This is a genomic window from Hydrogenimonas thermophila (genome assembly GCF_900115615.1).
GTDB classification, from domain to species: domain Bacteria; phylum Campylobacterota; class Campylobacteria; order Campylobacterales; family Hydrogenimonadaceae; genus Hydrogenimonas; species Hydrogenimonas thermophila.
Window position 1 is genome coordinate 1 of sequence record NZ_FOXB01000004.1, and the last position, 57,671, is coordinate 57,671.

Annotated in this window: 60 protein-coding genes (1 of these 60 running past the window's edge); 42 read left to right on the forward strand and 18 right to left on the reverse strand. The window is 34.6% G+C overall.

The window, feature by feature from the left end:
- Nucleotides 1–254, reverse strand: a 254-nt coding sequence (locus BM227_RS02035) for a transposase family protein (protein ID WP_143089677.1), incomplete at its 3' end; no start/stop codon positions are given.
- Nucleotides 255–480: 226 nt separating this feature from the next.
- Here BM227_RS02035 and thrB point away from each other — a divergent pair.
- The 9 genes from thrB to BM227_RS02080 all read left to right on the forward strand — a co-directional run bounded on the left by thrB (nucleotide 481) and on the right by BM227_RS02080 (nucleotide 8,535).
- A complete protein-coding gene (gene thrB / locus BM227_RS02040) occupies nucleotides 481–1,362 on the forward strand; it encodes a homoserine kinase (RefSeq protein ID WP_092910661.1) in 882 nt (293 codons plus the stop codon).
- Between the two features lie 39 nt (nucleotides 1,363–1,401).
- Nucleotides 1,402–1,629, forward strand: a complete 228-nt coding sequence (locus BM227_RS02045) for a DUF448 domain-containing protein (protein ID WP_245757000.1) — start codon at nucleotides 1,402–1,404, stop codon at nucleotides 1,627–1,629.
- On the forward strand, nucleotides 1,622–4,333 hold the full coding sequence (gene infB, locus BM227_RS02050) for a translation initiation factor IF-2 (RefSeq protein ID WP_092910664.1): 2,712 nt from the start codon (nucleotides 1,622–1,624) through the stop codon (nucleotides 4,331–4,333). The genes BM227_RS02045 and infB overlap by 8 nt, the downstream gene beginning before the upstream one ends.
- Nucleotides 4,330–4,689, forward strand: coding sequence for a 30S ribosome-binding factor RbfA (gene rbfA / locus BM227_RS02055; RefSeq protein ID WP_092910666.1), 360 nt, complete (start codon nucleotides 4,330–4,332; stop codon nucleotides 4,687–4,689). The genes infB and rbfA overlap by 4 nt, the downstream gene beginning before the upstream one ends.
- Nucleotides 4,686–5,114 (forward strand): LSm family protein, encoded by a 429-nt coding sequence (locus BM227_RS02060; RefSeq protein ID WP_092910668.1) that lies wholly within the window; start codon nucleotides 4,686–4,688, stop codon nucleotides 5,112–5,114. The genes rbfA and BM227_RS02060 overlap by 4 nt, the downstream gene beginning before the upstream one ends.
- A gap of 20 nt (nucleotides 5,115–5,134) precedes the next feature.
- Complete coding sequence (ribD, locus tag BM227_RS02065) at nucleotides 5,135–6,124, forward strand: bifunctional diaminohydroxyphosphoribosylaminopyrimidine deaminase/5-amino-6-(5-phosphoribosylamino)uracil reductase RibD (RefSeq protein ID WP_245757001.1); 990 nt, start codon at nucleotides 5,135–5,137, stop codon at nucleotides 6,122–6,124.
- Nucleotides 6,117–6,833, forward strand: a complete 717-nt coding sequence (gene ubiE / locus BM227_RS02070; protein ID WP_092910671.1) for a bifunctional demethylmenaquinone methyltransferase/2-methoxy-6-polyprenyl-1,4-benzoquinol methylase UbiE — start codon at nucleotides 6,117–6,119, stop codon at nucleotides 6,831–6,833. Before ribD ends, ubiE begins: the two co-directional genes overlap by 8 nt.
- Before the next feature lie 10 nt (nucleotides 6,834–6,843).
- Nucleotides 6,844–8,103 (forward strand): exodeoxyribonuclease VII large subunit, encoded by a 1,260-nt coding sequence (xseA, locus tag BM227_RS02075; protein ID WP_092910672.1) that lies wholly within the window; start codon nucleotides 6,844–6,846, stop codon nucleotides 8,101–8,103.
- 153 nt (nucleotides 8,104–8,256) lie between these two features.
- Nucleotides 8,257–8,535 (forward strand): RNA recognition motif domain-containing protein, encoded by a 279-nt coding sequence (locus tag BM227_RS02080; protein ID WP_092910674.1) that lies wholly within the window; start codon nucleotides 8,257–8,259, stop codon nucleotides 8,533–8,535.
- 39 nt (nucleotides 8,536–8,574) lie between these two features.
- On the opposite strand, the gene sppA is transcribed toward BM227_RS02080, so the two are convergent.
- Together sppA and mqnF are read right to left on the reverse strand one after the other, a co-directional pair.
- The gene (gene sppA, locus BM227_RS02085; protein WP_092910676.1) at nucleotides 8,575–9,447 is read right to left on the reverse strand and encodes a signal peptide peptidase SppA; all 873 of its coding nucleotides are present in this window, start codon (nucleotides 9,445–9,447) and stop codon (nucleotides 8,575–8,577) included.
- Nucleotides 9,440–10,654: an aminofutalosine deaminase family hydrolase gene (gene mqnF, locus BM227_RS02090; RefSeq protein ID WP_092910677.1), complete on the reverse strand. Its 1,215-nt coding sequence runs from the start codon at nucleotides 10,652–10,654 to the stop codon at nucleotides 9,440–9,442. The genes sppA and mqnF overlap by 8 nt, the downstream gene beginning before the upstream one ends.
- A gap of 118 nt (nucleotides 10,655–10,772) precedes the next feature.
- Between mqnF and aroQ the strand changes: the two genes are divergently transcribed.
- The 13 genes from aroQ to BM227_RS02155 all read left to right on the forward strand — a co-directional run bounded on the left by aroQ (nucleotide 10,773) and on the right by BM227_RS02155 (nucleotide 22,405).
- Nucleotides 10,773–11,258, forward strand: coding sequence for a type II 3-dehydroquinate dehydratase (gene aroQ, locus BM227_RS02095; RefSeq protein WP_092910679.1), 486 nt, complete (start codon nucleotides 10,773–10,775; stop codon nucleotides 11,256–11,258).
- A 3-nt stretch (nucleotides 11,259–11,261) separates the two neighbouring features.
- Nucleotides 11,262–12,284: an aminopeptidase P family protein gene (locus BM227_RS02100; RefSeq protein WP_092910680.1), complete on the forward strand. Its 1,023-nt coding sequence runs from the start codon at nucleotides 11,262–11,264 to the stop codon at nucleotides 12,282–12,284.
- Complete coding sequence (gene folK, locus BM227_RS02105; RefSeq protein ID WP_092910682.1) at nucleotides 12,281–12,766, forward strand: 2-amino-4-hydroxy-6-hydroxymethyldihydropteridine diphosphokinase; 486 nt, start codon at nucleotides 12,281–12,283, stop codon at nucleotides 12,764–12,766. The genes BM227_RS02100 and folK overlap by 4 nt, the downstream gene beginning before the upstream one ends.
- Before the next feature lie 4 nt (nucleotides 12,767–12,770).
- Nucleotides 12,771–14,096 carry a flagellar biosynthesis GTPase FlhF gene (gene flhF, locus BM227_RS02110; RefSeq protein WP_092910684.1) on the forward strand — a complete coding sequence of 442 codons (1,326 nt, stop codon included), beginning with the start codon at nucleotides 12,771–12,773 and terminating at the stop codon, nucleotides 14,094–14,096.
- Nucleotides 14,093–14,962, forward strand: coding sequence for a MinD/ParA family protein (locus tag BM227_RS02115; RefSeq protein WP_092910687.1), 870 nt, complete (start codon nucleotides 14,093–14,095; stop codon nucleotides 14,960–14,962). Before flhF ends, BM227_RS02115 begins: the two co-directional genes overlap by 4 nt.
- Nucleotides 14,963–14,988: 26 nt before the next feature.
- Nucleotides 14,989–15,318 carry a hypothetical protein gene (locus BM227_RS02120; RefSeq protein ID WP_092910690.1) on the forward strand — a complete coding sequence of 110 codons (330 nt, stop codon included), beginning with the start codon at nucleotides 14,989–14,991 and terminating at the stop codon, nucleotides 15,316–15,318.
- On the forward strand, nucleotides 15,318–15,998 hold the full coding sequence (locus BM227_RS02125; RefSeq protein WP_092910693.1) for an RNA polymerase sigma factor FliA: 681 nt from the start codon (nucleotides 15,318–15,320) through the stop codon (nucleotides 15,996–15,998). Before BM227_RS02120 ends, BM227_RS02125 begins: the two co-directional genes overlap by 1 nt.
- A gap of 4 nt (nucleotides 15,999–16,002) precedes the next feature.
- Nucleotides 16,003–17,085: a flagellar motor switch protein FliM gene (fliM, locus tag BM227_RS02130; RefSeq protein WP_092910696.1), complete on the forward strand. Its 1,083-nt coding sequence runs from the start codon at nucleotides 16,003–16,005 to the stop codon at nucleotides 17,083–17,085.
- The gene (gene fliY, locus BM227_RS02135) at nucleotides 17,078–17,923 is read left to right on the forward strand and encodes a flagellar motor switch protein FliY (RefSeq protein WP_092910700.1); all 846 of its coding nucleotides are present in this window, start codon (nucleotides 17,078–17,080) and stop codon (nucleotides 17,921–17,923) included. Before fliM ends, fliY begins: the two co-directional genes overlap by 8 nt.
- 63 nt (nucleotides 17,924–17,986) lie before the next feature.
- Nucleotides 17,987–19,018, forward strand: a complete 1,032-nt coding sequence (gene mnmA / locus BM227_RS02140; RefSeq protein ID WP_092910702.1) for a tRNA 2-thiouridine(34) synthase MnmA — start codon at nucleotides 17,987–17,989, stop codon at nucleotides 19,016–19,018.
- A 67-nt stretch (nucleotides 19,019–19,085) separates the two neighbouring features.
- Nucleotides 19,086–20,015 (forward strand): ribose-phosphate pyrophosphokinase, encoded by a 930-nt coding sequence (locus BM227_RS02145; protein WP_092910705.1) that lies wholly within the window; start codon nucleotides 19,086–19,088, stop codon nucleotides 20,013–20,015.
- A 24-nt stretch (nucleotides 20,016–20,039) separates the two neighbouring features.
- Nucleotides 20,040–21,833: a translation elongation factor 4 gene (lepA, locus tag BM227_RS02150; RefSeq protein WP_092910708.1), complete on the forward strand. Its 1,794-nt coding sequence runs from the start codon at nucleotides 20,040–20,042 to the stop codon at nucleotides 21,831–21,833.
- A 2-nt stretch (nucleotides 21,834–21,835) separates the two neighbouring features.
- On the forward strand, nucleotides 21,836–22,405 hold the full coding sequence (locus BM227_RS02155) for a ComF family protein (protein ID WP_092910711.1): 570 nt from the start codon (nucleotides 21,836–21,838) through the stop codon (nucleotides 22,403–22,405).
- A gap of 8 nt (nucleotides 22,406–22,413) precedes the next feature.
- On the opposite strand, the gene BM227_RS02160 is transcribed toward BM227_RS02155, so the two are convergent.
- The 9 genes from BM227_RS02160 to gyrA all read right to left on the reverse strand — a co-directional run bounded on the left by BM227_RS02160 (nucleotide 22,414) and on the right by gyrA (nucleotide 31,982).
- Entirely contained in the window at nucleotides 22,414–23,703 is a 1,290-nt protein-coding gene (locus BM227_RS02160) for a M14 family metallopeptidase (RefSeq protein ID WP_245757002.1), read from the reverse strand.
- Nucleotides 23,700–24,626, reverse strand: a complete 927-nt coding sequence (locus BM227_RS02165; protein WP_177201948.1) for a L,D-transpeptidase family protein — start codon at nucleotides 24,624–24,626, stop codon at nucleotides 23,700–23,702. Before BM227_RS02165 ends, BM227_RS02160 begins: the two co-directional genes overlap by 4 nt.
- Nucleotides 24,627–24,683: 57 nt before the next feature.
- Nucleotides 24,684–25,703, reverse strand: coding sequence for a uroporphyrinogen decarboxylase (gene hemE, locus BM227_RS02170; protein ID WP_092910717.1), 1,020 nt, complete (start codon nucleotides 25,701–25,703; stop codon nucleotides 24,684–24,686).
- A complete protein-coding gene (locus BM227_RS02175) occupies nucleotides 25,703–26,221 on the reverse strand; it encodes a YqhA family protein (RefSeq protein ID WP_092910720.1) in 519 nt (172 codons plus the stop codon). Before BM227_RS02175 ends, hemE begins: the two co-directional genes overlap by 1 nt.
- Nucleotides 26,218–27,246: an aspartate-semialdehyde dehydrogenase gene (locus tag BM227_RS02180; protein WP_092910722.1), complete on the reverse strand. Its 1,029-nt coding sequence runs from the start codon at nucleotides 27,244–27,246 to the stop codon at nucleotides 26,218–26,220. The genes BM227_RS02175 and BM227_RS02180 overlap by 4 nt, the downstream gene beginning before the upstream one ends.
- 49 nt (nucleotides 27,247–27,295) lie before the next feature.
- Nucleotides 27,296–28,441, reverse strand: a complete 1,146-nt coding sequence (locus tag BM227_RS02185) for a sigma-54-dependent transcriptional regulator (protein ID WP_092910724.1) — start codon at nucleotides 28,439–28,441, stop codon at nucleotides 27,296–27,298.
- 14 nt (nucleotides 28,442–28,455) lie between these two features.
- A complete protein-coding gene (locus BM227_RS02190) occupies nucleotides 28,456–28,848 on the reverse strand; it encodes a hypothetical protein (protein ID WP_092910727.1) in 393 nt (130 codons plus the stop codon).
- Nucleotides 28,811–29,269: an LPP20 family lipoprotein gene (locus tag BM227_RS02195; RefSeq protein ID WP_092910730.1), complete on the reverse strand. Its 459-nt coding sequence runs from the start codon at nucleotides 29,267–29,269 to the stop codon at nucleotides 28,811–28,813. Before BM227_RS02195 ends, BM227_RS02190 begins: the two co-directional genes overlap by 38 nt.
- Nucleotides 29,270–29,498: 229 nt before the next feature.
- Nucleotides 29,499–31,982: a DNA gyrase subunit A gene (gene gyrA / locus BM227_RS02200; RefSeq protein WP_092910733.1), complete on the reverse strand. Its 2,484-nt coding sequence runs from the start codon at nucleotides 31,980–31,982 to the stop codon at nucleotides 29,499–29,501.
- A gap of 246 nt (nucleotides 31,983–32,228) precedes the next feature.
- Between gyrA and BM227_RS02205 the strand changes: the two genes are divergently transcribed.
- From BM227_RS02205 to BM227_RS02225, 5 genes are all read left to right on the forward strand, one after another.
- Nucleotides 32,229–34,124 carry an FIST N-terminal domain-containing protein gene (locus tag BM227_RS02205; RefSeq protein WP_092910735.1) on the forward strand — a complete coding sequence of 632 codons (1,896 nt, stop codon included), beginning with the start codon at nucleotides 32,229–32,231 and terminating at the stop codon, nucleotides 34,122–34,124.
- Between the two features lie 150 nt (nucleotides 34,125–34,274).
- Nucleotides 34,275–35,525, forward strand: a complete 1,251-nt coding sequence (locus BM227_RS02210) for an ammonium transporter (protein ID WP_092910738.1) — start codon at nucleotides 34,275–34,277, stop codon at nucleotides 35,523–35,525.
- An 18-nt stretch (nucleotides 35,526–35,543) separates the two neighbouring features.
- Entirely contained in the window at nucleotides 35,544–35,882 is a 339-nt protein-coding gene (locus tag BM227_RS02215; RefSeq protein ID WP_092910740.1) for a P-II family nitrogen regulator, read from the forward strand.
- A gap of 185 nt (nucleotides 35,883–36,067) precedes the next feature.
- Nucleotides 36,068–37,246, forward strand: coding sequence for an ammonium transporter family protein (locus BM227_RS02220; RefSeq protein ID WP_092910742.1), 1,179 nt, complete (start codon nucleotides 36,068–36,070; stop codon nucleotides 37,244–37,246).
- Between the two features lie 20 nt (nucleotides 37,247–37,266).
- A complete protein-coding gene (locus BM227_RS02225; protein ID WP_092910745.1) occupies nucleotides 37,267–37,605 on the forward strand; it encodes a P-II family nitrogen regulator in 339 nt (112 codons plus the stop codon).
- Between the two features lie 51 nt (nucleotides 37,606–37,656).
- Here BM227_RS02225 and BM227_RS02230 read toward each other — a convergent pair whose 3' ends face one another.
- Nucleotides 37,657–38,385 (reverse strand): flagellin, encoded by a 729-nt coding sequence (locus BM227_RS02230; RefSeq protein ID WP_092910748.1) that lies wholly within the window; start codon nucleotides 38,383–38,385, stop codon nucleotides 37,657–37,659.
- Nucleotides 38,386–38,453: 68 nt separating this feature from the next.
- Nucleotides 38,454–39,050, reverse strand: coding sequence for a DedA family protein (locus tag BM227_RS02235; protein WP_092910751.1), 597 nt, complete (start codon nucleotides 39,048–39,050; stop codon nucleotides 38,454–38,456).
- Between the two features lie 58 nt (nucleotides 39,051–39,108).
- Between BM227_RS02235 and pyrC the strand changes: the two genes are divergently transcribed.
- From pyrC to BM227_RS02260, 5 genes are read left to right on the forward strand one after another with little or no spacing between them, the layout of a single operon-like run.
- The gene (gene pyrC, locus BM227_RS02240; RefSeq protein ID WP_092910753.1) at nucleotides 39,109–40,119 is read left to right on the forward strand and encodes a dihydroorotase; all 1,011 of its coding nucleotides are present in this window, start codon (nucleotides 39,109–39,111) and stop codon (nucleotides 40,117–40,119) included.
- Nucleotides 40,109–40,762 (forward strand): response regulator transcription factor, encoded by a 654-nt coding sequence (locus BM227_RS02245; RefSeq protein WP_092910756.1) that lies wholly within the window; start codon nucleotides 40,109–40,111, stop codon nucleotides 40,760–40,762. The genes pyrC and BM227_RS02245 overlap by 11 nt, the downstream gene beginning before the upstream one ends.
- The gene (locus BM227_RS02250; protein ID WP_177201949.1) at nucleotides 40,752–41,606 is read left to right on the forward strand and encodes a sensor histidine kinase; all 855 of its coding nucleotides are present in this window, start codon (nucleotides 40,752–40,754) and stop codon (nucleotides 41,604–41,606) included. The genes BM227_RS02245 and BM227_RS02250 overlap by 11 nt, the downstream gene beginning before the upstream one ends.
- Nucleotides 41,603–42,049, forward strand: a complete 447-nt coding sequence (exbB, locus tag BM227_RS02255) for a TonB-system energizer ExbB (RefSeq protein ID WP_245757003.1) — start codon at nucleotides 41,603–41,605, stop codon at nucleotides 42,047–42,049. Before BM227_RS02250 ends, exbB begins: the two co-directional genes overlap by 4 nt.
- Nucleotides 42,039–42,422, forward strand: coding sequence for an ExbD/TolR family protein (locus BM227_RS02260; RefSeq protein WP_092910763.1), 384 nt, complete (start codon nucleotides 42,039–42,041; stop codon nucleotides 42,420–42,422). The genes exbB and BM227_RS02260 overlap by 11 nt, the downstream gene beginning before the upstream one ends.
- A gap of 3 nt (nucleotides 42,423–42,425) precedes the next feature.
- On the opposite strand, the gene BM227_RS02265 is transcribed toward BM227_RS02260, so the two are convergent.
- Nucleotides 42,426–44,525, reverse strand: a complete 2,100-nt coding sequence (locus BM227_RS02265) for a sensor domain-containing protein (protein ID WP_092910765.1) — start codon at nucleotides 44,523–44,525, stop codon at nucleotides 42,426–42,428.
- A gap of 179 nt (nucleotides 44,526–44,704) precedes the next feature.
- Between BM227_RS02265 and BM227_RS02270 the strand changes: the two genes are divergently transcribed.
- From BM227_RS02270 to BM227_RS02300, 7 genes are all read left to right on the forward strand, one after another.
- Nucleotides 44,705–45,091, forward strand: a complete 387-nt coding sequence (locus BM227_RS02270) for a hypothetical protein (RefSeq protein ID WP_092910767.1) — start codon at nucleotides 44,705–44,707, stop codon at nucleotides 45,089–45,091.
- Nucleotides 45,092–45,094: 3 nt separating this feature from the next.
- Nucleotides 45,095–45,901 carry an MbnB/TglH/ChrH family RiPP precursor modification enzyme gene (locus tag BM227_RS02275; protein WP_092910769.1) on the forward strand — a complete coding sequence of 269 codons (807 nt, stop codon included), beginning with the start codon at nucleotides 45,095–45,097 and terminating at the stop codon, nucleotides 45,899–45,901.
- On the forward strand, nucleotides 45,891–46,562 hold the full coding sequence (locus tag BM227_RS02280; protein WP_177201950.1) for an HvfC/BufC family peptide modification chaperone: 672 nt from the start codon (nucleotides 45,891–45,893) through the stop codon (nucleotides 46,560–46,562). Before BM227_RS02275 ends, BM227_RS02280 begins: the two co-directional genes overlap by 11 nt.
- A gap of 9 nt (nucleotides 46,563–46,571) precedes the next feature.
- Entirely contained in the window at nucleotides 46,572–47,009 is a 438-nt protein-coding gene (locus BM227_RS02285; protein WP_092910773.1) for an HvfX family Cu-binding RiPP maturation protein, read from the forward strand.
- A gap of 108 nt (nucleotides 47,010–47,117) precedes the next feature.
- Nucleotides 47,118–50,069: a MutS-related protein gene (locus tag BM227_RS02290; RefSeq protein WP_342707881.1), complete on the forward strand. Its 2,952-nt coding sequence runs from the start codon at nucleotides 47,118–47,120 to the stop codon at nucleotides 50,067–50,069.
- A gap of 33 nt (nucleotides 50,070–50,102) precedes the next feature.
- Nucleotides 50,103–50,999, forward strand: coding sequence for a DUF2231 domain-containing protein (locus BM227_RS02295; protein WP_092910776.1), 897 nt, complete (start codon nucleotides 50,103–50,105; stop codon nucleotides 50,997–50,999).
- Nucleotides 50,999–53,185 (forward strand): IGHMBP2 family helicase, encoded by a 2,187-nt coding sequence (locus BM227_RS02300; RefSeq protein ID WP_092910778.1) that lies wholly within the window; start codon nucleotides 50,999–51,001, stop codon nucleotides 53,183–53,185. The genes BM227_RS02295 and BM227_RS02300 overlap by 1 nt, the downstream gene beginning before the upstream one ends.
- Here BM227_RS02300 and BM227_RS02305 read toward each other — a convergent pair.
- The 3 genes from BM227_RS02305 to BM227_RS02315 all read right to left on the reverse strand — a co-directional run bounded on the left by BM227_RS02305 (nucleotide 53,156) and on the right by BM227_RS02315 (nucleotide 56,488).
- Nucleotides 53,156–53,464, reverse strand: a complete 309-nt coding sequence (locus tag BM227_RS02305) for a DUF1104 domain-containing protein (RefSeq protein ID WP_092910780.1) — start codon at nucleotides 53,462–53,464, stop codon at nucleotides 53,156–53,158. The genes BM227_RS02300 and BM227_RS02305 overlap by 30 nt on opposite strands.
- 647 nt (nucleotides 53,465–54,111) lie before the next feature.
- Nucleotides 54,112–55,053 carry a BsuBI/PstI family type II restriction endonuclease gene (locus BM227_RS02310; protein WP_177201951.1) on the reverse strand — a complete coding sequence of 314 codons (942 nt, stop codon included), beginning with the start codon at nucleotides 55,051–55,053 and terminating at the stop codon, nucleotides 54,112–54,114.
- Nucleotides 55,037–56,488 carry an Eco57I restriction-modification methylase domain-containing protein gene (locus tag BM227_RS02315; RefSeq protein WP_092910785.1) on the reverse strand — a complete coding sequence of 484 codons (1,452 nt, stop codon included), beginning with the start codon at nucleotides 56,486–56,488 and terminating at the stop codon, nucleotides 55,037–55,039. The genes BM227_RS02310 and BM227_RS02315 overlap by 17 nt, the downstream gene beginning before the upstream one ends.
- A gap of 95 nt (nucleotides 56,489–56,583) precedes the next feature.
- Here BM227_RS02315 and BM227_RS02320 point away from each other — a divergent pair, with 95 nt between their 5' ends.
- From BM227_RS02320 to BM227_RS02330, 3 genes are all read left to right on the forward strand, one after another.
- Entirely contained in the window at nucleotides 56,584–56,982 is a 399-nt protein-coding gene (locus BM227_RS02320; RefSeq protein WP_092910788.1) for a hypothetical protein, read from the forward strand.
- Nucleotides 56,983–57,119: 137 nt separating this feature from the next.
- Nucleotides 57,120–57,311, forward strand: a complete 192-nt coding sequence (locus tag BM227_RS02325; protein WP_218147901.1) for a hypothetical protein — start codon at nucleotides 57,120–57,122, stop codon at nucleotides 57,309–57,311.
- A gap of 226 nt (nucleotides 57,312–57,537) precedes the next feature.
- A protein-coding gene (locus tag BM227_RS02330) for a DUF3440 domain-containing protein (protein ID WP_092910793.1) crosses the window boundary here: on the forward strand, nucleotides 57,538–57,671 show its 5' end (the start). It continues 1,156 nt past the right edge of the window; 134 of the gene's 1,290 nt are visible here — the first part of the coding sequence; it begins with the start codon at nucleotides 57,538–57,540; its stop codon lies beyond the right edge, outside the window.

The following is a 57,671-nucleotide window of genomic DNA, read 5'->3' on the forward strand; positions in this document are numbered from 1 at the left end:
ATATTGTGCAGTGTAGATTTTGAAGGCATTTTAACTTCATCTTTTTCGAAAATCTCTTTTAACACCGGATTATCTTTATTGTATATCATCCAGCCAAAAATCTCTTTAAATGTAGTATTCCCTTTTAATAGTGCAAATATCACCATAAATAGTACTTCTGCTAGGGGATACTCTACTTTTCCTATATCTACTCTATAGTCTGGTATTGTCATTAGTGATTCAAGCAATGTTTTTGCCTTTGTGTATCGTTTCATAGTTGACTCCTCGTTTTTGAGTCAACTAAAGCAAAAACCTTTCCAAAATTATACATTTAAGAATTATTTAAAATTTCATTGGATTTGGCTGTTCTTCCTGCAGTATAGTTGAATTATTCAGCAATTATAGAGGTGCTGTAAGATACAATATCATCTAAAATTTTAACGACATTAGGTTTTTTAGAGGTAACCTTTGTAATATATGTCGGTTTTTAAGGAGAGGTGAGTGATCATTAGTGTACCTGCAACCAGTGCCAATCTAGGTCCAGGATTTGACTCTTTGGGACTTTCTTTGTCACTGCGAAATCGTGTTCACATTCAGCCCTCCAAATTTTTTAGTGTATCAATTAAGGGAGAAGGGGCAAATAATCCACGCCTAAAAGGCAATAATCTTTTTATTAATATTTTCAATGATCACTACACCCATTTGACAGGAAAACGAGGAGTTTTTAGGTTTAGATTTTATAATCAAATACCATTGTCTCGTGGGCTAGGAAGCTCTTCAGCAGTAATCGTCAGTGCAATTGCATCTGCTTATAGTGCTGCAGGAGTCAACATTAGCAGAAGAAAACTTTTAAATCTAGCTCTACATTATGAGCATCACCCAGACAATATTACTCCTGCAGTAATGGGTGGTTTTAATGTTTCGGTTGTTGAAAATAATAAAGTTTACAGTCAAAGAAAGAGAATTCCAGGATATCTTAAGGCAGTTGTGGTCATTCCAGATAAACCAATCTCAACAGCTCACTCACGAACAACTTTGCCAAGAAGTTATCGTAAAGATGATGCCATATATAATTTAAGTCACTCATCATTGTTAACAGCTTGTTTTTTTAATGAGTCTTGGGAGATGTTAAGAATAGCTGCACGTGATAAATTTCACCAAGTAGCTCGTATGAAAAATCTACCAGAACTGTTTGATGTGCAAAAGCTTGCGATTGAAAACAATGTTTTAATGAGTACTCTTTCAGGTAGTGGATCAACCTTTTTCAATATGGTTTATAAAGAGGATGCCAAGCCTCTTTTGGAAAAATTTCAGGCACGTTTTCCCTCTTTTCGTTGTGCAATTTTCGATTTTGACAACGATGGGGTTCTGTTTAGAGATTAATTTTGGTATAATTTCACGATTATGTCCGATCCGGTTAGAATGTGCATCCATTGCCGCGGCCGCTTCTTGCAGGCTCAGCTTATACGGCTACAGTGTCAAAACAATCAGATACAACCATATCAAGGGTATGGCAGGAGTTTTTATATCTGTCATAGCTGTATCAATGATAAAAAGCTTGCCAAACGGCTTGCAAAGCAGTGCAATAACAAAACATATCTAACAATCGAATTGGGCGAACATATTAAGGAGATGGTAGCGAATGGGTAAAGTAAGAATCCATGAAATAGCGGATGAACTGGGGATTAAAAGCAAAGAAGTTGTAGAGAAGGCCAGGGAGTTGGGACTGGATGTCAAAACAGCTTCAAGCGGTGTCTCTCCGGAAGATGCGCAGAATATTGTCAATTTTGTAATGACAGGAGAGCTTCCAGCATCAGCAGCTCCGAAAAAATCTCCGGCGCCCAAAAAGGAAGAGAGAAAAAAAGATTTGACCGATAAAAAATCTGTTAAAACTGAGAATATAAATAGAACTTCTGAAAGTACTTCAAAAGCCGGAGTAAAAAAAGATAACGATAAAGTTAAAAAAAGCAAACCAGTCTCATCTAAATTTGATAAAAAATCAGAAACAAAAAGTGTAAATAAAGAGAGAAGTCAAGATTCAAAGCCAAAAGGTGATAAAAAATCTACACTTAAAGAGAAATCTTCAGAGTCTAGTTCAGAAAAGAGTGAAAAGAGAGAAACATTAGGACAAGCCTCTGCAAAACGAAGACGTGGAATTTTTATAGTTAAGAAAAAACGTCCTAAAGTAGAACCTATAACTGAAGCACCAGTTATCAAAAAGAGTGAAATTGGTAAAGAGAATCGTGTAATAGCTGCAGTTGATGAAACAATAGCTGCAAAAAAAGCTAAGAAAAAAGCAAAAAAAGCTACACCAGCTCCTAGCTCAAAAGAGACAGGTGTTAAGCTTAATCTTTTAGAAGACAGAGATATTGGCGGAGTAAGTGTAGATTACACTACTGAAGAGATTGTTTTACCAGATTTTAGTGAAGAGCTTCGCATTATGGAAGAACCAAAATCTCCATCGACATTAAAGCCTGAGCTTCCAAAACAAAAACAGCCTGTTGGTCGTCGTGGAGCACAAAACAAGGGAAAACGAAGCGTGAGCAGAACAGTGCCTAAGAAGCGTCAGAAAAAAGTTGAAAAAAATGAGTCAGCACCATCTATAGTAAAAATTCCTGAAGACTGTCGTGTATATGAGTTTGCTGAAAAAGTAAACAGAACAACTGGAGAGGTAATCAAGATTCTCTTTGGTCTTGGTAAGATGGTTACTAAAAATGACTTCCTAGAAAAAGATGAGATAGAGATTCTTGCAGATGAGTTTGGTGTAGAAGTTGAAACTATTAATCCATTGGATGAGCTAGATTATGTATCAATATATGATGCAGTTGAAGATGAATATTTAGAAGAGAGACCTCCTGTTATTACAATAATGGGTCACGTTGACCATGGTAAAACCTCTTTATTAGATAAAATTCGTGAATCAAAAGTTGCTGAACGCGAAGCAGGTGGTATAACTCAGCATGTAGGTGCTTATCAAGTTGAAAAAGATGGAAAAAAGATAACATTTATAGATACACCTGGACATGAAGCATTTACAGAGATGCGTGCTCGTGGTGCACAAGCTACGGATATTGTAATTATTGTTGTTGCCGCTGATGATGGTGTAAAGCCTCAGACAGTAGAAGCATTAAACCATGCAAAAGCTGCTGATGTTCCAATGATCATAGCTATTAACAAAATAGATAAACCTGATGCAAACCCTGATATGGTTAAATCACAGCTTGCAGAGCTTGGATATATGCCAGTTGATTGGGGTGGAGAGTATGAGTTTGTTGAAGTTTCAGCAAAATCAGGGCAGGGGATTGATGACTTGCTTGAAACTATTATTCTTCAAGCAGAGATTATGGAACTTAAAGCAAATCCAAATAGACGTGCCAAAGCAATTGTTATTGAGAGTTCACTAGAAAAAGGTCGTGGACCAGTAGCAACTGTAATTCTTAAAAATGGTACATTACGTGTAGGTGACAATGTTATTTGCGGACGTACATTTGGACGTGTTAGAACAATATTAAATGACCTTGGAAAGCAGGTAAAAGAGCTTGGACCAAGTGATCCTGGAGTAGTTGTTGGTTTGGGAGAAGTTCCTGATGCTGGTGAGATAATGGTTGCTATGGATAGTGACAAGCAGGTGCGTGAATTGGCTCAAAAACGAGCAGAGTATCTGCGTCAAAAAGAGTTAAGCAAGAGTACAAAAGTTACTCTTGATGAGCTTGGAAACCTCATTGCTGAAGGTAAAATCAAGTCACTACCTGTCATTGTAAAAGCGGATGTTCAAGGATCTCTTGAAGCTATTAAAGGAAGTCTTGAAAAACTTAAGAATGAAGAAGTTAAGATAAACATTATCCACTCTGGAGTAGGCGGAATTACTGAAAGTGATGTTTCATTGGCAAATGCAGATGAAAATGCCATCATTTTAGGTTTCAATGTTCGTCCTACTGCTTCAATCAAACAGAAAGCAAAACAGCAAGGTGTTGAGATAAAAACATACTCGATCATTTATGATTTGATTGATGATGTAAAAGCACTTCTAAGCGGCTTGATGAGTCCGGTAATAAGCGAAGAGGGAATAGGACAAGCTGAAGTAAGAGAGACATTTACTGTAGCTAAAGTTGGAACTATTGCTGGATGTATTGTAACTGACGGTGTAATCAGAAGAAATGCAAAAGCAAGACTTATTCGTGACGGTGTTGTAATTTATGATACAAAAATAAGCTCATTGAAGAGATTTAAAGATGATGTCAAAGAGGTTGGTAAAGGTTATGAGTGCGGTATGATGCTTGAAAACTTCAATGACATTAAGGTTGGTGACGTAATAGAAGCTTATGAAGAGAAAGAGGAGAAAGCTACTTTATGACACCAGAAGAGATAAAGCGAAAAAGAGCCAACTCTATTCTGCGTGAACTGATTCCAGAGGCACTCTCTGGGCTTGCTGATGAACAGCTAAGAGGACTAACTGTAACTGAAGTTGTCTGTAGCAAGGGACGCAGTGATGCAGATGTATATTTAGACCCTACCGGAATTGATGAAGATGAACAGCGTGTTATTCTTAAAAAATTAAAAAAAGTAACTCGTGGTCTTGAGGCTTACTGCCTCAAAGCTGAGGGTTGGTACAAATCACCAAAATTTCACTTTAAATTTGATCAGGAGCTTGATCGTGTCAAGCGTATGGATGAGTTGTTTGCAAAAATAGAGAAAGAGTTAAACGGATGAGTGTAGAAACTGAAGTTAAAAAAGTTGTTGAGTCTCATGGCGCAGAACTTTATGATACAGAAGTAGCTAATGAAGATGGACATACAATATATCGTGTCTATATTTTAAAAGAGGGTGGAGTAGATCTTGACCTATGTGCTGACATAAGCAGAGATCTCTCTCCAATGCTTGATGTTTACCCTCCTGTCAGTGGACAATACTATCTTGAAGTAAGCTCTCCAGGAGTTGAGCGAACACTTAAAAAGCCTGAACATTTTGAAAAATCTGTTGGTGAAAAGGTTTATTTGAAATTGAGTTCTGGTGATAAGGTTAAAGGCAAACTTCTTGGTTTTGAAGATGGTGAAGTGATTCTTGAAACTTCTCATGGTAAAGAGCATTTTCCTCTAAATGAGGTTCGCAAAGCCCGTACCTATTTTGAATGGTAGCTTTAAACCACTCCTTTTTTATGCGCCTTGCAATTAGTGAGGCGTGGAAATATCAACTTCTTACATACCCTAATCCTGCAGTTGGTGCTGTTGTTGTTGGCTCTAATGGTGAATTGCTTGCTGTTAATGCACATCAAGAGGCTGGCAAAGCACATGCTGAAGTTTTAGCCATTCGAGATGCTTATGTTAAATCAAGCGGTGATTGTGAGCTTGCTAAATGTGATGATGCTCATATACTCCATAGTGAACTTGCCAAACGAGCAGGAACACTCTTCTTTCAATCAACTATCTATGTTACTCTTGAACCTTGCAGTCATACAGGAAAAACACCTGCTTGTGCTGATTTAATCTCTAAACTTGGATTTAAACGGGTTGTAATTGGTGCTATGGATCCAAATCCAAAAGCGGCAGGTGGTGCTGAGCGTTTAAAGCATAAAGGTATAGAGGTTATTACAGGCATTGAAAGAGAAGCGTGTGAAGTGCTAATAGAGCCTTTTTTAAAGTGGCAAACAGAAAGATTTATTTTTTTAAAATTGGCTCAATCTATGAATGGTGTAATTGACGGTGGCATTATTAGCTGTGAAAGTTCAAGAGTCTGGGTACATAAAGTAAGAGATAAAATAGATCTTTTAGCAATTGGCGGAAATACAGTAAGAGTTGATCGCCCGATACTTGATAGTCGTCTAATTAATGGTAAAGCACCTGATATTGCCATTTTAACTAGCAATCCAGATAGCATAGATAGAACAATCCCTCTTTTTAAAGTACCTAATAGAAAAGTAAATTTCATTAACTCTGTTTCCTCTTTGCCAAAAAGTGGTCTTGTGATGGTTGAAGGTGGTTCTGGGACACTTCAGGCATTACAAAATGAGATAGATTGGATGGTTCTTTTTATTACTCCGTTTGTTAAAGAGGGAAACTGTTATAATGGCATTAAAAATTTTGAGCTTTTGCATCAGACAAAGATTGATCGTGATGCAATGCTGTGGTTGAAGGTGAAAGATGAATAAAGATCAAAAGCAAGAGAAAATTGTCTCAATGTTTGATGAGATTGCATCAACATATGATATGACAAATCGAGTACTAAGTATGGGGATTGACAAATCCTGGAGAAAAAAAGGTTGTGATAAAACACTTGAATTACTTGAGCGTGACAAAGATTTGACAGTGCTTGATGTAGCCTGTGGTACAGGTGACATGTTGCAGTGGTGGAAAGATCGTGGCGAAGCAGCAGGTGTAACTTTTAAGCGTTTTATTGGTGTTGATCCATCAGAGGGAATGCTTGAAGTTGCTAAAGAGAAAGTTGATTACGCTGAATTTATTGTTGCCAAAGCTCAAGATATGCCTGTTGAAGAGAATACCGCAGATATTTTATCTATCAGTTACGGTATTCGTAACGTTGTTGATCGTCAAGAAGCTATTAATGAGTTTTATAGGGTTTTAAAACCGGGTGGTATGGTTGTAATATTGGAGTTTACTAAACGAGATAAAAGCGGACTTAAGGGTAAAATTGTAGATTTTTATATGCACAAAATTTTACCGACAATTGGCGGTTTAGTAAGTAGAAATTATGAAGCGTACCGCTATCTTCCAGATTCAATAGAAGGATTTTTAACAACTGAGATGCTTCAACAAGAGCTTGAAAGTGCCGGCTTTACTATGCAATATACACAAGCTTTCTCAATGGGAATTTCAACTCTTTTAATTGCAAAAAAGTAGATTTATTAAAATGAATAGTACAGTAACTGTCTCTCAGCTTAATGAACAGATTAAGTCATTGCTTGAATCTACCTTTATTCAGATTCGTGTAGAGGGTGAGATTTCACAAGTTACTTACCATACTAGCGGGCATATCTACTTTACTATAAAAGATGAAAAGAGTTCTCTTTCGTGTGTTATGTTCCGCTCCAATGCCAGGAATCTGCGTTTTCGCCTTGAAGCGGGTCAGCATGTAGTACTTAGCGGTGCTATTACTGTTTATGTCCCTCGCGGTAATTATCAAATGTTGGTACAGACTGCTGAGCCTTACGGAGTAGGCTCTCTTTCTATTGCTTTTGAACAACTAAAAAAACAGCTTCAAGCAGAAGGTCTTTTTTCACCTGAAAGAAAAAAACCTATTCCAAAAAGAGTACGACATATTGTTATTGTTACATCAAAAACAGGTGCAGCAATTCAAGATATGATTCGTGTAGCTACAAAGCGCTGGCCTCTTGTTAAAATTACACTTATTGATACATTAGTGCAGGGAGCTGAAGCTGCACAAGAGATTGCACGCCATATTGCTTATGCAGATAGTTTAAAAGCAGATGTGATTATTGTTGGGCGTGGTGGCGGAAGTTTGGAGGATCTTTGGGCTTTTAATGAAGAGGTTGTAGCCCGTGCCATATATGCTTGTAAAACACCTGTGGTTTCTGCTGTCGGTCATGAAGTAGATACAATGATCAGTGATTTTGTAGCCGATATGCGTGCTCCTACTCCAAGCGCTGCTATGGAGCAGATATTGCCGGACAAAATAGAAGTTCTTTATGCACTTGATGAGATGATGCAGCGAATAGAGAGCAGAATGCATCAAATTCTTAACCTTAAACTTCAGCAACTTCAAAGTATGCAAACTCAGCTGGAACAGAATGCCATAAGCAAAAAAATTGATATGCAACTGCAAATAATCAATCAGCTTAAAATACAGCTTAAACAGCAAATGTCTCGCTTTTTAAATCAAAAAAGTGAAACACTTTTACCAATAAAAGAGCAGATTAAATATATTCAAAATAGGGTTTTGGAACATAAAAATAGTCAATTAAGCTCACTTACTTCTCAGTTGTCATCTCTTGATCCAAAGCTAAAAGTTCGTCCAGGGTTTGTTCAGCTTGTTAAAAATGGAGAGGTTGTAGGGTTAAAAAGGCTTAAAAGTGGGGATCAAGTATACCTTCAAGATACAAAGTTTATTGCTCAGGCAACTATAGATTCTATTGAAACAATAGATGGTTGATTCAGTAACACTTTTGTAAAATTTATAACTCTTTTAAAAAAAAATCTGTTTAAGTCAAACTTGTAATGTTGTTTATGGTATAGTGTTTTATCTGTTTTATAAAGAATTTATAGTTCTTTGCAAACAGAAGAGTTTTTTTATTTGGAGAGTAGAATGAATATCTACGTTGGAAATCTGTCTTACAGAATGAGTGATGGTGAACTTAGAGAAGTTTTTAGTGAGTTTGGCGAAGTAAGCAGCGCACGTATTATTAATGATAGAGAAACTGGTCGATCAAAAGGTTTTGGTTTTGTAGAAATGCCAGATGATAATGCAGCGAATGAAGCAATAGAAGCACTCAATGGCAAAGAGGTAAGTGGACGAAATCTTCGTGTAAATGAAGCACGCCCTCGTGAACCACGTCAGCCAAGAGGCGATTTTAACAGATATTAATCTTTAGGTGAAGCAGGCGCTTCACCTGTCAATTCTAAATTAATTGATAACCCATCCTTTAATCTGATTAACAAAAACTTTTGCCGAACTTTCAGCAAAGTTTTCTAAATATTGTTCAAATTTACTCTTCTCTTTCCATCTTGCTTCTTTTACTCCACTAAGTTTTTTTGTTAGTTCTTTAGCCTCTTTAATTGAGCCAATTTCATCAATCAATCCTACATCTTTTGCTTTTTTTGCAATAAATATTTTTGCATCAGCAAATTTGTCTGAATCTTTTGGATCAAGGTTGCGTGCTGTTGCTACATCTTTTACAAACATTTGGTAAATATCTAAAACATGCTCTTCTATAGCCTTTCGCTCTTGTGGTGTCCACTCTCTAAATGGTGTTCCAGTCTCTTTATATTTTCCGGCTTTAGCAACTTGAGGTTCAACTCCTATCTTTTTTAGTAAATTTTGAATGTTTACTCCCTCCATTATTACACCAATAGAACCAATTGTTGCAGCTGGATTTGCAATGATTTTGTCAGACCAGATTGAAGCGTAGTAACTTCCGCTTGCCATTGTTCCTGCTGCATAAGCGACTACAGGTTTTTTACTTTTAAGCCGTTTTACTGCAAGCGCAATCTCCACAGATGGGGCAACTGCACCACCTGGAGAGTCTACAAGTAGTAAAACCCCTTTTATATTTTTATCATCTGCTAAATTATCAAGTTTTTTTACAACTTTTTGGGCACTCATTATTGGACCTGAAATATTTACAGTAGATAAATTTGGTGCTTTAATAGACTTATCTTGGCTTGGAGCAAATATGAGTATTAAGATGAGTATAAAAAGAAGAGATTTGAAATAGTTTTGAATAAAACTCAGTGTAGCAGTAATTGGACTAAAAAGTTTTTTGAAAAAATTAAGCATACTTTTCTCCTGAAATATAGAGTTGTTTCACATTTGTAGTATGAAGAATCAGTTGTAAAGGTAATTGTTCAGATGATTCTGGTATATCTGGTAATGTAACTATAATTATATCTGCCCAGTTTCCCTCTTTTATCTCTCCTATTGGAAGATTTAAAGCGTTGGCAGCTTTAGATGTAACTACTTTTAAAAGATCAAGTGCCAAAGATTCAAGATCCATTTCATAATGCATCATTAATGCTGATCTCATTTCGTCCCAAAGGTTAAGTGAGGTATTAGAACTAAGTCCATCTGTTCCTAAAAGCCAAGAGATTTTAGTACTATTAAGCTTTTCTAGTCTAAGCCGTCCACAGCCAAGCAGCCTGTTTGAACGAGGGCAGTGTATGATAGTATGTCCTGCATCGGCAATCAGGTTTAACTCATCTTTATCTGCCCATACAGCATGGGTAAGAAGTGCTTTATATCCATCTAAATGTTTTAAAAACTCTTTGGCAGTAGTAAGAGGTTTAGTCTGATTTAAAAAGTTTTCAAAGAACTCTTTAAATGGACCATCTGCTTTTTCTAGCCACTCTTTTTCTACAGGTGATTCCATGAAGTGAGCGCTTAAAGGCTCATTTTCAATATTTTGCAATATCTTTTTTATAAGAATAGGGTGAACAGAGTATGGTGAGTGTATAGCAATAGCAGGTATGAATTTATCGTTTGCAGCTTCCCGACTTTGGTTTAATCGTTGTAAAAAATCTGCATAAAGAGCATCTACAGCAGCAGGTTGAGAACCAATTGCTTCATTAAAAAATATAACTCGTTGAGGTGCTGCTAAACAGGCACGCAACTCTTTTCCATAACTGCTTACAGCTCCAAATGTTGTTATGCCGCTTGCAAGCATCTCATCTATCTCTCTTTTATAGCATCCTGCTTTGCATGATTCAATTAATTCATCCCTCTTTTGAATGACACTGTTTAGCCAAGTCATAAAATTTCCATATGACAAATGAGTTTTATTGGCTCCAAATTCCAAGTGTACATGAGGGTTGATGAAACCAGGCATAATAGTTGAATTTTGTCCCATATCTATAAATTCAGCATTAGAATACCTCTTTTTTAAGGTATCAGGGGTATCTACTGCCAATATTTTTTCTTCAAACAAGACGGCCTTGTTTTTTAGAAATTTTTCGCCGTCAAATAACCACTCTGCTGTTATAATTTTCACTAAGAAATCTCCTTGTTTGTCAAAAGTAGCTGATACTTTATTAGTTATTCTATTTTTAGTCAAGATTATGGCAAATAAAGGTAAAATATATCATAAATTTCATAATAAAGGGAAAATAATGAAGATAATGGTTATTCAGGGGCCAAACCTAAATATGTTAGGTGTTCGAGAACAGAATGTTTACGGACCTATGAAGCTAGAGCAGATACATGAGCAAATGAGAGGATTTGCTAGTCAAAATGGTATTGAAATAGAGTTTTTTCAAAGTAATCTTGAAGGTGAGATTGTAGATAAAATTCAAGAGTGCTTAGGTGATGCTGACGGAATTATTATCAACCCTGCTGCATATACACATACATCTATAGCTATAAGAGATGCACTGGCTGCAGTATCTCTCCCTGCAATTGAAGTACATATTTCAAATATTCATGCACGTGAAGAGTTTAGACAAAAGAGTCTAATTGCTCCTGTCTGTGCTGGACAGATTAGTGGTTTTGGACCTTTTAGTTACCATTTGGCAATGGTAGCAATGTTACAGATTTTAAATGAGATTAAGGCAATGAAAGAGATGCAACAAAAAAAACAACAGGCTGGACAGGCATAAGTCGTGAATTATATTCTCCGGGATGAAAATGCCATCTATTATGAGTGTGGTTACAGTAGTGATAATGCACTCTTTTTATGCTTGGGAAGTGAGAAATGGCTCATAACAGACAGTCGTTATACATTAGAAGCAAAAGAGCAGATAAAGAATGCTGAAGTAATAGAGGCATCTGATCTGCTTAAAGCTGCCAGAAATATATTAAGAAGTTGCAGTGTAAGTAAAATCTATTTTGATCCTAGAGAGTGGACTGTATGGGCTATAGAATCACTTAAAAAGAGACTTCCACATCTATATTTTTTCCCAAAACCAGACTTTTCTCATAAAAAACGCATGGTAAAAAGCAGTGAAGAGATTGAACTGCTTAAGCGAGCAGTTGAACTTGGAAGTGAAGGATTTGATAAATTTGCAGATTATATAAACCGTTATGGATTAGGAAACAGCGAGAAGTTATTGCACTTTGAAGCAAAAGCAGCTCTTAGTCATAAAGGAGAGTATGACTTAAGTTTTGATCCTATTGTGGCTATTAATGAAAATGCTGCAAAACCTCATGCTTTGCCTACAGATATTAAACTAAAATCTGAAGATCTATTATTGGTAGATGCAGGTATTAAATATAAACGTTACTGTTCAGACCGTACTCGAACAGTATTTATAAAAGATCATATAAGTTTTGAGTTAGATCAAAAATTCTCTTCACAAAAAATTCAAAAAGCTTACGATTTAGTAAGAAAAGCTCATGATATGGCTATTGAAAAAGCCCGTTCAGGAATGACTGGTGCACAAATTGACAGACTTGCTCGTGAAGTAATAGAGAGTGGCGGAATGGGAGAATATTTTGTTCACTCTACAGGACATGGTGTAGGACTTGATATACATGAAATGCCATACATTTCAGCACGTTCACAAACAGTTGTTGAGGATGGTATGGTGTTTACTATAGAACCAGGCATATATGTACCAGGAGAGTTTGGAATACGCATAGAAGATATGGTAGTAATGCAAAGAGGAAGAGTGGAGGTTTTATGAGATTGGAGTTGTCGAATAATCCAAACCTTTTGCTCTTCACATCAAATCTATTCCCCGCAACTTTTAATGCTATTGGATTAAAACATTATGCCATTATAGGAATAGGTGGAAATGTTGGAGAGAGTGTACTGCTTTTTGAAAGGGTTATTCGCTATCTTCAGCAAGGTAAGCGCATAAATGTCATACAGACTGCTCCACTTTTGAAAAATCCTCCATTTGGGTTTACAGAACAACCTGATTTTATCAACTCTGTAATAAAAATAGAGACAAATTTATCACCTTTTCAACTGCTAAAATATCTGCTCTGGGTAGAAAAACGTTTTGGTAGAAAACGAACTTTTAAAAATGCACCTCGTACATTGGATCTTGATATAATATTTTACGATAAACTTAATTTAAGAACAAAGCGATTGATCGTGCCACACCCACATTTTCATGAACGTGAATCTGTGATGATTCCTCTGAGATTTTTGAAGGACTGAAAGTATGAAATTGATGACCTTTACGGCACCAACACCGGCACAGGCACTTAAAGCAGCACAAAAAGAGTGTGGTGAGGATGCTTTAGTTGTCAGTACTAAGCAGATTCAGAAAAAGACATTAACTCAGCCAGCAATCTATGAAGTTGTTGTTGCTGTTGAAGATAAAAAGCCAGAGCCAGAAAAGCCAAAACAGACTATTAAACCTAAACCACAAGTTAAATCTCGCAGAAGTGAACGATTAGTTGATGACCCTGAGGAGGTTCTTGTAAATATTTCTGAAGCAGCAAGACAGATTTCAGAAATTGCAAATGTTTCTAAACCTACCTATAAAAAGGCTAAAAATAGGCAAGAGATAAAAGAGGAGACAGTAGAAAACTCATCTTTATACAGTAAACGTGAACTTGAAGAGTTGCAAGCCATAAAAAATGAACTTGGTAAATTGGCTGATAAAGTTAAACTGATTCAAAATATGGTTTGGGAGGAGAAAAAACCTGCAATCAACAATGGTATGATTCCTCCAGAGTTTGCAGAAATTTATCGAATAGCAAAAACAAGTGGAATGGATGGTTTGCATTTAGATGAAATAATGCGTCTTACTCTTGAGCATATGCCATTGCAGATGCGTACATCTACTCAAACTGTTAGGAGATATTTTAAGACATTGCTTCGAAAAATGGTACCAGTACGTCTTGAACAAGAGTTGACACCTCCTCAAAAAAAGATTATGATGTTTGTGGGTCCAACAGGTGTGGGGAAAACTACTACACTGGCTAAACTTGCAGCACGATATGCTTATTTGAAAGATAAAAAGTATAAGGTAGGTATCATAACATTAGATACGTACCGAATTGGTGCAGTAGAACAGTTAATGCAGTATGCAAAGATGATGCGTATAGGTATTGAAGCAGTAGTAGATCCTCCAGAATTTATTACCGCTTTACAAACACTTCGTCATATGGACTATATTCTTATAGACACAGTAGGAAGTAGTCAATATGATAAAGAGAAGATAGATAAATTGCAGCAATTTTTAATTTCACATACAGAGATAGGGATAGATGTTAGTTTGGTCTTAAGTGCTCCTACAAAACTTGAGGATATGCGTACAATATATCAAAACTTTTCACCATTGGGTATAGATACATTGATATTTACAAAACTTGATGAAACATTAGGATTTGGAAATATATTCTCATTAGTGTATGAAACTGAAAAGCCTGTTAGTTATCTTTCTGCTGGACAGGAAGTACCAGATGATCTTATGTGTGCCGATAGCGACTATTTAGTTGAATGTATGCTTACCGGTTGCGTCAAGAAGGGGGAAAAATGAGTACACAAGCAAGTCGTCTTGAAGAGTTGATAGATGAGCGGCATTCTAGAAAACATACAGCAAGAGTTATTGCCATTACAAGCGGAAAAGGCGGTGTAGGCAAAAGTACATTAAGTGCAAATATTGCTTATGTTCTTGCAAAGAAAGGGTATAAAGTTGGCTTGCTTGATGCAGATATTGGGTTGGCAAATCTAGATGTTATGTTCAATGTACGTGCAGATAAAAATATTTTGCATGTACTCAAAGGAGAGGCAGGTTTTGATGACATTATCATAAAACTTGATACAAACTTATATTTAATACCTGGTGAAAGTGGTGATGAAATATTGAAATTTTCAGATGCAACTATTGTTAACCGTTTTATAGATGAAGCAGAAATATTAGAAGGTTTAGACTTTTTAATTATTGACACAGGAGCAGGCATTGGAGATACAATTCAAATGTTTTTACAAGCTGCAGATGATGTAATAGTTGTAACAGTTCCTGATCCAGCTGCTATTACAGATGCATATGCTATGGTTAAAGTTATCAGTAAGTTAAAAGAGAAGATTTTTATGATTGTTAATCAAGTTAAAAGTGCAAAAGAGGGTGATAAGATATTTGATACAATAAAAAAAGTTGCATTAGGTAATATAGGAAATGCTTTAGAGTTAACACTTTTAGGATCTGTTCGTAGCGATCCTTATGTAGCACGTAGTGTAAAACAGCGTGTATTGGTCTGTAAAGAGATGTCAAATATCGCCCCATCAAACGATATATCTTCTATTGCTGCCGGCTTGATACAAAAAAAGGAACAGAAAATGCTTGTAGAGAATCAAGAAGGCGGTATTGGATCATTTTTCAAAAGGTTGCTTAACCAGTTTTAGTACCGCAACTATGGTTGGAGTGGCATATGCGGGAAACAAATTTTTTCTCTTTTGGTATTGTTTTTGGATTTTTCGCAGGGCTTCTTATAGCTATCATTATAAGTAATGATATATTGTCGATAATCCCTATTACATTTGTGGTAACATTTTTTTTCTATCTGTTATCACATATAAGTGTTGCACTGTTCTTGCGCTTTACTGAATTCAGCAAAGTACATTTTGAAAAAGATACATATGAGAAAAAACTGGATTATTTCTTTGACCAAATCCAGAAACGTGAAGTTGAAGTAGATGCCAATTATGACTTTATTAAGAAGATAGAAGAACCTGTAACAAATAGTGGAAAGAGTCAATAATGGTAAAGCGTGGATACGATACAGAGTTACGCTATTATCAAGATGAACTTGCTGTTCAGTATCTTCCAGCTGTTAAAGCAATGGTATTTAGATTGAAAGAGCGTTTGCCTCAATCAGTAGAGTTTGATGACTTAGTCAGTATAGGTGCAGAAGAGTTAATAAAACTTGCTAGACGTTATGATAAAGAGCAAAATGATTCATTTTGGGGATATGCCAAAACCAGAGTTTATGGTGCAATGCTTGACTATCTTCGTTCACTTGATATTGTTAGTCGTGCCAATAGAAAACTTATTAAACAGATAGATGAAATTGTTGAGCAGTATTTAGATGAAAATGGTGTTGAGCCTGAAAACAATTATATTGCAGAAGTTTTGGGTGAAGATATTGAAAAGATAAAAGAGGCTCGCAGAGCAGCAGCAATTTATAATGTACTGCCATTGCATGATCAGCTTGAGAGTCAAGAGAGAGATACTTTTGCTTTAGTAGAGCAGGAGGAGTTGATAGAGAAGATTATGGATGTACTTGCTACTATGCCAAAAAGAGATCAATTAATTATGCAACTTTACTATTTTGAGGAGTTAACATATAAAGAGATATCTGAAGTTTTAGATATTACACCATCAAGAATTTCACAGGTACACAAGCGTGTGGTTTCAAAAATTAAACAGAGTATAGGATAGGGTAATGGCAGATATACTGAGTCAAGAAGAGATTGATGCATTACTCGAAGCGGTTGAAGATGAAGGTACTCCTGAGGTATTGGAAGGTGATGCCGAAGTTTTTGACCAGAGACAGATTACTTTATATGACTTTAAAAGACCAAATAGAGTATCAAAAGAGCAGTTGCGTGCCTTTCGTGGAATTCACGATAAAATGGCTAGATCACTGGCTTCTCAAATCTCTTCAGTAATGCGTTCTATTGTAGAAATCCAGCTTCACTCTGTTGATCAGATGACATATGGTGAATTTTTGATGAGTTTGCCAAGCCCTACAAGTTTTAACGTATTTTCTATGAAGCCATTGGATGGAAGCGGTATTTTGGAAATTAACCCATCTATTGCATTTCCTATGGTTGACAGATTGCTTGGCGGTAAAGGTGAGCCATATGAAGCATCAAGAGAGTTTACAGATATAGAGTTGAACTTAATGGATACAATCTTACGCATTATTATGGGAACGCTAAAAGAGGTTTGGGCTCCGGTTGTAGATATGTATCCAAATGTAGAATCTAAAGAATCAAGTCCTAACGTAGTGCAAATTGTTGCTCAAAATGAGATTGTTGTAATGGTTGTTATGGAGCTTGTAATAGGACACTCAAGTGGTATGATGAATATATGTTATCCTGTTATTACATTAGAGTCTATTTTAAACAAGTTAGCCAGCCGTGACTTTTTGCTTAGTGAAACCAGTGCCAAAAAGAGTAGAAATAAAGAGCTTAAAGCTTTGATGGGTGGCGCTCGTGTTCATTTAAATGCTTTTTTAGGTAGTGCTGAATTAACATTGAGGGAGTTGTTAGCATTGGAGAAGGGTGATATAGTTAGGTTGGATAGACCGGCTGATGATAAAGCAATTATAAATGCTGATGGTAAGGATAGATTTATAGGTAAAATTGGTCTAAAACGTTTTAGAAAATCAGTTGAAGTAACAGAAATTCTTATTGATGAGCGTGATGAGGTTAAAGAGATTTTACAAAAAATTGAATCAGAACGTAGATCGAAATTAGCAAATACTTTAGATAGTAAAGATGAGGAGGTGGTCAATGGCTGATTGGATAGAGCTATTTTCTACTGAGACTGCTGCGACCATCGAAGGATTGACAGGTCAACGTCCAGAAGTTTCATTGAAAAACAAAGAACCTGTAACAGATATCTCTAATATTATCGCCCCTATGTCAATTAGTGAAGTGAATGTCAGCGGTGAAATGAAAGGAAAAATAGCTGTTGTCATTCCTCCTATGATAGGTACTGCCCTATCTGATATGATGCTGGGCGGAGAGGGTGAAAGTAAAGCAGAGATGGATAATGATGATCTTGATGCTGTTAAAGAGATTGTCTCAAATATTTTTGGTTCTCTTGCAACAGCTATGAAAGCTCAAAAGGAGTGTCCAGATTTAACATTTGAAGTTACTGATATAAAATTTTATAATGAGGGTGATGAAATCTCTCTTGAAGGTTATAAAACATTATTGGCATATCAATTTTCGCTTGGTGTCATTAATGGTATTTTTATGGTACTGTTAGATGAAGTACTATCTAAGCTAGTTGAAGATGAGTCTGAAAATAGTTCTTCATCTGAATCTGCAGAAGAAGGTACTGTTTCAGCAACAGTACATGATATTGACATGCGAAATATTGGGCTTATTTTAGATGTTAAGTTGCCTTTAAAAGTACGTATTGGTAGTAAAAAGATGCTTTTAAAAGATGTTTTATCAATGGATATAGGATCGGTTGTTGAACTTGATCAATTGGCAAATGATCCATTAGAAATTTTAGTTGATGATAAAGTAGTTGCTTATGGTGAAGTTGTAATTGTTGATGGTAACTTTGGTGTTCAAATAACGCATATAGGTTCAAAAAGAGAGACTCTAGAGAAGCTTAAAGGTTGAAGGCAATATAATAATTTGCTATAATGTGCCACTTTTATATAATTCATTTGAAATGGGAAAAGTATGGCAAAAAAAGTACTTGTAGGTATGAGTGGCGGTGTAGACTCTACAGTTACAACTAAACTATTATTGGATGCTGGGTATGATGTAGAAGGTGTTTATATGAAACTACATAATAAACCCGGCTATCATGAAGAGAATTTTAAAAGAGTTCAGCATGTAGCAAACTATTTGGGAATCAAAGCATCAATCTTGGATCTTTCAAAAGATTTTGAAGAAGCTGTATATAAACCATTCATAGAAAGTTATAGGGCTGGATATACTCCAAACCCTTGTGCAAACTGTAATCGCCAGATTAAATTTGGAAAAATGCTTGAATATGCCGATAAAGTAGGAGCAGACTATCTTGCAACGGGTCATTATGTAAGGCATGATGGCAAATATATTTTAGTTGCAAAAGATGAGAATAAAGATCAAAGCTATTTTCTTTTCGATATAGACAAAAGCATTATTCCTCGTCTTATTTTTCCTTTGGGAGAGTGGAGGAAAGAGGATGTAAAAGCGTATGCATCTAAAATTGATGCACTTAAAAATTTTGCTACACAAAAAGAGTCAAGTGAAATATGTTTTGTTGAAACAACTTATGTAGATATATTGAAAGAGCATATGAATGTAGATATGCCTGGCGAAGTTTTAGATATTAATGGCAATGTCATAGGACATCATAAGGGTTATATGCACTATACAATTGGCAAACGACGAGGTTTTTTTGTTAAGGGTGCACATGAACCTCATTATGTTAAAGAGATTAAACCAGAAACAAATCAAATAGTTGTTACTACACAAGATACTCTGCTTGCTAAAAAGATTATGATAGAGCGGCTAAATATGATAGATGAGCGTAAAAGTTTTTCTTGCGATGTAAAGATCAGGTATCGAACAAAACGAATAAAATGTCGAGTAGAGGTAGATGAGAAAAAAAATTGTGTAATATATCTTGATGAGCCTGTATATGGAGTTGCAGTAGGTCAAGCAGCTGTTTTTTATGAAGGAGAAAAACTTCTTGGTGGTGGTTGGATTATTGGTTCAGAGTAGTTTGATAGATGGAAAGTTAAGAGACCATTGGGTATAATCGCGTTAACAAAAAAGTCAAAGGTTGTATATGCGCGGATATAAAATTTTTGCGGGAACCGCTTCAGAGTCGTTTGCTATGGAGATTAGCAAATATCTTGATGCACCTCTTAGCGGTGCCAATATCAGCCGTTTCAGTGATGGTGAGATCGGTTGTCAAATTAGCGAAAGTGTACGTGGTCGTGATGTTTTTATTATTCAATCAACAGGTGCACCTTCAAATGACAACTTAATGGAACTTCTAATAATGACTGATGCACTTAGAAGAAGCTCTGCTAAGTCAATAAATGCTGTTGTTCCATATTTTGGATATGCCAGACAAGATAGAAAAGCAGCACCTCGTGTGCCTATTACTGCAAAGTTAGTTGCCAATCTGATTCAGACTGCAGGAATTGACCGTGTTATTACAATGGATCTGCATGCGGGTCAAATTCAGGGATTTTTTGATATTCCTGTAGATAATCTATATGGAGCAATTCTCTTTATCAACCATATAAAATCTAAAAATCTTGAAAATCTTGTTGTAGCAAGTCCAGATATTGGTGGTGTAGCACGGGCAAGATACTTTGCAAGTCGCCTTGGTGTTGATATGGCAATTGTTGACAAACGCCGTGAAAAGGCTAATGTAGCAGAAGTCATGAATATTATAGGTGATGTTGCAGGTAAAAATGTTGTTTTGGTAGACGATATGATCGATACAGCAGGAACTATAGTAAAAGGTGCTGCAGCACTTAAAGAGCATGGTGCTAAAAGCGTAATAGCTTGTTGTACGCACCCGGTACTAAGCGGCCCTGCTTACGATCGTATTAGAGATGGAGAGTTAGATGAGCTTATAGTTTCAGATACTCTACCTCTAAGAGAGCAGTGCGATAAAATCACTGTTTTACCTGCTGCACCTGTATTTGCAGAAGTTATTCGCCGTGTATATCATAATGAGAGTGTTAACTCTCTCTTTTCATAAAATTTAAAATAAAAAAGGGTGTTTGTGCAGAACAATATACGCAACTTCTCTATTATCGCCCATATCGATCACGGTAAGAGTACGTTAGCTGATCGCATCATTCAAGAGTGCGGTGCTGTAACAGAGCGTGAGCTTGGCACACAGATGATGGACACTATGGACATTGAGCAGGAGCGTGGTATTACGATCAAGGCTCAAAGTGTCCGTCTTACTTATGTAAAAGATGGGCAAGCTTACATCTTAAATCTCATCGATACTCCAGGTCACGTTGATTTTAGTTATGAAGTTAGCAAGTCTCTAGCCTCTAGTGAAGGGGCTTTGCTTGTTGTAGATGCATCACAGGGTGTTGAGGCGCAAACTATTGCCAATGTTTACATTGCCTTGGAAAATGATCTTGAAATTATTCCTGTAATTAATAAAATAGATCTTCCTGCCGCAGATCCAGACAGAGTAGTAGAAGAGATTGAACAGACTATCGGTCTTGATTGCAGTGGTGCTATTTATGTTAGTGCTAAAACTGGAGTAGGCATTAGAGAATTACTTGATGCAATAGTTGATCGTGTACCTCCGCCTAGCGGAGATGAAGATGCACCTACTAAAGCGATCATCTATGATAGTTGGTTTGACAACTATCTTGGAGCATTGGCACTTGTACGTGTCTTTGATGGTTCCATAAAAAAGGGGCAGGAAGTACTCATTATGGGTACAGGCAAAAAACATCAAGTACTTGATCTTACATACCCACATCCGATTAAGCCAACAAAGACAACAGAGATCAAAACCGGTGAAGTTGGAATAGTTGTACTTGGGCTAAAAAATGTAAGTGATGTTGCTGTTGGCGATACAATTACAGATGCCAAAAACCCTACAAAAGAGCCTGTGGGAGGATTTCAAGAAGCCAAGCCGTTTGTTTTTGCAGGTCTATACCCAATAGATACAGATAAATTTGAAGAACTGCGTGATGCCCTTGATAAATTGAAGCTTAATGATGCTTCCATCAGCTATGAGCCTGAAACCTCTGTTGCGCTTGGTTTTGGTTTTCGTGTTGGATTTTTGGGAATGTTGCATATGGAAGTTGTCAAAGAGCGGCTTGAGAGAGAGTTTGGTCTTGATCTAATTGCTACTGCACCAACGGTAATTTACAGAGTAAAATTGACTGACGGTAGTGAGGTAGAGGTACAAAACCCTAGTGAGATGCCTGATACTGGAAAAATTGATAAAATTTATGAGCCTTATGTTCGTGCAACTATCATCACTCCAAAAGAGTTTTTAGGAAATATAATAACAATGATGGCAGATCGCCGTGGTATACAAGAGAAGATGGAGTATCTGAACGAAGATCGTGTTATGCTTGTATATGCAGTTCCTATGAATGAGATAGTAGTTGATTTTTATGACAAGCTAAAGAGTGCAACAAAAGGTTATGCAAGCTTTGATTATGAACCGATAGATTATCGTGAAGGCGATCTTGTAAAACTTGATGTGCGTGTTGCTGGAGATGTGGTTGATGCACTAAGCATCATTGTTCCAAGAGAGAAGGCACAATTTCGTGGTCGTGAGCTAGTAAAAACAATGAAAGAGTTAATTCCTCGTCAGCTATTTGAGGTAGCAGTTCAAGTAAGTATTGGCAATAAGATTATTGCTAGAGAAACAGTTAAATCGATGGGTAAAAATGTTACTGCAAAATGTTACGGTGGTGACATTACCAGAAAAAGAAAGCTTCTAGAAAAGCAAAAAGAGGGTAAAAAGAGAATGAAGGCAATAGGTAAAGTACACTTGCCACAAGATGCTTTCCTTGCAGTTCTTAAAATTGATTAGGAATGAGATGCCATAGTTGCTCTAGACTCTCACTATCTCTTATTTGCAGTGAGTGTCGGCAACTATATCTTCAGCCAAAGCTTAACATTAGAAAGTTAAAGAGTGGTCTTGAGGTCATAAGCTTCTACTCATACCAAGATATTGAACCATTTTTACTTACTAAACACCATCCTTACGGTTGGTTTATCTACCGTATATTGGCAAAAGAGACATTTAAAATTCTATCTCAGCTTACGAGTAAAACTTTTGTAATTCCAGTAGATGACTATTTAAGTAGTAGTTACAGCCATACAGCAATTTTGGCAAAGGAGCTGAAAAAATATGGCTACTCTCCATTGTACAATTCACTTCAGGCAAAAAACCGAGTTTCATATTCAGGAAAGCCTCTATCTTTCCGTCTTGCCAACTCAAGGGACTTCGAGTATAGGGGACCCACATCAATAGATACAATTTTAGTAGATGATATCATAACAACAGGAACAACTCTTCAAGAGGCATATAATACTCTAAAAAGCTTTGGGGTAAATGTAGATTTTGCATATGTTCTTGCAGATGTAAAACTCAAAAAATAATAAAATATCTATTTTATATTAATATTTATCATTCCACAGTAGTCTTTGTCTTTATAAAATTCGATACGATAACTCTTTTGCTCTTTGTCTAAGCTGTACTTGGGAAGTAGCTCTTTCATTTTTATTGTAATACTGTTTTCATTTAAAAGACCTGGTTTAGTGTATCCAATGACATTTACACGTATATCTTTTGGAGCATTAACTTTAAAAGACTCTTTTACAGATAGTGAAGCTGGTATATTAATATTTTGTAATTTTTTATCTACAACAATTTCGACAGATTCTAAACATTTATTATGTGAAATAATTTCTGGTTTAAACTGACTAATACGTATATTGCCAACCATTAGATCATAAAAAGATCCATTTTTTTTGATAGCTGCAAGAGGGTGTTTGGCTTGTAGATGGTTATCATCTTTTTTCATTGGAACAAAGTTTAATCTTTTACGTAAATGATCTAAATTAAGAGGAGTAAGGTCGTTTAATACAGCAGTATAGTAAGTTGTCAATATTTTCTGAATAGTTTGCAGGTTCAAATCAAAATCTCTAGTGAATTCAATTTTCATAAATTTCATAAACTCTTCTATGGCTCGTAGTTGATAGTAAACTTTTTCATAAGTTTTTTCAAGATTTTTACTTGTTTCTATTGCCATAGCAGGTTTTCCATGTGTAATGGCAAAGTATGTTAAAGAGAGTCTCATTTGCTCATCTTTAAACTTTGTTTTTGTATTTTTTACATTGAATGAGTGGTGATTTTTGACAAGATCTTGATTTAGATTTTTAGTAATTTTTTGGGCTATTGCATCCAGGTTACCATATTTTTTTGTCTCAATACACTTTTGATCGATAATACAGGCTTGCCCCCAAGCACTTGGATTGAATATGGCATTTTGCCACTCTTTTCTATAAAATCCGTGTCCATCGTGAAGGTTTAAAATAAAATCTACATCAGGTCTTAAAATGATTGATTTTATATCTTTAATAATATGATAGTCAGGATCATTTTTACTTATATTGGCAAATTTACGGTTCATATCACCGTAAATTCCTCTTCTGTTACGAATTATACTATCAAAGTTGAGATTTGGAACAACAATAAGTTGCCCTTTTTTTATTTGGTAATGGAGAGTTAAAATTGCTGCTGCAAAATATCCACCTGGCTCATTGCCGTGTATTCCACCTATAACCAATAGAGTACTTCCTAGAATGTTACCTTTTAATTGATGTGTTGTAAAGTGTAGTTTTGCAGCATAAAGCTGATATATGAGTAAAAAAGAGATAGATAAAATCCGGATCAAAATTCTCTCCAGATTTTAAATTTATCTCCTTCTTGTATAATGTATAGCAGTTTTGTTCCGTTAAATTTGTAATTGTTTGAAAAATACTTCTCTTTCATATTTACACGCCAAATTTTTTTGCCTAGCGTATTTGGGTATGGTGTTATTTGAATATTGTAAAAAAGTATCTCTTTATTTTGTTGTTTTGCAAAAATATAGGTTTTATGTTTTTTGAAACTTTCAAAATCTCCTATACTGCTTTTTAAGTTAGAATTGTAGTAAGACAAATATTCATTTAATCTATTATATTTCCAATCATACCTCCAACTGTATATGAATGAAAGTATGTTTATTATATTTTCTCTTGAGACAGGTGGTATTTTGTCTTGAGATATCATAAGCAGAGAACTTTTATGATCAGTTAGGTTTTTATCGAGTGACAAAAGTTCCGTATTGGGAGAGGCTATACAACCTTTTGTAGAGTTTTTATCTGGACAATTTGGTGGAAAACCATGTAACCATATTCCGTTTCCATTTTTTCCAAGAGTTTTGTCTAAAGGATTAGGATAGTTTGTTACAAAAGCCAAAGGTCCGTAAAATGGATCAACATCACGTTTTTTTTCAATAATTCTATAAATTCCTACAGGTGTTTTTAAATCACCTTGTCGCTGTTTATCTCCATTACGTCTTCCTATGACTATAGGAATTTTTAATTTAACGCTATACTGTTTTCCATCAAAATGGTATAGAGTCAACCTTTTGTCACTTTTTTTGCAAGCAAGAATATCTAAAGGTTTTTCATACCATCCGAGTGTTACATTTGAATCACCAATTTTCTGTTTCCAAAACTCTTTTGTTGTGAGTATATGATCGAGTCTCTTTTCTAAAGTATCAATACCTTCTTGACGATAAAAGTCAGCATATGGATAAAGGTTATTATCCATTGCTGACAAATAAGTCCACAATGTGAGAAACAGAGTTATAACACGCATATTGCAATATTACTGTTTTGTTATGGAGTGAACTAGATCGACAAAGTATTTAGCGTTTTCAACTGGAACATCAGGTAATATGCCATGCCCCAAATTAAAAATATGTCCTTGATTTTGCATTATTTCATAAATTGCTGTTACGCACTCTTTTGTAGCTTCTTTGCTATATAGACGACAAGGCTCCATATTTCCTTGTAATACATAACGGTCTCCAAGCTTCTCTTTTGCCAGAGCCATTGGTGTTCCCCAGTCAACGCCAAATACGTCAAAATCGCCATCTATATCATCAAGAAAGGCACCAATACCTTTAGGGAACATAATGATAGGAATATGTGGATATTTTCCTTTTATGTAAGAAGCTATCTCTTTCATATAGTTCCAGCTGAACTCAAAATATTTTGGTTTTTCAAGTGCAGCTGCCCAACTGTCAAAAATTTGTACAACGTTTACACCTGCTTCTATCTGTTTTTCCAAGTATAGTTTTACTACTTCTGTTACTTCACGAAGTAGGGTATGTACAAGTTCTGGTTGTGTATAGATAAGTTTTTTAACTATATTGTACGTTTTTGTTCCACGACCTTCAATCATATATGTAATGAGTGTCCAAGGTGCGCCTGTAAAACCTATTAGAGCTTTATCTTCTGCAAGACGCTCTCTTATGATTTTAATCGTATCATAGACATATGTTAATCTGTCTGCAGCATTTGGCTGAAGTCTTTTTAAATCTTCAGCCGTCCTGATAGGATCACTAAATACAGGACCTTCACCTTTTTGGAAGGTAAGATCCATTCCCATCTCTAAAGGTACTACCAAAATGTCACTAAACAAAATAGCAGCATCTACACCAATTATATCAACAGGCTGCAAAGTTACTTCTGCAGCCATTTCAGGATTTTTACATAGAGTTAAAAAATCACCAGCTTTTTGGCGAACAGCCATATATTCAGGTAGATAACGACCTGCTTGTCGCATCATCCAGACTGGAGTATATGGAGTAGGTTTATTAAAACATGCATCTACAAAAATCATTAATGGTCACCACCTTTATGTAAGAAATATAGGCCTAAAGCCAGTGCTAGAATTGCTCCTGCAAAATAGAGCATCTCCAAAGGAGAACTGTAGTGTGTATAGAGTGCTTTTTTAAAAAAGCTGACAATTAGTACCATAACTATTACTTTTGCCAGCTTATCTTTAAGTTGATCTAAAGAGTGGATCTCAAGAATTTTAGATCCTTCAGTTTTTTTTGCAGGGTCTATTTCAGATATGAAAAGTTCATATACACCAAAACTGAATATAAGCATAACTATAGCCATAAGGTAAAGGTCAACAGCACCTATAATTACTCCAACTAACTCTTCATGGAAATGTTCAGGGTGTTGGTGTTGAATATAAATTTCAAATGTTTTGACGACCATACCCCATATATCTGTACTTGCTACAATAAAAAGTATGATTGAGCCAAACATTGAAAATATAACTGCAAGAATGACAAAAAGCCGTCCATTCCATAGTGTTGATTCAAATATTTTTTCTAGTAAACGTATCATTCAGACTCCATTTCTACCCATTTTTGAGCAATTCTTACAGCATTTGTAGCTGCTCCAACTCGAAGGTTGTCTGCTACTACAAACATGTGTAAAACATTTGAACGGTAAATATCGTTTCTAATGCGACCTACAAATGTTTCATTTTTATCTACACAAAGAACTGGCATAGGATAAACACTGTTTTTTGGATCATCCATAACTACAATATTTTCACCTTTTGCAATTACTTCGCGAGCTGCATCAGCATCTACATCACGTTTACAAGTAACTGTAATGCTTTCAGCATGTCCTCTTAAAGTTGGTACTCTGACACAGGTTGCTGCTACTTCTATTGTGTCGTGCATGATTTTATTGGTTTCATTAACCATTTTCATCTCTTCTTTTGTGAAACCATTATCTAAAAATACATCAATTTGAGGAATGGTATTTAGTGCTATTTGGTGAGGAAAACGCTCTTTTGGACTATCTTCAAGTTTAAATGCAAAGAATGCCTGCATTTGATTAACAAGCTCTTCCATCGCACTTTTTCCTGCACCTGATGTTGCTTGATATGTACTGACATCTATACGTTCTATTCCATACTCATCATGCAATGGTTTAAGTGCCTGAACCATTTGAATGGTTGAACAGTTTGGATTTGCAATAATCCCTTTTTCTCTCCAACGTGCTATATCTTGCGGATTTACTTCCGGAACTACGAGTGGAACATCAGGATCCATTCTGAAGTGGCTTGTATTGTCTACTACTACAGCACCAGCTTCTACTGCAAATGGTGCATATTTAGCCGATACTGATCCACCTGCACTAAAAAGTGCAATCTCTACATCTTCTTCTTCGAAGACACTTTCAGTTAGCTCTTTTACTAATACCTCTTCACCTTTGTACTCTATTGTACCTCCAGCACTTCTTGCACTTGCTAGAGGAACAAGTTTTGCAATAGGAAAATCGACCTCTTCAAGGACTCTTAGCATCTCTTCTCCAACTGCACCAGTAGCACCCACAACTGCAACATTGAATTTTCTCATATTTAACCTCGCCTCAATAAATTATGCGATTATATCGAAAATGAGATTACTATATTCTTGCATCTAAAAAGAGATCATTTTCTGAAATGGTATCTCCATCTGAAAGAATTGCCGCTCTTTCTACTACAGCAATGAGTTCGCGTATATTTCCAGGCCAATGGTATTCGATCATTTTTTCTTTTGCTTCTTCACTAAAAGCTTTTGGATTAAAGTCATATTTTTCAACTATATCTTCAAGGCACTTTTGTGCAATAGGTATTATTTCATCTTTTCTTTCTCTAAGAGGTGGTATGTGGATAGGAATAGTTGCAATACGATAGTAAAGGTCTTCTCTAAATTCTTGATTTTGCATTTTAGTTTTAATATCTGCATTGGTGGCTGCTACAATACGAACATCTACTGAAACTCCTTTTGTAGACCCTAGGCGATATATGACTTTTTCTTGGAGTGCACGAAGAAGTTTTGCTTGAAGGTGAAATGGCATTTCAGCAATCTCATCTAAAAAGAGTGTCCCGCCGTTTGCAGCTTCAAATTTTCCCATTTTAGCTTCAAAAGCATCTGTAAATGCACCTTTTTCAAAACCAAATAGTTCACTCTCTATCAAATTCTCGGGAATTGCAGCCATATTGATAGCAACGAATGGTTTATCTTTTCTGGGTGAGTTGTTATGAATTGTTTTTGCAAATAACTCTTTTCCTACGCCACTCTCTCCAAGTAAAAGTATAGAAGCATCACTTTTTGCAGCTTTGTAGGCAAGATTTAGAGTTTTTTCAAGTGCTTCAGATGTTCCATAAAACATTGAGTTGTTAGTTGGAACATCTTTTTTTACTCTTTTTTTAACTCTAGCTTGTACTTTTTGGCTGCGTCTGATAGCTTCAACAAGAGTTTCTACTTCAAATGGTTTTGTCAGAAAATCGCTTACACCGAGTCGTATCGATTCTATTGCCCGTCCCAATGTTGCATTTCCTGTAATTATAATAACATCATAACGTCCATTTAATTCTTCAACAAACTCTATGCCATTCATTCCAGGCATCGTTATATCGGATATTACAAGGTCATAACTCTCATCAAGTTTTTTAAGTGCTTCTTTTGCATTTCGAAAAGTTTTAACTTCAAAATCGTCATAATCTCCCAATGCAATTTCAAGGGATTTTCTCATATTAATATCATCTTCAACGATGGCTATCTTCATAAGATAAGACTCCATTAACGGATTTTTCTAATAATAACCAATCCATCGTTAAAGTCGACTTGAACAGGTGTAGGTAAGATTTTTAATATTATTGTCTCTTTTTTGCTTATCATTTCTGAATATGTTCCATATGAGTTGACAAAAACCCCTTCTTTAAAAAGACAAGATAGTATATTATTTTTGTTTTTTTTAATAAATGTTTCTATTTTATTGCTGTTTGATGCAATTTTGCATATAGTTTTACCCTTACTTTTAAAAGGAACCATTGCTTTAGAAAATTTTAATTTTTCATTTAATACTTTGAAGTTTTTGGTATAAAGATAGTAGCTAACATAGTAGTCATCGGCCATAACGACCGATGAAAGAAGATTAATTAGAAGCAAAAAGAGGATACCAGTCTTTTCCATACATTTTTATCTCCATTTCGACCTCATAAAGACCATCTTTTGCTGCAGAATCTATAATTGTAGCATTTTTAATCAATGCATTTACGCAGGTTCTAACTAACGATTTCTTTGTAACCATATTTACAATTTTGTCTCTACCTTCAATTTTTACACCTGCAATCTTTTCTGCCAATTGTCTATATGCATCTGCAATAGCTGCTCTTTTAGCCAATGCTTTTGCTTGGGCAGGGGATATAGTGTTTACAGGGGCAACACCTTGTCCGACAACTTTGAATATTAAGACATTATTTCTTGTAAGAGTTTGATTATTCTGTGTATAGGAGCTAATATTCCCACCACTACTGCTATTTCCAATTCCTTTAGTACTGCATCCACTTATCAGTAGAATAGCCAGTCCAGCTAAAATTAAACTTTTTTTCATCTTAGTCTCCTACCAATCTGATAAATAATAATCACAACTATTACAAGGATAGTTTCCACAATAATTGCTACTAGAGTTGTAAACAGGTGTTGCTTTTGTAGAGGTTAGTCCAACTACTTTTAAATTACAACCACTTAATAAAAAAACAAAAACTATACAGTTTACATAAACGAGGAACTTTTTTATCATTTTAGTCCTTGTTTTATTGATAACATCAATATCTAAGCAATTACTGTTCCAAGTTTAAAGGATTTTCTAAAATCTCCTCATCAGCTTCTTCTTTAGGACAACTTGCAATAGAATTGACTTTATCTCCGCTTTCAAGTGTAACTATTTTAACTCCACTTGTATTTCTACCAGCTTTTCGGATACTTTGCATATCTACACGAATCATTTTCCCTTTTTGTGTAAGAGCCATTAAATCTTTATGTTCATCAACAATTACTACACCTACAGCATCACCAGTTTTAGCGGTAAGTTTCATTGCAACTACACCTTTTCCTCCACGACTCTGGAGTCGATACTCATTTGCAGCTGTTCGTTTTCCAATTCCTTTTTCTGCTACTGTTAGAATCTCTTGTTCTTCATCACTGATTGTTGTAGCGCCTACAACATGATCACCTTCTATTTTAAATCGTATAGCAGTTACTCCTCTTGCTGTTCGTCCAATCTCTCTTGCATCTGTTACAGGGAATCGTATACACATTCCTTTTTTTGTTAATACAAAAAGTGACTGTGTTTCAGGCAAGACAATCTTAGCAGTAACAAGTTCATCATCTTCATCTAGTGTAATAGCTCTAACACCTACAGATCTAATATTTTTAAATTCACTCAAATTTGTTCGTTTGACTATTCCATTTTGAGTAAAGAATGCCAACGACTTGCTTTTATCAAAGTCAGTTGTTGGAATAATTGCCATAATGTTTTCATCTGGTTGCAGTTGGATGAGGTTTACAACAGCTTTACCTTTTGCTGTTCTGCTTCCTTCTGGAATTTTATAGACTTTTAACCAGTAGAGCTGTCCTCTATCTGTAATGAACATTAGTGTATCGTGAGTATTAGAAATGAAAAAGCTTTCAATAAAGTCATCATCATGTGTAGTAACAGCAGTTTTGCCTTTTCCTCCACGATGTTGTTTCTCATACTGTTTTACTGGAACGCGTTTTATATAGCCGCGATGTGTAATGGTAACAACCATAGGCTCATTAGGAATTAGATCTTCTATATCAATATCTTCATAATCATCAACAATCTCTGTCAACCTTGGTGTTGAGTAATTTTCTTTTATCTCAAGAAGTTCCTCTTTAATGATTTGGCTTAAAAGCTCTTCAGATTTGAGAATATTGCTAAGTCTTTCTATCTCGGCCATTAATTCTTGATACTCTTGCTCTATTTTGTCTCGCTCAAGTCCGGTGAGGCGTTGTAAACGCATATCAAGAATTGCTTGAGCCTGTTTTTCACTTAAGTTAAATCTCTCAATAAGACCACTTCTAGCTTCATTTGCATCTTTAGAAGCTCTTATAAGGGCTACAATTTCATCGATATTGTCAAGAGCAATTCTAAGACCCTCTAAAATATGTGCACGGGCTTTTGCTTTTTCAAGTTCAAATATTGTTCTTCTAATTATGATCGTTTTTCTATGCTGAATGAAGAGTTTGAGTAACTCCATCAGCTTAAAGATTTTAGGTTCTTTATTTTGAATAGCAAGAAGGATAATGCCAAATGTTATCTGCATTTGAGTTGATTTAAAGAGATTGTTTAGAATAATTTCACTCATTGTATCTTTTTTAAGCTCAATTACAACACGTATTCCTTCACGGTCACTCTCATCTCTTACTTCACTAATGCCTTCTATAACTTTATCTTTTGCTAATTGAGCAATATTTTCTATCAGTTTTGATTTGTTTACCTGATAAGGGAGTTCATCTATAACAATTACTTCACGATTCCCTTTTTTTTCTATATGAGTCTTTGCTCTAACCTTGATTCTACCACGACCGGTTTTGTATGCATCCATAATCCCTTTGCGTCCAAAGATTATGCCGCCAGTTGGAAAGTCTGGACCTTTAATATGTTCAAGAATCTCATCAAGCTCTGCATCAGGGTTATTAATAAGTGCTAAAAGTGCATCAATTAACTCATCTAGTCGATGTGGCGGAATATTTGTTGCCATACCAACAGCAATACCATTTGAACCATTCAGTAGCAAATTTGGAACACGACTTGGCAGGACATCAGGTTCACTCATTGTATCATCATAGTTAGGAATAAAATCGACAGTATCTTTCTCTATATCACGAAGCAACTCTTCAGCCAATCGTGTCATACGAGCTTCTGTATAACGCATTGCTGCCGGGTTATCACCATCTATTGAACCAAAGTTTCCCTGTCCATCAACAAGCGGTATACGCATAGAAAAGTCTTGCGCCATTCGTACCAGTGCATCATAAACTGCTGTGTCGCCATGTGGGTGGTATTTACCGATAACATCACCGACAATACGTGCACTCTTTTTATAAGCAGCACGAGATGTAACACCTAATTCATGCATTGCATAAAGTATACGTCTATGAACAGGTTTAAGACCATCTCTGGCATCAGGAAGAGCACGACCTATGATAACACTCATTGAGTAGTCAAGATAACTGCCCTTAATGCTCTCTTCAATAGATATTTCTTGGATATCCTCATTCTCTTTAAACAGATCTGACATTCAAAACCTTTTGCTTTGAAGAATTATAGTATTGATGATATTATCTAAAAATAGCTTAAGGATTAGAAAATTTATCATTATATTAAAAGTATAGATAGTTGCTAGATTTAGACTTTGGTTAAACATTGGTTATATTTTGTGCTACTTTAGTAATAAAAATTAACAGTTATAAAAAGTTTAAAGTTTTATAAGATAATATTGTTTAGTTGCTATTTTTACTTATAGAGAGACGATGGAAGTGTTGGAATGAAAACTATTAATAAAATTTATACAAGTAAATCGGAGTTAGAAAAGTTTGTAAATGATAACCATTTAAAAGAAAAAAATATTCTTCTTCAGATTTTTACAGGTATTTGTGATTTTGATTATATTAGTACTCTTGTAAATGATATAAAAACTATTATACCAAATGTTAAGATTATTGGTACTACAACTAGTGGAGAAATTATAGGAGATATTACAACAAATCGTGCGACAGTACTATCTTTTACTATTTTTGAAAAAACTAATATAGAAACATATGGCACAAAAATAGCAAAGAATAGTAAATATACAGCACAAAAGTTAATTAATCAATTTGAAAATTTTAAACATCCAAAAGTAATAATATCTTTTGCTGATGGATTACATATAAATGGAGAAGAGTATATTAATAGATTTGTTGAATATGATAGTAATATAATAGTAGCTGGCGGATTAGCTGCAGATAATGAACAATTTCAAAATACAATAGTTTTTACTGAAAATGAAATTTTTTTAGATGGTGCTGTTGCTGCATTACTTTTTAATGATGAATTAGAAGTTATAACAAAAGCAAGCTTTGGATGGGTAAGTATTGGTGAAACAATGACAATTACCAGTTCTATGAAAAATATTGTATATGAGATAGATGGCAGAAAAGCTGTAGATATTTATGCAAAATATTTAGGTTCAGATATTGCTAAACAATTACCAAAAACAGGGATTGAATTTCCTTTACTTGTAAAAAGGTCTGGTCAATTTATACCAAGAGCTGTAGTAGGTAAAAATAGTGATGGCTCTTTAATTTTTGCAGGTAATTTAAATGAAGGAGAGAAGGTAACTTTTGGTTATGGAAATATAGAAGCCATTGTAGAATACAGTGATAAAATAGCTAAAAGTCAAGAACTATATGTATGTGATTCAATATTTATCTACTCTTGTATGGCAAGGAAAGCACTTCTTAGAAAGAGTATAAATTTAGAGTTGAGTCCTCTAAATAAAATTGCTCCAATAAGCGGTTTTTTTACATATGGGGAGTTTTATACAAATAAAGGTTTAAACAATATTGGTCTATTAAATCAAACAATGACAATTTTAGGATTAAGTGAAAACAATCATATAAAAAAAGATAAAACAGAAATAAATACTTGTCATAAAAATATAAGTGAAAATCAAACTTTAAAAGCATTAACTCATCTTATTTCTGTTACGTCAAGAGAATTAGATAGCTATAAAAACAGACTTGAAGAGAGGGTAAAAGAAGCTACGCTGGAGATAAAAGAGTTAAACAAAGAGTTGGAAGATACACAAAAAGAGATTGTATTTACATTAGGTTTAATTAGTGAAGGACGTAGTAACGAAACAGGTAAGCATATAAAAAGAGTAGCAGAATATTCAAAATTATTGGCTCTGTATTATGGTTTAAATAATGATGAAGCTGAACTTTTAAAGCAGGCAACTCCTATGCATGATATAGGAAAAATAGCTATACCTGATTCAATATTAAATAAACCAGGTAAACTTACTAAAGATGAATTTGAGCTTATGAAGAAACATGCTGAATATGGTTATCAAATGATTAATAAATCAAACAGAGCTCTTTTAAAAGCTGCTGCAATTATTGCATATGAACATCATGAGAAGTTTGATGGTACAGGTTATCCAAGAGGTCTTAAAGGTTATGAAATACATATATATGGAAGAATAGTTGCTTTGGCGGATGTTTTTGATGCTTTAAGTACTAAAAGATGTTATAAAGATGCTTGGAGTGATGATAAAATTAAAGAGTTGATCATTAATGAGAGAGGAAAACATTTTGATCCAAAACTGACAGATATTATGTTAGAACATTATGATGAATTTGTAACGATAAGAGAGAATATATTGGATCCCGACAGTTAAGCTTATTAACCAATAGCATCTTCTTAATTATTATTTATTTTACTAAACTGCTTAATTTTTAATCAATTTCCATCTACCATTAAAATCAATATATTTGTATACTTCATATGTAAACTTTCTGGGAACAGAAAAAATTTAAAAGGAGAACATATGAAGAAGTGGTTTCTTTCTCTGTTAATGCTTCCAGCGTTAGCTTTTGCAGATGAACTTAATAGTGGTGATACAGCTTGGATGCTTGTTGCTACAGCATTTGTTATGCTTATGACACCAGCAGGACTGGCTCTTTTTTACGGTGGTTTGACACGAAGTAAAAACGTACTTAATACAATGGGTATGAGCCTTGCAGCTTATGCTATTGGTACATTGGTATGGGTTGTAGTAGGTTACTCAATCGCATTTGGTGACGGCGATATCATAGGTACTGGCAAAGTAATGCTTTCTGGAATCGGTTCAGATGCTCTTAGCGGTACAATTCCAGAACTTCTTTTTGTAGCATTTCAGGGGACATTTGCTGCAATTACTGTTGCAATTGCAAGTGGTTCAATGATTGAGCGTGTTAAGTTTTCTACATTTGTTGTCTTTTCAGCATTATGGATTATAGCAGTTTATGCTCCTATTACTCACTGGGCATGGGGTGGCGGTGAAACGCTAAACTTTGGTGAGATAGATTTTGCAGGTGGTACTGTTGTTCATATTAATGCAGGTGTTGCAGGTTTTGTTGTTGCAATGCTTCTTGGTCGACGTAAAGATTATGAAAAAGCAGCTATCAAACCTTTCTCACCAATTCTTGTAGTACTTGGTGCAATGCTTCTTTGGTTTGGATGGTTCGGTTTCAATGCAGGTAGTGAAGTTGCAGCTGATGGTACAGCAGCATCAGCATTCCTTGTGACAAATGTAGCGGCATCTTTAGGTGTTATTGGATGGATTGCAGGTGAGTGGCTAGTATTTAAAAAGCCTACATTGGTAGGTGGTGCTTCTGGTGCAGTTGCTGGTCTTGTTGCAATTACTCCGGCTTCTGGTACAGCAGGTGTTGGTGGTGCTATTATCATCGGTCTTGTAGGTGGTTTCCTTGGATTCCTAGCTGTTTCTAAAATCAAAAAAATGTTCAAAGTAGATGACTCTTTGGATGCTTTCTGGGTACACGGTCTTGTAGGTATCTGGGGATCAATCGCTACTGCGATTTTCATTGCAGACTATGCAATGCCTGAAAACTACAGCATTGGAAGTCAGCTTGTCAGTCAGTTAATGGCAGTTGGTTTGACAGTTGTGTATAGTGGTATAGTTACAGCAATTGTATATTTCATTGCTGCAGCAGTTACAGGTGGTGGACGTGTTGATGAAGAGACTGAGACAATTGGTCTTGATGAGTCTACACACGGCGAACGCGCTTTAAACCTGTAATGTAAAGGAGTTTAAAATATGAAAAAGATAGAAGCAGTTATTAAACCTTTTAAACTGGAAGATGTAAAAGATGCCCTCGCTGAAGCTGGCATTACTGGTATGACTGTAGCTGAGGTAAAAGGTTATGGTCGTCAACAAGGACACAGCGAACTATATCGTGGAGCTGAGTATGTCGTTGATTTTCTTCCAAAAGTAAAAATTGAGCTGGTTGTTAGTGATAGTAATGTTGATATGGTTATTGAAAAGATAACAGAAGCTGCTCGAACAGGAAAAATTGGTGATGGAAAGATATTTGTAAGCAGTGTTGAAAAAGCAGTCAGAATTCGTACTGGTGAAGAGGACGAAGAGGCGCTTTAACAAACTAAGAGGGGATAAATTCCCCTCTGACTAATTTTTAATCAAAAATTCCTTCTTCTGCTCTTAAAAAATCAAAAAACTGATTAAAATTTATACAATCTTCTCTCTTATCAACTCCTTCAATATTCCTTATAATTAATATTGAAAAAAATCTTTTGTATTCAATAAAAAAAAGGAGTTAAGGAATGAATCCAGGAGACTTGTCGTATATCATCGATACTCTGTTTTTACTCTTTGCAATGACTTTAATCATATTTATGGTTCCAGGCTTTGCAATGTTGGAAGCAGGTATTGTAAGAACTAAAAATGTAAGTGCTGTTTTGACAGTCAATACAATGATTTATGCTGTAGCATCTATGGTATTTTTGCTTATAGGGTATCAGTTGGCATTTGGGACTTGGGAAAATGACAGCGTAAGCAAATGGGCTGCTTTTTTATTTCAAATGGCATTTGTTGGTAAAACAGTAAATATTATGAGCGGTGGTGTAAGTGAGCGTACGCGTGTTATTCCATTAATGATTTTTACAGTTGCAATGGCTGCGGTTATATACCCTTTGGTTGTCAATTGGACTTGGGGTGCAAATATGCTCAGTGGTACATTTTTAGATATCAGCTCTATGCATGATTTAGCCGGTTCAACAGTAATTCACTCAACAGGAGCTTGGGCACTTTTTGCAGCAATATTGGTTATTGGTCCAAGAAAAGGTCGATATGTAGATGGTAAAGTACGTGTAATACCTGCTTCAAATATTCCTCTTGTAACATTGGGTGCACTGGTATTGTGGATTGGATGGTTTGGTTTTAATGGCGGTTCTGTTGGCTCAATAGCTTCAAAAGAGAATGCTGATACAGTAGCTCTTACAATAATGAATACAAACACAGCTGGACTAGCAGGTGCAATTATTGCAGCAATTATTGTATATATACAGTATAAAAAATTTGATATTACAATGATTTTAAATGGTGCTCTTGGTGGTTTGGTTGCTATCACAGCAGGTGCTGATCTGTTTGATATCTATACTCCTATTTTGATTGGTGCTATTGGTGGTGCATTGGTTGTATTTGCTGTTCCGCTTTTTGATAAGTTTAAAATAGATGATCCTGTTGGTGCATTGTCTGTCCATTTGGTTAATGGAATTTGGGGAACAATAGCAGTAGGTATATTTGCTGAAGGTGTATCTTTGGGAGATCAGCTAAAAGGTGTTTTAGTTGTTGCAGTGTTTGCTTTTGTGGTATCATATGTTACTATATATGCTATAAACAAAGTTTTTGAATTCCGTGCCAGCGATGAAGAGCAGATGGAAGGTATAGATATTAGTGAGTGCGGTATAGAGTCTTATCCTGAGTTTAAACGAGCATTCTAATTTTTAAGAAGGAGAAGTTGATGAAGAAGATAGAAGCAGTTATTAAGCCTTTTAAAATAGAAGAGGTTAAAGATGCATTGGCAGAGGCTGGTATTACAGGTATGACTGTTAGTGAAGTAAAAGGTTATGGTAGACAAGCAGGTCATACTGAACTATACCGTGGTGCTGAATATGTTGTAGATTTTATTCCAAAAATTAAAATAGAAGTTGTTGTAAACGAAAAAGATCTTGATATGGTTGTAGAAAAGATTGTATCAGCAGCTAGAACTGGAAAAATTGGTGATGGTAAGATATTTGTAACAGATATAGAGAAAGTAATCCGCATACGTACTGGTGAAGAGGATGAAGAGGCTATCTAAATAAATAAGTCTGAATAGTTTTAAGCTATTCAGACTCTTTATATCTTTATATTAGTTAAGCAAGTTTGCCATACTGCTAGCTAAAACACTCTGTTGATGAGCCTGTGCTATTAAAGAAGCATTAAGTTTAATGTTTTGATTTGTAATATTGTTAATATTTTCAGCAATATCTGTATCTTCATTTATACTTCTAGCTCTATTTTGGTTAACCAGCTTTTCTGAGAGGTTATTGATATTTGATATCTCACTATTTGTTGCACTTGACACCGAACTAAAAGCGCTGTTAAGAACAGTTGTAAAATCTTTAATTGTGTCTTGATTGTCTATTTGTATATCAGAGACATTTACACTGCTTAAATCAACACCCATAGATTCAAAAGCATTACTGCTAAATAGATTTTTACCATTGAAAGTGGTACTGTCTATTACATCATTCATTGAACGTTTTAATGCTTCAGACTGGCTGGCAATCATACTTTTTTGATCACTGTTTAATGCAGCGCTATTGTATTGTACACTTAGTTGGTTCAGTTCATCACTCATTTTGCTTAAACTGTCAAGAGAAGATGAGGCAATTTGAAGCATAGCAATAGAGTTATTTGAATTTGTAATCTGTTGAGTTGTTTCACTAATTTCAGAACCAATAGTATCGATCAACATCTGTAAACTGGCTTCATCCATTACCTCTTTTTTGCCGCTACCAACTTCATTTATAGACTTTTCCACCTCTTTTTTTGTAGTTTGGATGTGATTCCAGCTTGTATTGTCGGTTATTTTCATGATTGCCTCCTTCTTTTAAGTCAATCTTACTCTATTGTAAGACTTGATAACTTAATATTATATAAAAACTATTTATTGACTCTGCTCTTTTTTCTAAAATAGTAAAATACTACTATTATTAAAATAGATATTCCTAATAAAATATAGTGCATAGCCTCTTGAATTTTATCTTCATGCTCTCCAAAAATATAACCAAGTGATAAAAGTACAATGCACCATATACCAGCACCAATAAAAGTATATATACTAAAACTTAAAAGAGGCATTTTAGCTATTCCAGCTGGAAGAGAGATATATTGACGAATTCCAGGTATCAGTCTGCCAAATAGTGTACTGGCCGACCCATACTTTTGAAAAAATAGTTCAGTCTTTTTAATAGTTTCTTCTTTAATAAAAAAGTATTTTCCATATTTTATAAGAAATGGACGACCAAGTTTATGTCCAAGAATATAGTTAAAAATTGCTCCAGCAAGTGAGCCACCTGCTCCAGCAACAAATGCAGTTATAAGATTCATTTCACCTTTACTGGCTAAATATCCGGCAGGGATCATCGCAACCTCACTTGGAAAAGGAAAAAAAGAGCTCTCTAAAAACATCATAATAAATATTCCTAAATATCCTAAAGTTCCTACTGTCTCTACAATCCAGTTTACTATTTCTGCCATCAATTAACATCCTCCTAACTTGATAGCGGTATAATACTATTAAAAAAAAGGTTTTTCAATGGTCATTACTATTTCTGATCCACTTGACATGCATTTGCACTTACGGGATGGCGATATGCTTGAAATTGTTGCTCCTCTTAGTAGCAAAACATTTAGTGGAGCTTTGATTATGCCTAATTTGGTGCCACCTGTAACAACCAAAGAGGCTGTAAATGAGTATAAAATTAGAATAGAAAAGGCTAAAAAAGAACACACATTTACTCCATATATGACACTTTTTTTTAGATCTGATTACACAAAAGAGTTTTTAGAAGAGGTAAAAGATGATATTTTGGCTATTAAACTCTATCCAGCCGGTATAACTACCAACTCTGAAGGTGGTGTTAGCGGTTTTGATCTTGAAGAACTATCTTCTACACTAAATGCTATGAGTGATCTTGGCATCCCACTTTGTGTACATGGTGAGACAGGTGGCTTTGTGATGGATAGAGAAGCAGAGTTTATACCAATTTATGAGATGCTTGCTAAAAACTTTCCAAACTTAAAAATTATAATGGAGCATATCACAACAAAAGAGGCAGTTGCAGCGCTTGATCGTTATGATAATCTTTATGCAACAATTACACTACATCACCTTTACATTACATTAGATGATGTAGCAGGAGGACTTTTACAGCCGCATCTATTTTGTAAGCCTATAGCAAAGCGGCCTGAAGATCGTACTGCTTTATTGAATGTTGCACTTGGAGCACATCCAAAGGTAATGTTTGGTTCTGACTCTGCACCACACCCAAGAAACAGTAAAGAGGCACCTGGATGTGCAGCTGGAGTATTTACAGCTCCTATAGCTCTACAGGCTTTGGCACAGCTTTTTGATAAACACGGAGCATTAGAGAATTTACAAAGCTTTGTCAGTGATAATGCAAAACGTATTTATGGTATTACTCCACCTTCTAAAGAGGTTGTTTTGGAAAAATCAGAATATCTTGTACCTGAAATTTATGAAAATAGTGTAGTTCCTATGTTTGCAGGACAAAGCCTTGAGTGGAGGGTCGTGCGTGCAGGCTAGAATTCTTCTACTTGAAGATGACCAACTTTTTGGAGAGACTCTTGTAGATTTTTTAGAAGAGGAGGGGTATGAGGTTGTACACTTTCTTGAAGCAAAGTTGGCTATAGAGGCTATTTATGAACAAGGGTTTGACATCTATTTGCTAGATGTCAATGTTCCAGATATGAATGGCTTTGATCTATTATGCCAACTTAGAGAGAGTGGCGATAAAACACCGGCAATTTACATTACATCTGCAAGAGATAAAGAGGCTCTCTCTACAGGGTTTAATTGTGGAGCTGATGATTATATGAAAAAGCCAATTGACCTTGATGAACTTGCCTTGCGAATTGGAGCACAGTTGCGCAGAATGCAAAACTCTCAGAAAATAGCTGTTGGAAAGTACCATTTTGACAGAGAGCGTTTGGTGCTTTATAATGGTGATAACATAATAGCTATGCCTAAAAAGCAGGCTGAACTTTTAGCTCTATTGCTTGAGAATAGAGGAGAAGTTGTTACAACAGAAGAGATTTTAGAAGAGTTGTATGGAGAAGATAATCCCGGTACAGGTGCATTAAGAGTTTATATAAATAAATTAAAACAGATTTTTGGTAAAGATGCTATTTCAAATATTAGGGGAATTGGGTACTGCTTTGAAAAATAGAGAGATATTTAAAGTTTTACTCTTTTATGTGGTAACATTTGTCTCCATGTCAGGTTTAATGTGGGTAGTTTTTGAAAATTTTGGATATAGCAATAAAAATTTTTTGGTAGTAACAGCTATGCTTCTTCCATTAGCAATGTTGTTTGGTTATATTCTTTCTAAAATAGCACTTGAGCCTCTTTTTATAACTAATGATCTACTTGATAGACTGTTAAAAGATACTCTTCATGAACTCAATATTCCTCTTTCAACAATATTTGCAAATGTCTCTATGCTTAAACGCAAAGAGAGTGATCCTAAAAAGCTGGTTCGTCTTGAGCGTATAGAGAGAGCAGGGGAGAATTTAAAAGAGTTATATGAAGATCTTGACTATTTTATAAAAAAAGAGATTGGTACAGTTGAGTGTGAAACTTTTGATTTAAATGATGTTATTAAAAAAAGCATTGCCAAAATAGAGGGTGCAAGTGAAGATATTACGATACAATACACTCCAGAGTCTATGGTGATAATTGCAGATAGACGAGGTTGTCAAAAAGCTGTTGATAACCTTATAAGTAATGCTGTTAAATACAACCGTCCAAAAGGTTTTGTGAAAATTTCAATTCAAAACGGGTGGTTGGTAATTGAAGATAGTGGTATAGGAATGGATGAAACGACACTGTTTCATATATTTGATCGTTACTATCAAAGTGATTTGAATGCATCAGGATATGGCATAGGTTTGCATATTGTTAAAACATTTTGTGATGAGCATGGTATTGAGATATCAATAGATTCAAAAGTAGATGAAGGAACAACGTTTCGATTGGGATTTGAAGCACTTAAGGAACGGAGTAAAAATTGAATATTAAATCTATAACTGACTGGGTAGATTACGGTTTTATTGGATTATTGGGATTTTTAAGTATTATTGCTTTATGGCTTATATTGGATAGATACTTTTACTATCGTCATATAGATTTAGAAAGTTTTCAAGAGAAAGAAGAACTAGAAATAGCACTGGGTGAAAATATGACAATGATTGCTTCTATAGGTGCCAATGCTCCATTTATAGGTTTGCTTGGAACAGTTGTAGGCATAATGGTAACATTTATAACTATAGGACAAAGTGGACTTGTTGATACAAAAGAGATTATGGTTGGTTTGGCACTTGCTCTTAAAACTACTGCTGGAGGAATTTTAGTAGCAATTCCTGTTATATGGCTCTACAATCTTTTAGCCCGTAAAGCAGAAATCTTAATTGCAAAATGGGAAATAATTAATCGCAATAGACGTTATGAAAATTAAAAAGTTTGATCAAATTAATGTACTTCCATTTATAGATATAATGCTTGTTTTGCTTGTAATTGTTCTTACAAGTGCATCATTTGTAAGCAAAGGTACAATACCTATTGATTTACCTAAGGCAGGAGAAGGTAAAAAGGCAGTTACAGAGAAGATGAAAACTATTGTTATAAATAAGCAGGGAGTCTTTTACTTTGAGTCAAAAAAAGTAAATTTTGAAAAGTTGAAGCAAAATATTTTAAATTTAGATCCTAAGAAAGATACCATACTTATAAAGAGTGATGCAAAAAGTCAGTTTCAAAACTTTGTAAAAGTTATAGATTTTCTTAAAACTAAAGGATTTGAAAAAGTTAGTATAGAGACTCAAAAAGAGTAATTTTTAATAATTTTCTATATAGCTTTCAAACTCTTCTAGAGGGAGAGGTTTGCTAAAAAGATAACCTTGATATACGGTGCATCCGATATCTTTAAGAAACTCTTTTTGCTCAACTGTTTCTACACCTTCCGCAATTGTTTGAAGTTTCATAGAGTCTGCAATAGCTACAGTTGCATTAACAATTGCTTTATCATTTTCATCATTGGCAATATCTGTTACAAATGATCTATCAATCTTTAGCTGGCTTAAAGGCAGTGATTTTAGATAAACAAGAGATGAAAATCCTGTTCCAAAATCATCAAGCGAAATTGAGATTCCCATCTCTTTTAATTTATGCATTTTATCAACTACTTTTTTAAGATCATTAAGAAATAGTGATTCTGTCAGTTCAAATTTAAGCATACCTTTTTTAATATTATATTTTTTAATTTTTTCTTCTACACTTTCTATAAATTCAGGTAGCATAAACTGTTTTACACTAATATTTACACTTATAGGAATTGATTTGAATTTACTGTTTTTTGACCAGTTATGAATATGCTGACACACTTTTTCAAGAACAATATCACCCAATTTAATGATTTGACCACTTGATTCAGCTATTGGAATAAATTTAATAGGAGATATGATCCCATCTACCGGATGTTGCCATCTACAAAGTGCTTCAGCACCAGTAATTTTTCCATCTAAAGAGATTTGGGGCTGATAAAAAACTTTAATTTCATCATTTTCAAAAGCTTTGTTTAGTCTATACTCTATTTCTATTTGCTGTTCAATCTCTTTTTGCATATTGTGGTTGTAATATTTTATACAATTTTTACCAGCTTTTTTAGCATCATATAGAGCAAGATCTGCTTTTTTTAATAGCTCTTCCGGGTTATGTTTACTACCCTTGAAAAAAATAATTCCCATACTAAATTCAGGATGAATTTCCATCATATAAGGTTCAGGTAAAAAGAACTCTTTTTCAATATTTTGACGAATTTTATTGATTTTTTCTTCTATTTCATTATCTATATTTTTTAAATTTGTTAGAATAATAATAAACTCATCACCTCCAAATCTTAATGCTATATCATTTTCAGTAATAGAATTTTTTATACGTAAAGCTATCTCTTGTAGTAATATATCTCCACTTTTATGACCAGCTGTATCATTAATCTTTTTAAAGTTATCCATGTCTATAAATACTAGTGCATTGTCAAAACCATTTTCATTAGAAGCAATCATTATTTGCTCCATATAATTGTTTAGTAAACTTCTATTGGGCAAGCCTGTAAGAGTATCATAATAAGCAAGATACTCAATTTTCTTTTGAGCTTTTTTTATATCACTAATATCTAAAATTGCACTGACACGTACTTTTTCTCCAAATAGATCTATATTTTTACCTCTTGCAAGAACAGGAATTTTTTTTCCATTTTTATGTTTAATAGCCATCTCATAAGGATCAGCATTATCAATTTTCATTTTTTGAGTTACATAATCACGAACACTAGGATCAATAATATCATTTATAGCATGCATACCAATAAGTTCTTCAATTGAGTAACCGGTAATATGTGATGCCATCTCATTTGCTAAAATGCATCTCTTATTGACATCAAATACAAAGAGACCTTCTATTGTAGTATTTAGCAGTTGTTCAAATGTTTCTTTAGATTTTTTTATCTGATTTTCAAGCTCTTTTTGACGGGTTATATCTCTTCCACTACCGACAGTTCCTAGAAGATTTCCTTCATCATCAAATAGTGGTGCTTTATGAACCTCCAAATAGAGCATTTTCCCTTTAACATTACCAAACTCTTCAAAACGCATAGGTTTCATATGTTCAAGAGTTACAACATCAGAGTTGAAGCATAGCTCTCCAAATGTATGCCATTCTGGGTTATCAGGGTGTTTTTCTCTTTCTCTTTTTGCAAAGAAAACATCGGTTTTACCAATAGGTTCTTCAGTGTCCTTAGCCATTAAAAGGTTTTCACATAATGCTTTATTGGCAAAAAGGTAGCGTCCTTCTGTATCTTTTGCCCAAAGCATATCGGGTAGATTGTCTGCCAGTAATCTTAAAAATTTTATGTTTTCAATCATTTTATTTGATTTCACTTTGCAAAACCTTCTCTTTAGTTAAAACAAACCTGAATAATAATTCTATTTTAATTTTATTAAATTAAGCTTCAACAGCTTTAAATTTTTATATTTCTTTATTTAATTATTTCTTCTTTGCACACTTTCTGCACGACAGGAAAATAGAATTCATAATCTTAAGTTTAAAAGGAATAAAAATGAAAAAGATGAATAGACGAAAAGCGATGACGGTTATTTTAGGAGCAATGGCAGCAGGAGCTACTGCAGCAGTTGCAAGAGTTAATGTATATAACTCTTGTGCTGCAAATATGACAAATGAAGATGAAAAAACAAAAGGCAAATGCGGAAGCAACATGCGAAAAGAGATGAAAAGTAAATGTGGAAGCAAGATGAGTGATGCTGAGTGTAAGAAATTCAGAGAAGAGATGAAGGGTAAATGCGGTTCTAAGATGAAAGATGCAAAATGTGGTGCCAAAATAAGAGATTGTAAGTGCGGATCAAAGATGGAAAATAAAAAAGAAGAGAAGATGAAAGAGATGAAGGGTAAGTGCGGTACTGGAAAATGTGGCGGAAGTATGAGATAAGTTATGCTGATAGATGGATGTGGTCTAGGACTAAGGAATAGTTTCATAAATGAAATAGAAGAGTATCAAGAGAGTATAGATTTTCTTGAAATAGTACCTGAAAATCTAATGCATATGAATAAGAAAGAGGCAAAACGGTTTGAAAGCATATGTGAGAAGTTCCCAGTAATTGCTCATGGCTTATCTCTCTCTTTGGGAGATGTGAAGCATCTTGATCTGAAGCATCTAAAACGACTAAGAAAATTTCTTGATAAATATGGCATAGAGGACTATTCAGAACATTTGAGTTTTACATCAATAGATGGAGTTCAGAGTTTTGAACTACTTCCGTTGCCAATGACTGAAGCTATGGTAGAAGGGGTTGTAGATAAGATTAAGATAGTTGAAGAGATTCTTGAAAGAACTCTTGTTATTGAAAATCCTACCTATTATACTGTTCTTGCTTCAACTATGGAAGAGAGTGAGTTTATTGCTGAAATTTTAAAAAGAAGCGGAGTAAAACTTTTGCTTGATATTAATAATGTTTTTGTTAACAGTTTTAACCACGGTTTTGACGCAGAAGCTTTCATAGATGAAATCAATTTTGAAAAAGTTGCATATTGTCATATAGCTGGACATATGGATTATCGTAATGATCTTCTTGTTGATACTCATGGAATGCCTGTAAAAGAGGAAGTATGGAATCTGATGCGTTATGTTTTGGCTAAAAAGAGAGTTCCAATTATGTTAGAACGTGATAACAACATTCCTCCTCTTAAAGAGTTAATGAAAGAGTATGAGAAGATGCAAGGAATATATAATGGAGTATGAACAAAAGGTATTGAAGAGCTTTTTTAAAGCAATAAGATCTGGTAATACTAAAAGCTATATAAATGGAGATATCTACAAAAAGTTAATCTATTATCGATTTGAAGAGGCTCTTTTGGCAACATATCCGATCTTCTATTCCCGAATTAGTGAAAAGAAGTGGCGTAAACTTGTAAAGGCATTTATTGCTACTGAGACGACCACCCCTTTTATGTGGAAAATGCCTAAGAAATTTGGTCGTTTTGTAGCATCAAAAATGAAGAAACCAAAATATATAAAAGATCTTTTATGGTTTGAGTGGATAGAGGTAGAGCTTATGATGGCTCCATATAAAAAAACAAAACATAAAAAGGTTGACTTTTCAAAATGTTACAAAGTAGCTAAAAGTGCTCGTGTCAAGAGACTCTCTTACCCTGTAATGTATGGTGAGTTTAAGCCTAAAGGTAAATACTGGATAGTAATTTATCAAACCTCTTTTGGTGATGTAGAGTGGATGGAGATAACACCATTTATGGGAGAGCTTCTTAAAAAGTGTAATGGTAAAAAAGAGCTTTCAAAAATTGTAGAGAAGGTCTCTAAAAAGTATGATATAGAGGTAAAAGATGCTAAAGCAGTTCTTGAAAAAGGGCTTAAACAACTTCTGAAAAAAGGAGTCCTCATTTAGGAGGCTGTTATGTTAATAAAACTTATCTATATAGAATTTTCAAGGTTTACAGAATATTTTAAGAGTCTTTCTCTTCTTTTTGTGCGCCTTATACTGGCTTATGGTTTTTTTGAACCAGCTATGATGAAGTGGAGTGATATCTCTGCCGTGTCACAATGGTTTGGATCTATGGGAATACCATTTCCTACACTAAATGCCTATTTGGCAGCTACAACAGAGCTAAGTGGCGTTGTTTTACTGACGTTGGGGTTTATGACACGTCTGATTGCAATACCTCTTATAGCTGTTATGATTGTAGCGATTATTACAGTGCATCTGCCACAAGGATTTTCTGCGGGCAATAATGGATTTGAGATACCGCTTTATTATATGATAATGCTCTTTGTACTGGTTACACACGGTCCTGGACGCTTTAGTATTGATGAGGTTGTATTTGAAGAGAGATAAAAGCTCTCTCTTTTTAGCCTTGTATTGAGTAATGTTGAAATTTTACTTATACACTTAAAAGATGGTATTCGATATAATCGCCTTATATTATGTAGAAGGTAAAAACGGGTGCAGATCGAGGTTGTCAACGAACTTTTAAATGATAAAAAGAGACTTCTTACAGATATATATTTTGAGTTACAAAGAATCTTTGAAGAGAAGTATGGTTCCGATACTGTTGTGCTTATGGAGATAGGAACCTTCTTTGAAGTCTATGAAGTCAACAATGATGAGATGAAGATCGGTAAAGCAAAAGAGATTGCCGAGCTTCTAAATATTCAGCTTACAAGAAAAAATAAGACAATATTGGAAAACTCTGTTGCCAACCCGTTAATGGCAGGCGTACCTTCTGTTTCACTTGACAGGTACCTTTCAAGACTTGTACAGAGCAAAAAGTATACTATCGTTCTTGTTCGTCAAAAAGGTACACCTCCAAAAGTAAAACGTTATATCTCAAATATTCTATCTCCAGGTACCAACTTTGACTATCTTGTAGAGCCGAATGAAAACTATATTGTCTCTTTAATTGTTGATATAAACAAGGGAATCTACTCTTGCGGTTACAGTGCCATAGATGTAAGTACAGGAAAAACTTGGCTAAATGAGGTTCACGGTACCAGAGAAGATAAAACCTATGCACTCGATGAGATATTTAATCAGTTACAAAGTTACAATACATCTGAGCTTCTTTTAACACTAAATGATTCATCTATCGATCCAGATTGGATCGTTAGATATTTGGAGATTGAAGGGCATATTAGTTATACAATTGGTCAGACACGTCATAAGATTGCTTATCAAAATGAACTATTTGCCAATGTTTACTCCATTAGATCATTTTTAAGTCCGATTGAGTATCTTGATTTGGAGCGTTATCCATACGCTTCAGAGTCGCTCTCATTGCTAATCGATTTTATCATAGAACACGATGCTGCACTGATTGAGAAGATGAACCGTCCCATCTTTTTGGGAGGTCAGCACTTTGTATATCTTGGAAACAATGCTCTTGAGCAGTTAAATATTATAAGTCGTGATCCAGATGAGATGACACTGCTTAAACTCATCGATCTAACATCTACAGCAATAGGGAAGAGACTATTTAAAGAGAGACTTTTAAATCCTATCTGCGATGAAAAAGAGCTTCGACGACGCTATGATTTGGCTGAAAAGGTGATCGAGCATACCCAAAACTTCTCAAATATGCTTAAAGAGGTTTACGACCTTGAAAGAATTTTAAGGCGCATAAAACTGGGTAAACTTCACCCTTTTGAAATAGTATATCTCTATGATTCTTTAAAGGCTCTTGAGCAGCTTGTATGGGAAGCTAAAGGGGTAGGTGTTGATGTAGAAGATGATTTGCGTGTAGAGATAGAGAGTTTTGCGACAGAGTTGGAGAGGACTTTTGTCCTTGAAGAGTGCGCTAAATTTAGACGTGATCAGATAGAGAGCAACATCTTCCAACCTGGCATAAATCTATTTATAGATCAGATAGTTCAAGAGAATAAAAAAGAGTTTGAAAAACTTGAATCGATACGACTTCACATAGAGAACTTTTTTGACCGCGGTGACAAAAATGATACTGAATATGTAAATATTGGATGGCTTGAGAGTGAAGGGTATCATTTGGTTATGACACGTACCCGTTTTGGGCTTATAGAAAAGGAGTTAATGGAAAGTTTCTTGCTTCTTGACGGTAACCACTACTTTCTAAGAGATTTTAACTATAAAAAGCTAAAAAACAGTGTTAAGATAACCTCTAAATTGATTGATGAGATATCTAAAGTTTTGATGGCAAATCAGGCTCGTATAGTTGCATTGACAAAACAGAGCTATGGTGAAGCGCTTGAGATGCTTGAAAAAAGATATGCTCAACTGCTAGAGCATATCATAGCCTTTGTTGGGCGTTTTGATGTTGCAATAGCAACAGCTAGGGCGGCACGCCAATTTAACTATGTGCGTCCTGAGATTTTAAAGCGTAAAGATGATGAGCAGACACTGGAGATTATAGGTTTGCGTCATCCGCTTATTGAATCTCGTGAAGAGAATGGCATTTATATACCTAATGATTTGCTTTTGGGAGATTTGCCTGAGAAGGTTGAACATGAACATGTAACACTTCAAACAAGCGAGGGAGAGTCTGTTAAGGGTATTTTGCTTTATGGAATCAACTCCAGCGGTAAAAGCTCTTTGATGAAGAGTGTCGGAATGGCCGTTATTATGGCTCAAGCCGGTTTTTTTGTACCTGCTGCATCGATGAAATTTCATCTTTTTGACAAACTATTTACAAGAATTGTCAGTAAAGACAACCTTTACAAAGGTCTTAGTACTTTTGCTATTGAGATGATGGAGCTTAAAAATATTTTCAATCGTGCAACAAAAGGCTCTCTTATTTTAGGTGATGAGATAAGTCACGGAACAGAGACAGAGTCAGCTGTGGCTATTGTAGCTAGTGCGGTAAAACGGCTTCATGATATGGGAACTCTTTTTATAGTGGCTACACATTTACATAAATTGACTGAACTAAAACCAGTTACAGATTTAAAAGGTGTAATATTTTTACATTTGGGTGTTGAGTATGATGAAAAAGATGATACTCTTATCTACAACAGAAAGTTGATGCCCGGCTCTGGTAGTACGCTATATGGGCTTGAGTTTGCTAAATCTATACATATGGATAAAACTTTCATTGAGACTGCATATGCTATTCGTGAATCTTTTGGAAATGAAGGTAGCCAACTCAAGCAACTTAAAAAGAGAAAGAGGAGTCGTTACAACAAAGAGTTGTACCTTAGCAGTTGTGCATTATGTGGTGCTCCAGTTGATGAGGTTCACCACATAAAACCACAGTCAGAAGCTGATGAATTAGGCAACATAAAACACTTTCATCAAAATCATAAATATAATTTAATCCCTTTATGCAAGAAACATCACAAGATGGTACACGATGGAAGGGTGATCATACACGGTTTTGTTATGACTGATGCTGGTTTACAGTTGCGATATAGTGAAAATGATGTATAATCTTTATAAATCAATATTTTAGTAGGAGTGAGTATGAATCTACCTGTTATAGATATACCAGTGCATCTTCCATTCGATGTACCTTTGTTGATCCATCCGATCTTTGTCCATTTCGCTATGGCGATTCCTGTTATAGTTCTATTAATAGAACTTGTTAATATTAAAGCTAAGAAACCGGCTGTAAGCATTACCTCTCTATTTTTGCTTACACTTCTTATGGTTGTTTACCTTGGTGCTTTCTTTACAGGAAAAGCTGATGGTTCAGAAGCATTTTCTTTGCTTGGTTCAGAAGCTAAAGAGGAGTTAAAAGAGCATAAACTACTTGGAACATATATGGTTTATGCTACTTCTGTGCTATTCCTTTTTAAAATTTTAGCAATGCTTGTAAAGCAAAACTGGTCAAGAAATCTCTTTCTAGTTCTGCTTGTTCTATTTATTGCTACAGCATTTAAGCAAGGGAAAGATGGTGGAGAGCTTGTTTATGAGTATGGAGTTAATGTAAAAGCTGTAAATGAACTACAAGATAGAGTTGATGATATGCAATATGATATTGATGACTTGAAAGCTGAACTTAAAAAAGCTAAAGAGTCAAGCAGTGTTCAAAGTGCAGATGCAACTCAAAGTGAAAGCACTAAAGTTGAAGAGAGTGCTACAGAAGATAAAACAGAACATGAAACTACTGCACCTGAAAATAGTACAGATGCAACACCTGCTGTAAAAGAGGATGCAACAGCTGCTGGGGAGAGTAAAGAAGCAGAACCAGTAGCGCACGAGGCTGTACCAGCTACTACAGAAACAGCACCAACTATGGAGCATCACGCACCTGCTCCTACAGAACACCATACGCCTGCACCAGCTGGGCATGACCACGCTCCAGCACACGAGTCTGCACCGGAAAATACGACTCCGGTACATATACCAACACACTAATGGCCAAGAAAAGGCCTCTTCCTTTCATTATATCCGCCTCTTTAGATGAGAGGCGGCGTAATCAAATACTTAGACGTTATAAAATCAAAAGTTCAAATATCGCAAGAGTTTATGAGGGTGACGGTTGGATTCTTTATAATCCAACAAAGAACAGCTATTTTAAGTTACCAAAAGAGATGATCCCAAGCCGAGAGCTTGAACACCGCATAAAGAGCATTCATAATTACATTGAAGAGTATAAGAGTCTCATAGATATAGAGCGTCGTGCTGAAATGGATGCTCAAATAAAAGAGATACGCACAACTAGCCCCAAAGAGCGTGAACATTACGGGCGCGCAGTTTTGGGGCTCAAAGGCAGAAGTGCAGGAAGGAAGTTTGATCTTTATCTTGTCCGCTTTAGTCGTGATGCTTTAATTCAAACAGAGATTGGAAGCGGAGATATTGTATTAATCAGTCGTGGTGATCCTTTAAAAAGTGACCTTACGGCTACAGTGATGCAGGTATCAAAAAACTATATTGAAGTAGCCTTTTTATCAAAACCCCCTGTTTGGTGCAAAGATAATAATATACGTCTTGATCTATTTGTAAATGATGTAACTTTTAAGCGAATGGAGAGAAATCTTGAAAAGATGCGTCATATTGGTTCTCCTATGTCTCATATACGAGATATTTTACTAGGGTTAACAACACAATCCAAGCCTTCAAAAACTTTACACTTCTTGCCAGATAATGAGAATTTAAACAATAAACAAAAAGAGGCAGTTGGTAAAGCTCTTGGTGCAAAAGATATAGCACTGATACACGGACCGCCAGGAACTGGTAAGACAACAGCAGTAGTTGAGACTATTGTACAACTTGTAAAGCAGGGCAAAAAGGTTCTTGCTACTGCAGATTCAAATGTTGCTGTAGATAATATGCTTGAAAGACTCTCTAAAAAAGATGAAATTAATCTAGTAAGAGTAGGGCACCCTGCAAGAATAGATGAATCGTTAGAGAAGTTTTCTCTATTTTCTCTCATAGAGGTAGATGAGCGTAGTAAGAGAGTTAAAATGATGCTTGAAGAGGTAGGAAAGCTTGTGGAGGTTAGAAACCGCTACAGTAAGCCTACACCTTCTCGTCTGCGCGGTATGTCAAAAGAGCGTGTTAAAAAGTTGTCTGCACTTGGAAAATCTTATAGAGGCGTTGACATTAAGACAATAAACTCTATGGCACAGTGGATAAAAGAGGATGAGAAGTTTGAAAAATTTTTTAGTGCCATACGTGAGCTTGAAGAGTCAATTGTTCAAGATATAATCTCAAAAGCTGATGTGGTACTTTCAACAAATGGTATGATTGGCGCTGAAATGTTTGAAGGGGTTACTTTTGATGTTACTGTTATAGATGAAGCAAGTCAACAGATGGAGCCTTCTACACTCTTGCCAATGATGAGAGCTAAAAAGGTTATTTTAGCCGGAGATCACAAACAGCTTCCACCTACTGTCATCAGCAATCTGGATACTCTAAAACACTCTTTGTTTGAGAAGTTAATGAATAGGGAAGATATTACTCAAACAATGCTTGAGATACAGTATAGAATGCATAAAAAGATTATGGATTTTCCAAATCAGCTTATGTATGATAGTAAGTTAAAAGCTGATAAATCTGTAGCAAGTAGTAAGCTTTTACTTGAAAAGTTGCCTAATGATCAAGAGATTTCAAAGATAGTTGATCCAAATAGACCTATCTTTTTTTTAGATACATCAAGCAGTGAAACTGGTGATAACAGAGAGACTCTTCAGCCAAAATCGACCTCATATGAAAATATCTTTGAGGCAAAGATTGTTGCCAGTATTGTGAAAGCTTTGGTTGAAGGGGGATTGGATATTGATGAGATAGGAGTTATCACACCTTACCTTGCTCAAGTTAAAAGAATTGAGAAGATATGCGAAGATGAAGGTGTAGTTTGTGAAGTTAAAAGTGTAGATGGATTTCAGGGACGAGAAAAAGAGGTAATAATTATCTCATTTGTTCGATCAAATGTAGATAATTCAATAGGCTTTTTAAAAGATAAACGTCGTCTGAATGTCGCTATGACTAGAGCTAAGAAGAAGCTTATTATGATAGGCGACAAGACGACGTTAGAGGCTAATGAGCCATTTGATAGGTTATTTGATTACTTATCTTCTACCACCGCCTCTTCCTCTTGATCCTCTATACATTCCACCGCTACCGCTACCATCTCTCAATCTTTGAGCTGTTCCGTTTGCTGAACCGTAAGAAGATCTGCTTTGTCCTACACCTAAAGCAGCTTTTTCATCTGCAGACATATTTGAAATTCTACTTTGCATTTCAGTTCTAAATGCATCTCTTTCTTCTACAGGAACAGAACCTTTTAGATTTAGCAAGTCCTCTGTAGTCATACTTGAAAAATCTGTTGCATTTAACAATCCAGCTGTAAAAACCAAAGCTAATGCTAATTTTTGCATAATTTCCTCCTTTTATAACTTGATAACCTTAATACTCTTAATATTTTGAGTCCTAAGGTTAATCTTTGAAAGTATTATATGGATAAAACGTAAGTTGACTGTTAGTTGTAGTAGAGATGGTAGAATGGGCGCAAAACTCCGACAGAAGTTTTCTTTGCTACAATTACGCAGACTTGTTCTGCAGTTGATCCTGTTGTTGCAGTTGATAGTTGAATGGGCGGTACAGATAAACAAAAAATAGAGATGAAAGGTTGGTTGAAATGATGAGAAGTATTGCAGCTTAAATGTCAGCAAAACTGTCAGCAAACATCCCACAAAAGTGGCTGACATTTAGTTGGTTTTAAGTTAGGAATCCCTAAATTTAGGGGTTTTGTAGACTATGGCGGACAGGGAGGGATTCGAACCCTCTACCCTATAGCCTAAATCCCTATATTTGGGGGTTTTTAAAATAAAAAATATTGGTTGTGGGCATAATCAAAGCCAATTTTATACACAGTTTATACACAGTATTTTCGATTAAAAAATTTAAAGTTTTTTATTAATTACTTATCCGACTTATCCGAAAGTACTATATTGTTGCAAAAGCCCTGAAATAGGACTTATCCGACTTATCGCTCTTATCCTATTAACTTTGTTAGACTTTTATATTATGTATATGGTCCCATAAATTTGTCACCATTGAAATGAATCATATGATCTGGTTCATTAGCTATCCATACTTCTGTTTCCCATGCTATATCAGCAGTATATTTTCTAAAAGTTTTACGATCTGGGAATGCTGTAATATAAATTTTATCAGAGAAACAATTTTTAAACATAGTTTCCAAGTCGTTGATTCTCTTTTGATCGATAGGTCCATGGGTTGTTACTGCTTCTATAAGATAAATCCAATTTTTTTTGCAATCGTAAAGAATAACATCAGGTAATTGTAATTTATCATCTTCTGATATAGGTATTCCTAGTAACTCCAAAGTATCTGTATCAACATAAATATATTTATCTGCTGTATCTCCAATATATAATAATTTACTTTTTTGTGCGAAGCGGGGAGCAAATTCATTGATAATATCTACTTGAAGCTGATTGTGAGATCCTGGTGACAAAAAAAATTCTCTATCATTTATTACAAGAGGGATTTTATGAATATCACGTTTTTTTGCAAATTGTTCTGAAAGAGATCCAAAATCTGCTATAAATTCTTTAACCAATTGAAAATATTCATCAGTACCATAACTTTGAATAACCTTTAAAGCAGCATTGGAAATAGAATAATTTGTTTTTCCACTATTAGTAGGTCTACTAGGATCATCAATATTTCGTAAAGCAATGTGGGCTTGTTCTAAAATTCTAATTACATTTTTTCTAAGAGTTTCACGCGAATTTTCTGCATAAGTAACACCAAAGTTTTTTCTAATATATACAAAGATATCATGCAACCTCAATAACTGCTGATTGCTTGCTTGTTGCCATTCAGAGTCAACTTTTAAATTTAGTAATGCAAGAAATGCATATCTCATTAATTCATTATTATATTTTTTAGGTATTCCAAGATCGTTTAACAGTTTTTCTGCTTCAATTAGACATGACATGTGTACTACCTTCATATAATTGTTTAGGAATAGGTAAATTTAAAATATCTGTTGCATTTACTTGAGTATTTCCATTTAATATTCTAAAATATTGATCAACTTCTTTTGAAGATAAAAATTTTCCAAGTTTAAGCATTTCATCTATAGATAGTGAACCATTAGGTTTATAAAGGTAATTAAGATGATTTTCCAATCCTAAGAATTCAGTATTAAGTTTATTTTGAAATAAATAACCTATATTTATTCTACGATATTGTTCTTTTGAGCTAAAGCGTTTAATTATTATATAATTTTTATTTGGAATTAAAAGTGATTTTGTATTTTTACATAGTTCGATATATTGTTCTTTTTTTTTATTTTCAAGTGGAAATTGAAGATGCTCATTTTTAAAATTATGCATCCATAAAAGGGGAACATATTTACGTTTTGAATCAATTTTATTTTGTTTTGAAAAAGAAAGGAATTCTTTATTTCTGAAAGCAACTACTTTGCCTGTTGAAATTTTATAACCTAGTGTTTCTATAGTATTATACTCATCATGAAAAATTTTTAAAATTTCAACTTCATCATTAGATAATGGTAAACATATAATATTTCTTCTTTTTTCAATTATAGATTCTTTAGAAATATTAATGCTTTGTATGCTTTTAAATGAGCTGTCTTCACTTGTGCTTATAGTAATTGTATATGAACTTGATTTGGAAAATTTTGAAATAATAGTTTCTTGTAAGATATTTTCGTTTTTAAAATGCTCTTTTCTAGTATTAAAAATATGAATATGTTCTAAAGTAGCATTTTTCAGAAGGTATTCTCTAAATTTTTTAAAATATGTACCAGAAGTAAAGCTTCTTGGTGTAATATAAACCATTTCACCATGTTTTTTAAGAAGATCAATTCCTTTTGCCATAAAGAGCATGTAAATATTAGGCTGTCCATGGATAATATGACTCATTACTTTTGTTTCAGGAGAATTTTTATTTAGTTTGAAATATGGTGGATTAGATATAATAAAATCAAATTTTTTATTTATATTATCTATTATAAAATTTTTTTGAATTATCTTATATGTAAAGTCAATATAAGGGTGAGCATTTTCCCAGCTTTTTATATTATTATTTAGTATTTCAATAATATTTGAATCAAGATCATATAGAGTCAGATTAATTTTTTTATAGCCTTGTTGTACAAGTTTAGTAATTAATGCAATAGATAAAATTCCATGTCCGGCACCACAATCAAGAACTTCTATCTTATTTGAAGTCGAAACTTTAAAAGAAAATAACCCTGCCATAAAATTAGCTATACGATGATCTGTAAAAAATTGTCCAAGTTTTTTTTTGTATTCCAAGGAAGTTTTTTGAGTATATTGAGAAGTTTGTTGCTCTAGTGTTTTTAATAGTCTTATATTGTTTTGATTAAGTAGGTCTACTGTCATATAACCACCATAAGCCTTGTAATAATTTTCTACTAGATATTATACTCAAAATAAATTATGTATATGTATATAGTAAAACAAAAGGAGCTTTAAATATGAATCAAACTGAAATTAAGAAAATAGTTAAATCAATAACTATTGAAAGTGTTAAAGATGAGTTACTTCAACTTAAAGAGCTTGGCAAAAAGTATAACTTAGCAATTAGAGGTGATAATGAAAAATTGATAGATGAACTTTTAGATCAATCAGATCTAATTACGCAATCAATAGTTAAAAAAATAACACCAACAGGCTTTGTAGCAAAAGAGCTACCTAATCCAGTAAACAGTTGGGAGATAATGGATATTGTCTTTTATGATAATTATGAAATTTTGAACTCCGATATAAATGGTGAGAAAGCTATATTTGCAGTTACCATAACTTCATGTGATGAAATGTCACAGGCTATTCGTATAAAAAATAAAGATTTATCATACTGGGAAGAATTAAAATAGTTTTGAGATTTGACATTTACTACGGGTAAATTTGACATCCCGTAGTAGATATCAAATTTGATGTTTACTACGGATATAAAAAAAATTGATTGGAGGAAAAAATGGAAACAATCATTAAATTAAATTCGATGCAAAGATTGACGTTAGAAATAGCAATACTTCAAAATATTAAAATTACTGAAAACATACTAGCGTCGGATACTGAAATAGAAGAAGCGGAGACAGAATATGATAAGAGAACATTAAAGATAATGAATAAACATTTAAAAGAAGAGATTGAAAATCTTAAAAGTATTTTAGAACAGATAGAAGAACAAAAGATTATATAAAATATAGAATACTTATCTATAAAGATAATATAATACCCTTAAAACAAGCCATTAAAAGGAAGAGAAGCAATGAATATAAAAGAGAGTTACAAAAGCATATTTACACTTACAGAACTTGCATGAAATCTCCAATCTTTTATCTACTAATTTATTATAATACTATATATTTAATCAAAGATTAAGATATATAGTATTATAATTATGTAAAATATATAAGGAGTTAGAGATGGTAAAAGAATCTAAAGGTAATGTTTATGAAGAGACTATGAAGAGATTGGAGTTTATATTTAAAGAGTTTGATAATGTTTATGTCTCTTTTAGTGGCGGTAAAGATAGTGGAGTGCTACTTAATTTAACTCT

Coding starts and splice junctions, on each gene's coding strand:
- BM227_RS02045 (WP_245757000.1), top strand. CDS start 1,402: ATGTGCATCCATTGCCGCGGCCGCTTCTTGCAGGCTCAGCTTATACGG.
- infB (WP_092910664.1), top strand. CDS start 1,622: ATGGGTAAAGTAAGAATCCATGAAATAGCGGATGAACTGGGGATTAAA.
- rbfA (WP_092910666.1), top strand. CDS start 4,330: ATGACACCAGAAGAGATAAAGCGAAAAAGAGCCAACTCTATTCTGCGT.
- BM227_RS02060 (WP_092910668.1), top strand. CDS start 4,686: ATGAGTGTAGAAACTGAAGTTAAAAAAGTTGTTGAGTCTCATGGCGCA.
- ribD (WP_245757001.1), top strand. CDS start 5,135: ATGCGCCTTGCAATTAGTGAGGCGTGGAAATATCAACTTCTTACATAC.
- ubiE (WP_092910671.1), top strand. CDS start 6,117: ATGAATAAAGATCAAAAGCAAGAGAAAATTGTCTCAATGTTTGATGAG.
- xseA (WP_092910672.1), top strand. CDS start 6,844: ATGAATAGTACAGTAACTGTCTCTCAGCTTAATGAACAGATTAAGTCA.
- BM227_RS02080 (WP_092910674.1), top strand. CDS start 8,257: ATGAATATCTACGTTGGAAATCTGTCTTACAGAATGAGTGATGGTGAA.
- sppA (WP_092910676.1), bottom strand. CDS start 9,447: ATGCTTAATTTTTTCAAAAAACTTTTTAGTCCAATTACTGCTACACTG.
- aroQ (WP_092910679.1), top strand. CDS start 10,773: ATGAAGATAATGGTTATTCAGGGGCCAAACCTAAATATGTTAGGTGTT.
- folK (WP_092910682.1), top strand. CDS start 12,281: ATGAGATTGGAGTTGTCGAATAATCCAAACCTTTTGCTCTTCACATCA.
- flhF (WP_092910684.1), top strand. CDS start 12,771: ATGAAATTGATGACCTTTACGGCACCAACACCGGCACAGGCACTTAAA.
- BM227_RS02115 (WP_092910687.1), top strand. CDS start 14,093: ATGAGTACACAAGCAAGTCGTCTTGAAGAGTTGATAGATGAGCGGCAT.
- BM227_RS02120 (WP_092910690.1), top strand. CDS start 14,989: ATGCGGGAAACAAATTTTTTCTCTTTTGGTATTGTTTTTGGATTTTTC.
- BM227_RS02125 (WP_092910693.1), top strand. CDS start 15,318: ATGGTAAAGCGTGGATACGATACAGAGTTACGCTATTATCAAGATGAA.
- fliM (WP_092910696.1), top strand. CDS start 16,003: ATGGCAGATATACTGAGTCAAGAAGAGATTGATGCATTACTCGAAGCG.
- fliY (WP_092910700.1), top strand. CDS start 17,078: ATGGCTGATTGGATAGAGCTATTTTCTACTGAGACTGCTGCGACCATC.
- mnmA (WP_092910702.1), top strand. CDS start 17,987: ATGGCAAAAAAAGTACTTGTAGGTATGAGTGGCGGTGTAGACTCTACA.
- BM227_RS02145 (WP_092910705.1), top strand. CDS start 19,086: ATGCGCGGATATAAAATTTTTGCGGGAACCGCTTCAGAGTCGTTTGCT.
- BM227_RS02155 (WP_092910711.1), top strand. CDS start 21,836: ATGAGATGCCATAGTTGCTCTAGACTCTCACTATCTCTTATTTGCAGT.
- BM227_RS02165 (WP_177201948.1), bottom strand. CDS start 24,626: ATGGATAATAACCTTTATCCATATGCTGACTTTTATCGTCAAGAAGGT.
- hemE (WP_092910717.1), bottom strand. CDS start 25,703: ATGATTTTTGTAGATGCATGTTTTAATAAACCTACTCCATATACTCCA.
- BM227_RS02175 (WP_092910720.1), bottom strand. CDS start 26,221: ATGATACGTTTACTAGAAAAAATATTTGAATCAACACTATGGAATGGA.
- BM227_RS02180 (WP_092910722.1), bottom strand. CDS start 27,246: ATGAGAAAATTCAATGTTGCAGTTGTGGGTGCTACTGGTGCAGTTGGA.
- BM227_RS02185 (WP_092910724.1), bottom strand. CDS start 28,441: ATGAAGATAGCCATCGTTGAAGATGATATTAATATGAGAAAATCCCTT.
- BM227_RS02190 (WP_092910727.1), bottom strand. CDS start 28,848: ATGGAAAAGACTGGTATCCTCTTTTTGCTTCTAATTAATCTTCTTTCA.
- BM227_RS02195 (WP_092910730.1), bottom strand. CDS start 29,269: ATGAAAAAAAGTTTAATTTTAGCTGGACTGGCTATTCTACTGATAAGT.
- gyrA (WP_092910733.1), bottom strand. CDS start 31,982: ATGTCAGATCTGTTTAAAGAGAATGAGGATATCCAAGAAATATCTATT.
- BM227_RS02205 (WP_092910735.1), top strand. CDS start 32,229: ATGAAAACTATTAATAAAATTTATACAAGTAAATCGGAGTTAGAAAAG.
- BM227_RS02210 (WP_092910738.1), top strand. CDS start 34,275: ATGAAGAAGTGGTTTCTTTCTCTGTTAATGCTTCCAGCGTTAGCTTTT.
- BM227_RS02215 (WP_092910740.1), top strand. CDS start 35,544: ATGAAAAAGATAGAAGCAGTTATTAAACCTTTTAAACTGGAAGATGTA.
- BM227_RS02220 (WP_092910742.1), top strand. CDS start 36,068: ATGAATCCAGGAGACTTGTCGTATATCATCGATACTCTGTTTTTACTC.
- BM227_RS02225 (WP_092910745.1), top strand. CDS start 37,267: ATGAAGAAGATAGAAGCAGTTATTAAGCCTTTTAAAATAGAAGAGGTT.
- BM227_RS02230 (WP_092910748.1), bottom strand. CDS start 38,385: ATGAAAATAACCGACAATACAAGCTGGAATCACATCCAAACTACAAAA.
- BM227_RS02235 (WP_092910751.1), bottom strand. CDS start 39,050: ATGGCAGAAATAGTAAACTGGATTGTAGAGACAGTAGGAACTTTAGGA.
- pyrC (WP_092910753.1), top strand. CDS start 39,109: ATGGTCATTACTATTTCTGATCCACTTGACATGCATTTGCACTTACGG.
- BM227_RS02260 (WP_092910763.1), top strand. CDS start 42,039: ATGAAAATTAAAAAGTTTGATCAAATTAATGTACTTCCATTTATAGAT.
- BM227_RS02270 (WP_092910767.1), top strand. CDS start 44,705: ATGAAAAAGATGAATAGACGAAAAGCGATGACGGTTATTTTAGGAGCA.
- BM227_RS02275 (WP_092910769.1), top strand. CDS start 45,095: ATGCTGATAGATGGATGTGGTCTAGGACTAAGGAATAGTTTCATAAAT.
- BM227_RS02280 (WP_177201950.1), top strand. CDS start 45,891: ATGGAGTATGAACAAAAGGTATTGAAGAGCTTTTTTAAAGCAATAAGA.
- BM227_RS02285 (WP_092910773.1), top strand. CDS start 46,572: ATGTTAATAAAACTTATCTATATAGAATTTTCAAGGTTTACAGAATAT.
- BM227_RS02295 (WP_092910776.1), top strand. CDS start 50,103: ATGAATCTACCTGTTATAGATATACCAGTGCATCTTCCATTCGATGTA.
- BM227_RS02300 (WP_092910778.1), top strand. CDS start 50,999: ATGGCCAAGAAAAGGCCTCTTCCTTTCATTATATCCGCCTCTTTAGAT.
- BM227_RS02305 (WP_092910780.1), bottom strand. CDS start 53,464: ATGCAAAAATTAGCATTAGCTTTGGTTTTTACAGCTGGATTGTTAAAT.
- BM227_RS02310 (WP_177201951.1), bottom strand. CDS start 55,053: ATGTCATGTCTAATTGAAGCAGAAAAACTGTTAAACGATCTTGGAATA.
- BM227_RS02315 (WP_092910785.1), bottom strand. CDS start 56,488: ATGACAGTAGACCTACTTAATCAAAACAATATAAGACTATTAAAAACA.
- BM227_RS02320 (WP_092910788.1), top strand. CDS start 56,584: ATGAATCAAACTGAAATTAAGAAAATAGTTAAATCAATAACTATTGAA.